Genomic DNA, 54,734 nt, shown 5'->3' on the forward strand with positions numbered 1-54,734 from the left:
TGTCAGCATCGTCGAGGCATGTCGGGCCCTGTAGTCCTTGACCGGCTTCAGATACCGCATGTCCTCGAAACGACCGGACGGTCCCTCGCCGCCATCCTTCAGCATCGCCAGCATGTCGGCACGCGCCTGACGCAGTTCGGCGGCAGTCGCGCCGATGACGTGAAGTGCCATGATGGCGGATGAAGCCTGGCCGAGAGCACAGGCCCTAACCTCGTGGGAAAAGTCGGACACGACATCGCCGTCGAGCTTGAGATAGACCCGAACTTTCGAGCCGCAGAGCTTCGAGAGCTTCTCGGATGTCGCATCAGCGTCAGCGATCACACCCGCTCGTGTGATATTGCCGGCAAACTCAAGGATCTTGTTGTTATAGATGTCGTCCATGCAATGCGTCCGTTTCGTCGTAATCCGCGGTGATCCGGTGAACGGATCGTCACGTAAAGGCTCTTGGGAATGCGCCTGTATCTGACTATATGTGATGCCTCGAAGCGATGATCAATAAAACAGGTTTTTGCCAATTTTGAGCGTCGGCGGAAGAGAATACCTTGTCAAAAGCCCCGCCAGCGATCAGATACGGGCCTTGAGACAGGCTTGAACGGCGCAAACTCGCTTATGCGGGGCGTCGGAATACTGGTAATGACACACCCGAATGTATGTCGGATGCGGCCTTGAACCGCATCGGGAGACAATAGATGGATGCGATTGTGAAGAATTTTCCGGCCGCCGGCCAGGAACAGGTTAAGGACAAGGCCCAGCAGCCGGTTCGACCGAGCCAGCAGGAGGCCGAAGAGGCAGTCCGCACGTTGCTGCGCTGGGCAGGCGATGACCCGGCACGCGAAGGCCTTCTGGATACGCCGACACGCGTTGCCAAGGCTTATCGCGAACTGTTTGCGGGCTATGACCAGTCCTATGAAGAAGTCCTCGGCCGCACTTTCGAGGAAATGTCGGGCTTCGATGATATCGTGCTCGTACGCGAAATTCCCTTCTTCTCGCACTGTGAACACCACATGCTGCCAATCAAGGGCATGGCGACCGTCGCCTATCTCCCGAACGGCCCGGTTCTTGGCCTGTCGAAGATCGCCCGCGTCGTGGAAATCTTCGGACGCCGGCTGCAGACGCAGGAAAACCTGACCGCGCAGATCGCCAATGCCATTCAGGACACGCTGAAGCCGCGCGGCGTCGCCGTCCTGATCGAGGCCGAGCACATGTGCATGGAAATGCGCGGCGTGCAGAAGCAGGGCTCGCGCACGCTGACCACCACGTTCACCGGCGAGTTCAAGACCAATCCGACCGAGCAGGCACGTTTCTTCACGCTTGCCCGCAACCGGTGATCCGCACAGGTATCTCCCATGAACATTTCAGAATTCCCTGCCCCCTCCGCCAACAAGGCCGAGCTTGAGGGGGCGGGCCTCTTCACGCCGCGTTTCGACGACAACGGCCTGATTACCGCCGTCGTGACCGATGCACGGGATGGCGAGTTGTTGATGGTCGCGCATATGAACGCCGAGGCTCTGCGCCTCACCATCGATAGCGGCATCGCCCATTATTACAGCCGCTCGCGCAAATCGCTCTGGAAGAAGGGCGAAACCTCGGGCAACCTGCAGACCGTACACGAGATCCGCACCGATTGTGATCAGGATGCGATCTGGCTGAAGGTCTCCGTTGCAGGCCATGACGCGACCTGCCACACCGGTCGCCGCTCTTGTTTCTATCGGGCGGTAACAAAAGATGACGACCGTACCATCCTTGAAATCAGGGACGATGCGCGTCATTTTGATCCTGAAGCCGTGTATTCCAGCAAGCCGACCGAATAGGTAACCCGTCCCGTTCTGATCCAGCTGCCGCCAGAGTAAACGCTTTCGAAACCATCCGATGCGTTAATTAGCGATTACGCAGTGATCGGCTCAGGAGGGTATGGATCAATGCTGAACTGGACTTGGAACCGTTCGGACCGTCAGGCCGCGTCGCAGGATACCGTTACGGCCGGCGTCGAAAACCCTTCGCCACCGGTTGTGATTGCCCCTCCCCGTAAAGCAAAACTCTCGCTTGCGCTTGGCGGCGGTGCTGCCCGCGGGTGGGCGCATATCGGCGTCCTACGGGCGCTGGACGAAGCAGGCATTGAGGTCGGCATGATCGCCGGCACTTCAATCGGCGCACTGGTCGGCGGTTGTTATCTCTCGGGCAAGCTCGACGAACTGGAAGCATTCGCCCGCTCGCTCACCATGCGCCGCATCGCAGCGCTTCTCGATCTTACCATCGGCGGCGGCGGGTTGTTCGGCGGCATGCGGCTGACAAAGCGAATGCAGGAACATCTCGAAGGCTTGGCAATCGAGGATCTCGATCGCCCATTTGTGGCGGTTGCGACCGAACTTCTGACCGGACACGAGATCTGGATCTCCAGCGGCTCGCTGATCACCGGCTTGCGTGCATCCTATGCGCTTCCCGGCATCTTCGAACCGGTCAAATGCAACAATCGGACACTGGTCGATGGCGCATTGGTCAATCCGGTGCCGACCTCCGTCTGCCGGGCCTATGAACAGCCGCTCGTCGTCGCAGTCAACCTGAACTACGACGTCTTCGGCCGCTCGGCCGTGGTAAAGCACAATGCCAGCGTCCAGACCTTCGACGAAGTGATCCGCGAACGATCCGACGAGGCCAAGGTCGGCGTCACCGGCACGATGGTACAGGCTTTCAACATAATCCAGGAACGCATTTCGCGTGCCCGCCTCGCCGGAGACCCGCCGGATCTCGCCCTTCATCCACGCCTGAATGATATCGGCCTGTCGGAATTCCACCGCGCGGGTGAAGCGATCGAGCGCGGTTATGAAGAAACCATGGCGCAGATCGGTGCCCTGAAGCGCATGCAGGAAGTCTTCGCCCGCTAGAAACGGGCGAAGCAGTTTTCAACGAACAAGGCCGCGCCTCAGCTGGCGATATAGGCCTTCATCTGCTCGGCCTCGAGCTCGACTTCACGCATGCGCGCCTTCACCACGTCGCCGATGGAGATAATTCCGGCAAGCTTCCCATCGGTTTCGACCGGTACGTGACGGAAGCGGCCGGCAGTCATCATTTCCATGACCTCTTCCACCGTCTGCTCTTCACGACAGCGCGTCACGCCTGTTGTCATCATTGTCTGAACCGGCTTTTCGAGCGCGGCAACACCGTGGGTCGCAATCGTCCTGACCAAATCACGTTCTGTGAAGATACCGGCGATACGTCCCTCCAGACCGGCCACCACGACGGCACCGATCTTCTTTTCGTTCAGAACCGACGCAACCTCCAGCAGCTTCCGGTCCGGTTCGACCGTCTGAACTGCGCGCCCTTTGGCATCAAGCATCATCTTCACGGTAGTCGACATGCCTTCTCCTTACCAATCCACATGGCCAATCACCGTGCCGGACATCTCCTCCTCCGAGACTTCCGGCACTTTCTCCATACATCTGGAATTGTAGATCGGCCCCGAGGCGAGTTCAAGCGGGAGCCGCTACAGCTCACGGTAGCGAATTGGATCAAAAAGCGCGAACAGCAAAAAGCCGAAAAGAAAACCGCCTATATGGGCATCCCAGGCGATATCACCCGCATTACTGCCAATCAGCGGCAGGCCGACGGCTACGAGAATATTTCCCAAGAACCACATCGCCGTGAAAATGACCACCGTGCGGTTCGAAAACGCACCGAGGATCGATTGGCGAGGATAAAGATGCCCATGGGTGCGATCGTAGCCGCCGCCATTGGGAAAGGCGAAACGGCAGGAGGCCCCCATTAGTGCCGAGACCACACCGGACGCACCGATCAACAGGGTCTCCTCACCCCAGTGAAGGCCGGCATGAAAGAAAGCCGCAGCGGCGGCAGATAAAATCCAGAAGATCAGGTAACGAACTGCACCGATGCGTCGAACGACAGGGGTGCCGAATGCCGCGAGCCATAACGCATTGAAGGCAATATGCTCCACACTACCGTGAAGCAGCGAATAGGTGACCGGTGTCCAGAGCCATTCATATCCCTGCTCCGACAACGGAAAGATGTAACGGATAGGGGTAAACGCCAGCGTGACGATAAACTCGGCACGCGCGTCTGCGCTCAGCACATATTCCTGGACGATATAAAGCGCGGCCAGCAAAACCATGCTGGCCACAAGAATGCCCGGCATATTGAAGACGGGTTGCCTCTCACGCCTTCCATTCTGCGCGAATGCATCGTCATCGGGGGCCATGTCGGGCCTATCGTCCATGGCCAATCCTTCCGTCATCAGCAGTGAATCAGGAATACAGCAGCGCTCAGGGCTTGAAAAGCCGCACTGACAGGCACGCCGCATGGGTTCGCCGTTACGCCGCCCACGCCAACTGGCACGATTTTCGCTGAGTAAGACCTATCCACACGGTTCCGAGGGGCATTCTGGATCATAATCGGACAGGACTGACGCATGCTACATACGGCAACACAAGAAATCTTTAACTACTGGAACGGCTTAAGAGGCAGCCGGCCGGCCCCCTTGCGTTCCGAGATCGACCCGTCGGCTTTGCGCCGTTTTCTGCCACATCTGTTCATCGTCAATTCGACTGTCTCCGACAGGCCGACTTTTGCGCTTGCCGGGACACGTATATGCGAACTTTTCGATCGAGAACTGCGTGGCCTCGACTACACGTTCATGTGGCTCGGTGGGCAAGACGATGAGCCGACGACAATCCTCAACCATGTCCTGTTCTACGAACGCCCCGCCTTGCTCGACATCAGATTGTCGCACGACGAGCAAGATTACGCCCATGACCTGCTTCTGATGCCTATCCGTTCGCAGGGATATCAAAGCGATCGTGTGCTCGGGGCGCTCGTGCCGCGTGAAACTCCGCTCCCTTTCACCGCCCTGCCGGTGCGCGGCCTGGCTTTTGAAAGCTGGGGCTTCGTCAAACCGGACGGCACGCGACCAACCATCAGCGCCGACAGCAATGTTTCGACAGCAATGCCGATCACCTTTTTTCGCCGCCTGGTCGGCCAGAAAACCGCCCAACCCGGACGATAAATCCGGGCGCCGGGACAACCATCTGTTAACTGCCGAATGTTATCTTTCTGGTTCACCATCAGCTCAGAGCCAGACATACCAACATGTATTCCTTCCAGCCGGCACAGACCCAGCAGACGCACACGATCGCTGCCCAGCGCTCGTTTCAGCGCGTCGCGGTCAATGTCGACGGACGTCTCATGCTGGCTAATCATGAAGAATACCCCTGCACGGTTATAGACATGTCGCCCGGCGACGTGAACTTTGTCTGCGCCGGGCAGCCACGTCTGAACGAGCGCGTCATAGCCTACCTCGACCATCTTGGACGACTTGAAGGCAATGTGATCAGCCTCACCAACGATGGCTTCGTATTGTCAATCAACGCCACCGAGCGAAAGCGCGAGAAGCTGGCAGCCCAGCTGACCTGGATTGCCAACAAGCACGAGCTTGGCCTGCCGGAAGATCGTCGTCACGATCGCCTGATGCCACGCAACACCCTTACCGAACTGACACTCGAAGATGGCAGCCGCTATTCCTGCCGCCTGATGGACCTTTCCTTGTCGGGCGCTGCTGTTGATGTCGAGATCAGGCCGCCTCTCGGAACCCCGGTGCGACTTGGCAATATGCGCGGCCGCGTCGTTCGCCATTTCATGGAAGGTGTCGCGATCGAGTTCGCCTCGGTCCAGTCACGGGAAGCCCTGACGGACTTCCTCTGACACGTTTCGCGAGCCTCTAGCTTAGCTCGCCCGCTCAGCTCTTCGCTTTAAAGCACGTCACCAAAGCAAGGCTGCCGCCCGTCTGCGCGCAATAGCGGCTTCATCTCCGGATATCATTTTCAGCCAATCGGTCGCTCGTCGCCACGTCCGAAACGACACGAAAACGGCCACTCCCCACGTACTGCCGTCCGAAAATCGGTCAGCATCAAAAAAAATGTATCTTTTCGGGATTTTTTTCCAGGCAGCTTTGAAGGCAAGAAAGGGTGTTTTTGCGCGCCGTCGGAGCAATTTGAACTGCATTTTCGAAGCTGGTCGAAGCATACACATCCCGGCCGCCGCTCGATTGGCGAGAGCATGAACAGACTGACATGACGAAATTCCAAAGACTTAGAAGAAGGTCGGCCGGATTCGAGTAGAATTTTAGCTAAATTTGTCGCAAATTTTCGTCGTCTTTTATTCAAAAACAACGCGTGTTTTATTCGGTTTTTCGTCAATATCTATTACAATAAGCGATTGATTTTACGACGCTATTTTGCGTTCGCTCAAAGCCTTTCCGGCACTGTCTCACCAACCACGGGGAGACAGAAAAATGACGCTTCCGAAAAGACTTGCACAGGTATTCCTGACCGCCGCCATCGCACTCGCTGCTGCCGCACCATCGCTTGCAATGCCGGCCGGTGCGATGCGCGTCATCGGCAAAGCGAGCCCGCCGATCGGTCATTACGAATTCTGCAAGACCTATGTCAGCGAATGCAAGCCGCTTAAGGGCGATGCCGGCCCCGTTGCGCTGACGGAAGACAATTGGCGCACGCTGCTTGACGTCAATTACACGGTCAACACCGACATCACCCCGATGACCGACCAGGAACTTTACGGCGTCGAGGAATTCTGGACCTACCCAACGACGGCAGGTGATTGCGAGGACTTCGTTCTCCTGAAGCGCAAGATGCTGATGCAGAAGGGTTTTGATGCATCGGACCTACTGATTACTGTCGTGCTGCAGCCGAACGGCGAAGGTCATGCCGTCCTCACCGTCCGCACCGATCGCGGCGACTATATCCTCGACAACATGCGCAACAAGGTCCTGCCCTGGATGGACACGGAATACACCTACCTGAAACGTCAGGACACGGTTGATCCGTCGCGCTGGGTCAAGCTCCAGGATGGCCGCGCCATCGCCGTCGGCAGCGTCAGCCAGTAAACAGACCTTAACGAATTCACCAAAAATTAACCCTGCCCGCGAGACTATCGCGGGCAGAAGCGTTTGGACCCCGTATCCTGTTCCGGTCCCGCATAACGGCATCTGGACACGGGGCATAATAATGACACGCCGCGCCTCAGCGCAGCAGCAGGAAGACCTGCCACTCATTTCCGATCGATTTCTGCAGCGGCTGACGCTGGCCACGATCCTGCTCGTTGCAATCATCCTTGCGATCAGCGTCGGTGGCCACTGGCTTGGCCAGCGCATGGCGCTGGGCGGCCACTCGGAAAGTGGCGCCATGCTGGCCGTCACCATCGGCGAAGACACGCTGCAGGTTCCCGAAAACACGATTCGATTCGCTGAACAGCGTCGATCCGGCCCGGCAGAGCGTATCGACCTCTACCTCACATGGCCGGGAATGATGGGCTACAGCCATGAACGACGCGACAGCTTCGACAATATCGAACGCCCTGACCTGCTGATTTTCCTGCAGATTTCCCAGAGTACCATGTCGAAGGACATGTCGGGCCGACTTGAGCCGATCTACACCCAGCTCTTCGACGGTCCGCCCGAAGCCTACGGCAATGGACTGACGCTCCATCAGCTGAAGAATACGAGCGGCTACGGCAATGAAGTCCTGCTGACCGCAGAACCTTCCGGTCAAACGCCTTTCGCCGTGCGCTGCCTTTTGCCATCGCCGGGCGAGCGTGCCACCAGCGGCGATTGCCAGCGGGATATCCATGTCGGACGCGACCTCACCGTGCTTTATCGATTCTCCAGCACTCTTTTGAAGGACTGGAATCATATTGATGCCGCAGTTCGGTCTTTTGTCGGCGCGCGGCTTGATGCCACCGGCAGCAACTCCGCCTCGAAAGGCGACTAAAATGCTTCAAATCGAAGTAAGTGGCCGTTCATCATAAACCTCTTGGTAACGCTGTTCTCCTAGATTGCTTCACTAGCAATCCGGGGTGGGGGCACGTCCGGATCTATTGAAAAATGACAGAATCGATGAGTGCGGCAGTGTTGAAAACCATGTTCCCGGCGTCTCTTCCCAAGAGTGCAGTGAAAACGCAGGCAAAACGCCTCGGATACTTCTTCGCAATTGCGTTGTCGCTATCCGCTGTTGCGCAGCCGGCGCATGCGGATCCTAAATATGCAGGCATCGTTGTCGATGCGAAGTCGGGCAAGGTGCTTTACGGTGAAGATCCGGACGGCCTGCGCTATCCGGCATCGCTCACGAAGATGATGACCCTCTATCTTACATTCGAGGCACTTGAAGCGGGTCGATTCTCGATTGACTCGAAAGTGCCTGTTTCGGCCAATGCCGCCAAAGAACCCCCGTCCAAGCTCGGCGTGCGCGCTGGTGGCTCGATCACCGTAGACCAGGCGATCCGTGCCCTGGTGACTCGCTCCGCCAATGACATGGCGACGGCACTCGGTGAATATGTCGGCGGTTCGGAAGAACGTTTCGCACAGCTGATGACCAACAAAGCCCGTGCGCTCGGCATGACCCGAACGACTTACCGCAACGCAAACGGCCTGCCGAACACCGCACAGATGACGACCGCCCGCGATCAGGCCCGCCTCGGAATCGCACTGCGTCAGCATTTCCCGCAGTATTACGGCTACTTCAGCATTCGCTCCTTCCAGTTCGGCAAGCAGACGATCGGCAATCACAATCGCCTCGTCGGTACGGTCAAGGGCGTAGACGGCATCAAGACGGGCTACACCCGGGCTGCAGGCAGCAACCTTGCCACTTCCGCACAGCTCGACGGACGCTCTATCGTTGCCGTCGTTCTCGGTGGCCGCTCGAGCGCCGCCCGCGACGCGACAATGCGCAAGCTGGTTGCAGAATATCTGCCCAAGGCTTCCCGCGGCGGCAGTTCCAACCTGATCGCGCAGACCGCTCCCTCCGTCCCCGCGACGCCGGTTCCGCGCGCACCCGCAGTAATGGCCGAAGTATCGGAAAGCCGCCAGGTGGCTGCACTCGACCTTCCCAATAGCGGCCCGATGCCCGATGCCCGTTACGAACAGCGCGAGCAGCGTCCGACAGCACCACTTGCCGTGCCGAAAGTTGCAGCAGCTGCCTCGGCCTATGCTGGCGAAAGCGCGCAGAGCAGGTCTGCCACCCAGGCCCTTGCCGCCGTCACTCCTCAGGCATCCCTGCCGAAGCGTGAAGCGGCTGCAACAAGGCGTGACCAGCCTTCAGAACCTGTCGATCAGGTCACCACGGCTTCGACCCGCACAAGTGCATCGGCTTCGGCCATGTCCGGCTGGGTTATTCAGATTGGCGTTTCTCCGAGTGAGAAGATGGCTCTCGATCTCCTGCAGAATGCGCAGGATAAAGGCGGCAAGGTATTGCGTTCCGCCAAACCCTTTACGGTCGCCTTCAGCAACAAGGGCGAACAGATTTACCGCGCCCGCTTTGGTGGCTTCGACGATCAGAAGACCGCGGTGGATGCCTGCAACGTCTTGAAGAAGAAGGGCGTGAGCTGCTGGGCTTCCATGCAGTAATGGTGAGGGCCTATGGCCCTCGCCTCAACACCGGGCCGCAAATGGCTCGGCGAAATCTCGAAATGTAATGTGTAAACGGGGTTTCCGATGGGAATGAATGAAAACAGCGCCAATCTCGGAACGGCCCATTTGTCCAGGGCCAGGGGCGTGGCACTCAATCCGCTTCACGAAGCGGCGATGCGGCTTGCAGGTCTCGGCCTGACACGCTCGAAGGAAAAGACCCGGGATCTGGTCTCTCTTCTCCTGAGCCATGGCGCACGCGCCTGGCGCCAGTCTCAGCCGGAAGCAGGTATCCACCTGCATGTGGCAGCGCATTCCGGCCGCGCTCCGGTACGGATGAAGCTCCCGGCGAAAACCGACGCCTAACGCATTTCAATGCAATTCCGGACGCAAAACCGGTTCTAACTCTTGCTGGATTTGCTTTAAAGCAACCCCAGATCCGACAGTTCGCGGCGCAGGTCTTCCGGAAGCGCCGCGACATCGTCGCCCAGCGCACCGAGATCGCGCGGCTTTTCCTCGTCCTTCAGATAACGCCAGCCCTGAAACGGTCGCTTCGGCTGCGACGCGGTCTCTATCACTTCCGGGCCGAGAACCAACTCGCATCTCTGAATGCCGTCACCACCGGTAAAACTGCGCAGGTCGAGCAGATTCTGCCGGGCCGAGACCTGCCCCTTGATTACCCAATAGAGAGAGCCGCCGTCCAGTAACTCCTCCACCCGCTTGGGCACCATGCGAGTCGTATGGATGCTGTGCGGCTCGAGGCCGGCAGCCATTGCGGTCAGGGATCGCTCGGAAACCCAGTCTCTCAGATCCTGGATACTGTCGGCGCCGACGCAGAGCTTGATGAGATGAAGAGCCATAATTGGCTTGAAGACCCGCGAAGGCCGCCAGTCAAGTCAAATCCCGACCGGGTCCACAGTGATCAGCACTCGACCACATTGACGGCAAGACCACCGGTGGAGGTCTCCTTGTACTTCTCGCTCATGTCGTTGCCCGTCTGGCGCATCGTCTCGATACAGGCATCGAGCGGCACGAAATGCGTGCCGTCGCCCTTTATGGCAAGCGAAGCGGCAGTCACTGCCTTGACCGCACCCAAGGCGTTCCGCTCGATACAGGGAACCTGGACAAGACCGGCGATCGGATCGCATGTCATGCCGAGATGATGTTCGAGCGCGATCTCGGCGGCATTCTCAATCTGCTCCGGTGAACCACCCATCACAGCGGCAAGCCCGGCAGCGGCCATAGCGGCTGCAGACCCCACCTCGCCCTGACAGCCGACTTCGGCGCCGGAGATGGAGGCATTATGCTTGATGATACCGCCAATCGCAGCGGCCGTCAGCAGGAATTCGCGGATATCGTCTTTCGTCGCATCCTCGTGGAAATGCAGGAAATATTTGAGCGTCGCCGGAATGACGCCGGCAGCGCCATTGGTCGGCGCCGTCACGACGCGACCGCCGCCGGCATTCTCCTCGTTCACTGCCATAGCGTAGACCGAGAGCCAGTCATTGGCGAGGAGGGGGTTGGGCCGGTTGCTGCGCCATTCCTCGTTAAGACGATCATGGATCGCCCTCGCCCGCCGCTTGACCTTGAGGCCGCCCGGCATGATGCCATCGACCTTGAGGCCACGATCGATACAGCCGTTCATGGCCTCCCAGATCGCGTCGATTCCCTCGTCCAACGCCTGCGCGCTCGTGCGGGTAAGTTCGTTGGCACGCTTCATCTGTGCTATTGAAAGACCGGCGCCATGCGACATCTCGAGCATCTGCCGGGCAGTCGCGAACGGATAGGGCACGCGATCGCCGCCGGCCGTATCCTTCGTCGCGCGCATCGCGGCAAGTTCGGTGTCGGTCACCACGAAACCGCCGCCGATCGAATAATAGATCCGCTTCAGGAGCAGCCTTCCGTCCTTGTCGAGCGCGGAAAAGCTCATGCCATTGGCATGGCCGGGCAGAGCTTGCTTCTTGTCGAAGACAAGATCGCTCTTCGGCTGGAACTCATAGGCAGGGTGACCGGGCGGGGTTACCCGTCCGCTGCGCTCCACCTCTTCGATGATCGCGTCCATCCGGTCCGGATCGACCGTATTCGGTGCTTCGCCCATCAGGCCGAGAATGACCGCCCTGCCCGTTCCATGCCCGATACCGGTGAAGGCGAGCGAGCCATGCAGCGAAGCCTGAAGGGCGGCGACATGCGCACCGGCGGGACGCGGCCAGTCGTCGGACAGGATGAGCTCGAGAAACCGGTTGGCCGCCGACATCGGTCCCATCGTGTGGGAACTCGACGGGCCGATGCCGATCTTGAAAACGTCGAAGACGGAGAGAAACATGGAAGTCTACAATCCAGATACTGGCCAGATACTGGCTGCCCGATCAAACTCGGCCTCAGCCTATGTCATATGAGTGTGCCGTCATGTTGGCGATCCGACACACTATTGGACATCAACGACATGAGGCGCGGATCACATATGCTGTCTTGTCGTAAGATGCGCAAGTCCACATAAACTCTTGGCAGCGATTGATCGCTCCCCTTGCCGCGACGGATGAAACAACGCAAAAGTCGAATGATATGATTTCGGCTTCCGGCAGTTTTCCATGATTCTCGCAGATTACATTGCGCTCGCCCTTTTCGCCTTTCTGTGGGCGGCTTACTCCTGGTTTTCAGCGGGTTCGGGAGGAAAATATCTTCCACGACAGAGCCTCAACCAAGCTATGGTCGAGCGGAGGCATCGCTGGATCTACAATTCCCTGAAGCGTGAATTGCGGATGATCGATACGCAGATCTTCGCCGGATTGCAGAACGGGACTGCATTTTTCGCCACCTCGTCGATCTTCGCGTTGGGCAGTTGTTTCGCCCTTCTCGGCTCGACCGAAAAAGTCAATGCGGTCTTCTCTCACCTGCCCTTTGTCCCTTATGGCGGACAGGCCGTCTTCGAAATGAAGGTTGGTGGACTGGCATTTCTTCTCGGCCACGCCTTCTTCAAGTTCGGCTGGGCCTATCGCCTGTTCAACTATTGCACGATCCTTTTCGGCGGCCTGCCTATGACAAGGGAGGCCGAAGCCGACCCCGAGACGGCGCGCCGAGCCGCCGATCATGTCATCAGAATGAACATGATTGCGGCTAAGCACTTCAATTCCGGCCTCAGGACGCTTTTTCTGTCGATCGGCTATCTCGGTTGGTTCGCCGGACCCTATGTGTTCATGGCAACGACGGTGATCATCATCGTGGCATTGGTCCGCCGCCAGTATTTTTCCGAGGCGCGGCTCGCCATCATGGAAGACGACTGAGGGATTTGAAGAGAGTGACTGCAGCCGACACCCAACCGCAGCCGACAAGCGAGCGAGCGCCTCGTATCCTGCTGATCGATACGCTTCGCGGCATAGCGCTGATCGCAATGGCAACCTATCACTTCACCTGGGACATCGAGTTCTTCGGTTATGTCGACCCCGGCACGGCAACCCAGGGCTTCTTCCGCCTTTATGCCCGCGCGATCGCCAGTTCGTTCCTGTTTCTAGCCGGTGTCAGCCTGGTTCTGGCGCATGGCCGCGGCATCCGCTGGCACGCATTCGGCAAACGTCTCGCCATCGTTGCGGGGGCAGCCCTGGCGATCAGCATCGCCACGTTTTTCATTTTTCCGCAGGAATGGATTTTCTTCGGCATATTGCACAATATTGCCCTGTCGAGCCTGATCGGCTTGGCCTTCCTGCAATTGCCACTCGCCATAACTTTCGCAGTACCGGTCATGATCGTTACCGCCATGATTGTCGATGCCGTGGTCATGCCTGGCATGCTGCAATCATCCCTGTTCGATACGCGCTGGCTGGCCTGGATCGGTTTTGCTGAATTCCCGCCGCGCTCGAACGATTACGTGCCGCTGTTCCCCTGGCTGGCTGCTCTGCTGATGGGTATCGCAGTTACCCGGCTCGCCATTGTCCGCGGCTGGACCGGACGGTTGGCGAAACTGCAGTCTGCCGATACGATGCTTGCAAAGGCCGGGCGCCACAGCCTGATCGTCTACCTGGTGCACCAGCCGATCCTGCTCGCGCTCGTCTATCTCTTCTCGCTTGTTTCGCCAGCTCCGGCTCCTGATCCGCGGCTCGTCTATATGAACAGCTGCCAGCCCAGCTGCCTGCGAGAGACCGGCGATCCTGCTCTCTGCCAGCGTTTTTGCGGCTGCACAGCCGACAAGCTGATCGCGGAGCAGTTGATGACGCCGCTGCAGAACGGCACGATCAACCCGCAGGATAACCGGGTTCAGATCATGGCGCAGGAATGCTCGATCAACGCGCAGCAGCCGTGAGGCCGTAAAGCCTCAGGTGCCGACGCCGATTTCGGCCAGACGCGTAAGGCAGGCTTCTTCGACATTGTCGAGTTCGGCCAGCGTTTCGTCGATATCCTTGCGCTTCTGGCGCAATTCGTCACGCTTCTCATCGACGCGTTTCATCAACAGCTTGAGCTGGCCCATTTCGCCGGGAGGCTCACGGTAAACCTGGATGATCTCGCGGATTTCGGAGATCGTGAAGCCGATGCGACGTCCACGCAATATCTCCAGAAGCAGGCGACGATCCGCCGCCCGGAACAGACGTGTCCGGCCGCGACGTTCGGGATGAAGCAGGCCTTCGTCCTCGTAAAATCGCAATGTGCGTGTCGATACGCCGAATTCGCGGGTCAGTTCGGTAATGCTGTAATATTTGTCCACGTCATATCCCTGCTGTGGCCCGCGAAAATAATTGACTTTTACGTAACAGTCAAACCGCATCTATTTCAGCAACCACAGTGTCGCAAGGCCAAGGAAACTCATGAAACCGGTCATATCCGTGATTGCGGTCACGAAAACGGCGGACGAAACTGCCGGGTCGGTCCCCGCCTTGTCGAGCAGGAGCGGTATCATCATGCCCGCCATCGCAGCAGCAAACATGTTTATCATCATGGCTGACGCGATCACCATTCCGAGGTGAAAATCGGCGAACCACCAGCCGGCCACGGAGCCCACGACGGTACCGAACAGCATGCCGTTGATCAAACCGACGCCCGCCTCGCGGCGCACGACACGCCAGGCATTATGGATGTCGAGATCGCGAGTCGCGAGTGCACGCACCGTTACCGTCATGGTCTGCGATCCGGCGTTGCCGCCCATGCCGGCCACGATCGGCATCAGGATGGCGAGCGCCACGATCTCTTCGATCGTCGCCTCGAACAACCCGATAACCGATGCCGACAGGAAAGCAGTGACGAGATTGACCATCAGCCACGGCACGCGTGACCGCGATGTGTCCTTCACCGAGTCGGACAGTTCTTCGTCACCGACACCGGAAAGGCGGCGAAGATCCTCTTCCGCCTCTTCCTGGATCACGTCGACCACGTCATCGATGGTCAGGACACCGACAAGGCGACCATTATCGTCGACGACGGCGGCGGACAGAAGGTCATACTGCTCGAAAATCTGGGCCGCCTCTTCCTGGTCCATGTCGGCCGGGATCGGGTGGTTGGTTTCCCGCATGATCGTTTCGATCCGGATCTGCCGCTTGCAGCGCAGGATACGGTCGAGGTCGATGATACCGAGCAGCCGGAACGTCGGATCGATGACGAAGATCTGCGAAAAGCTGTCCGGCAGGTTTTCCTCGTCGCGCAGATAGTCGATCGTCTGACCAACATTCCAAAACGGAGGGACCGCCACGAATTCCGTCTGCATGCGCCGGCCGGCCGAGCTTTCGGGATAATCCAGCGCCCGCCGCAACCGCACCCGTTCGGTAAACGGCAGCTGTGCGAGAATTTCTTCTCGGTCCTGATGGTCGAGGTCTTCGAGAATATAGACGGCATCGTCCGAATCGAGATCGCCGATCGCCGCTGCGATCTGCTCGTTCGGCATCTGGTCGACGATCTCCATACGGATCGCTTCATCGACTTCGGTAAGTGCCGTTAGGTCGAAATCCTTGCCGAGCAGTTTGACCAGCGCCAGTCGTTGGTCCGGAAGAATCGATTCGAGCAAGTCACCGAGTTCGGATTCATGCAGCTTGGCGACATTCTGGCGAAGGAAAAGCACATCCCGATCGGCAATGGCAGCACCGACGCGCGCCAGAAAGTCCGACCGGATAGAACCGTCTTCGGAATAGATATCGTGCTCTTCACTGCCGGCTTTCCGGCTGATGAGCGTGTCGTCCTGGATATCACTCATCAACCGCCCTCGCCGTGCACGATTGCCACTGCCGGTACAGCGACGGAAAACATATAGTCAACAATCAGATAGCATGAAAGACTGAAGCAATTTTATCGACAGCCGCGAAACGGCTTTTTATCCGCATTTCATCATGGAGTGGCAGATCTGCCGCCATGCTACAACAAGAGAAATGACATGACCGTCCGCACCATTCTGAGCTATCCCGATCCCGGCCTTTCCATGATCTGCGAGCCGGTTTCAAGATTCGACGAGACCCTGTCGAACATTGCACAGGATTTGCTGGAGACGATGCGCGCCGCCCCCGGCGTCGGCATCACGGCCGCGCATATCGGCATCTCACAACGCCTTTTCGTTCTGGAACTCTCCGCAAGCCAGGGACCGCTTTATTACGTCAACCCGGAGATCCTGTGGGCCGGCGACGAGACGATCAGGCATATGGAAGGCAGCGTTTCCATGCCCGGAGCGACCGATGAGGTGGAGCGCCCGCGCCACGTCAGGCTTCGTTACCAGGATCTGTCAGGCAATCCCCATGAAGAAGAGGCGAAGGATTTTCATGCGGTCTGCATCCAGCACGAGATCGATCAGCTTGATGGCATTTTCTGGCTGAAGCGGCTGTCGCGACTGAAGCGCGAGCGGCTGGTGAAAAAGTGGCAGAAGGAAAAATAGAATTTCCCTGCGAACCCGGTGAGGGTTCGCGCGTTACCCGCTCATGGTTGAACGAGGAGAAAGATCATGACGGAAACATCCAAGATCGAAGAAAGCAAGCTCGGTAGTAATGTTGCGGCACGCATTGCCGGATTGCCGGATATCGACACATCCGCGGTCGAACCTCATGTAGAGGGCACGACCGTGGTGCTGGAAGGCGCTGTCGACACGATCATGACTGCGCGCAAGGTCATTCTGGCGACCGAGACAGTCGATGGTGTCCACGATGTGGAAAATCATCTGACCCTGACCGGCAACAAGGCAGGTCTACCGAACTAGAAACGCGCGTTCCGCGGTGCGCCGCAGAACGAGACAGGGCACGGAGGCACCATGTCACCGAAGAGAGACGTAAACGACATCTCCCGCGAAGAGGATTTTCGCGATTTCGACGACCGTAATCTGGATGATGGTTGGCCCTATGCCGACAAGCCCGGCCAGGCGGCAGGTCCTGTAGAGAATGCTGCCTATGGCAACACAAGTCCCAACACGGAGACAAGCCGCAATCCGGGCTTTCTCATCGACGAGGCGGGCTTCGACGGGCTTGAAGAACCCCAGCGCGACAGCCTGCGGCCCGGCACGACGGGACTTGAGAACTGGGATGACCTTGAGGAACGTGTCACCGACGCCATCGATGCGTTGGGGATTGTCGACATGGACCTGATCGACATCCATGTGGATCGGAACAACGTTACGATCGAAGGTCAGGTCGATGATGCTGCGACTTCACATGGCATCATTGGCGCGACCCGGAATGTCGCCGGTGTAGGCAGGATCATCAACCACCTACGTCTAGCCGGCGTCGACAGCCGTATTCCGGATGAGGACTGAACCGGTCAGCAGACCGAAAGCGAAATCTCCGGGCGCGTCTTCAGCGTATTGCTGACCGTGCAGATTTCCTCGGCCATATGAACGATCTGGTGGCGCTCTTCTTCCGTAAGATCGCCATCAATCTTGATCGTGACGGTGAAACGCTCGATTCGATAAGGCTCTTCGGCTGACTTTTCACCCGTTACATCAGCTGAAGCTCCATCAAATCGATCGATGATTGAAAGCTTGCTCGCTGCAATCCGTGCGCTCAGGACAAGGCAGGCGGAAAGCGACGCAAACATCAGGTCGAGCGGATTGAACCCCTCTTCGGATGCGCCGGTTACAACGCCGATCTCGCCGCCGGTTCGGCTCGTCACCTGCGGGTGACCATTCCGCTGAACCCTGGCCACAGCCCCGATCGGGCGCCTCTTGATTTTCAGATCGACCATTGTCCGCTCACGCCTTTTCGATGACCGTCGGCCCAAAAATCTCCTCGAAGGCCTCGCGGAGCCGAATGTCTACATCTTCCATCAGCACAAGCATGCCGAGATCGACAAGGCTCGTCACGCCGTAGGATGTCACGCCACAGGGCACGATTCCGGAAAAATGCGAAAGATCCGGATCGACATTTAGTGACAGCCCGTGAAAACTCACCCAACGGCGCAGGCGAATGCCAAAAGCTGCGATCTTGTCTTCCGCCATGCTTCCATCCGGCAGTCGAGGCTTTTCAGGCCGCTGAACCCATACGCCGACTCGGTCTTCGCGTCGTTCCCCGCGAACATTCATCAACTCGAGCGTCTGGATGACCAGCTGCTCGAGTGCCGCGACATAGGCGCGAACATCCTGACGGCGGCGCTTGAGGTCCAGCATCACATAGGCCACCCGCTGGCCGGGACCATGATAGGTATATTCCCCACCGCGGCCGGTTTCATAAACCGGGAATCGGTTCGGCTCGATAAGATCGGCGGAGTTGGCGCTGGTGCCTGCCGTATAAAGCGGCGGGTGCTCAAGCAGCCAGACCAGTTCGTCCGCCTTGCCGTCGGCAATTGCGGCGACTTCGTGCTCCATCGTCTCAAGCGCCTCTTCATAGGGCACGGGACAATCCGAGATACGCCAACGCACCGGCGGACAGTGCGCTGCAGGGAACATCTGATGGTCAAGATCTGTACGTGTCTGCATGACGGGCCTTCTGACAAGAAGATTGTGAATTTGCAATGCGCCTCTGGGGCCTGCAAAACAAGGGGTTCATATGAGGCGAGAAAGGCGTGGTCTGTGGACTTTGTTTTTTTCCTTCAAAAAACTGTCACGGCACACTTGTGCAGCCGGAATCCATTTGCTAGATGCTGCCTCGCCGAAGCAATTCGGCCTACCACGATGCGGTCGTGGCGGAATTGGTAGACGCGCAGCGTTGAGGTCGCTGTGGGGCAACCCGTGGAAGTTCGAGTCTTCTCGACCGCACCAAATTAACCCGGCTTCGGCCGGGTTTTTTGTTTTATGGCAATGAGTTACTTAATGCAGCGTCCCGCACGCTAAATCATTGCGGGACACCCGAACGGCTCGCCTATTTGCGACATAGACGACGCGACATCAGGCGTTGCGAGAGCCTTCGACGGCCAGGGACTGGATCACCAGACGGCAGTTTTCGTTGCCTTGAGGAAGCAGCGTCATGGGATCGACCAGACCGGCCCCGACACCGATTGCATTGGCTGCAGCCCAGCCCCAGTTTTCCTGCGCATAGCGCAGCAGCTCCGGCGCCTCGACGGAAATGCAAGCCTTGCCGGCCTCGACGAGTTCCTGCGAAGGCACGCCCTGCAGGCGCTGCGACAGTTCCGCCTGAAGCGGCGTGACGACAAAGATGGCGAATAGATAGCTGATGAATTCCGACACCGGGACCTCCTGAGTTCAACAGGAAGATAGGTATGCCGGACTCTCCACGCCAGCAGACACAGGGCGATTCGAAAGCCTGCAGAACCTAGAATTTGATTCCGACCGCCAGCCCGACATGAGTGAGGCCATCGTTCGGTCCGTCGCAGAGATTTGCATGGGACGAATGATCTGCCGTCGCCATGAGATTGACGGTGTCGGTCAGGCGCATGCCGAGCGCCACATGCTCGCGAAACAGAAAACGGCAGCCCAGTCGCGGGCCATCACCGGTATCGAGATTGCCGTTATGGACAGTCCCGCCAAATCCCGCCTCGGCGAAAAACGTCTCGCCGAGCGGCACATGCCAGTTCAGCCCGGCATAAGCCTGATCGGTCGCGTCCGGCCCACCCGAGACGCCAAGCTGGATCCTTGGTTCCAAAAGCACGGCCGCTGCCCCGGTGCGGGAGGATTTGAATGGAGCCAGATAGATCTCTGCAGATCCGACCGCGCCCTTGTCCTTCGAGCTGCCGCTCTGGAGCAGGCCGCCGGCACCGATACGGACTTCATCGACGAGATCGCCGGAAAATACCGGTTGGGCAAACGCAATGCCAAGAACAAGTGCAAGCGGCGATATGAATTTCATCGGCTTCCCTCGAATCAATGTTGAAACTGTCGAGGCAAAACCGCCGGGTGTATAGAGGTGAAAGACAACACGATGCCTTCTGTACGGTAGCGTAGACCAGCCACCGCAGGATCCCGTCTTTCAAATGAAGGCCCCGGCTTGAAGGTGGTTGCCGGCTATGGTTCAACACCGCATCATCAAGAGTGCTGCCCATGTCCGATTCTCATCCGCAAAATCCGATCAAGGGCATGGCGATCATGGCGGCCTGCATGATCGTTCTGCCGATGATGGATGCGATCGCCAAATACATGGCGACTTTCGAGACAATGTCGCCGGGCCAGGTGACCTTCTACCGGTTCTTTTTCCAGTTTCTGGCGCTGCTGCCGATCGCCTTTTTCGTTCCCGGCGCGATCCGCGGCGGCAAGCGACCCTGGATGAACCTTCTGCGCGGCGCCCTGCATGCAGCGGCCAGCCTGATGTTCTTCATGGCGGTCAAATACATGCCGCTCGCAGACGTATTTGCGATCTATTTCGTCGAACCCTTCATGCTGACGATGATGTCGGCGCTTTTTCTCGGTGAAAAGGTCGGCTGGCGCAGATGGCTAGCCATCGCCGTCGGTTTCGGCGGCGCCATGATCGTCATCCAGCCGAGCTACGAGATCTTCGGCTGGACGGCGCTGCTGCCAGTCCTCTGTGCCTTTCTCTACACGCTGTACCTGTTTCTAAATCGCGCCATCGGTGACGCCGATTCGCCGCTGACCATGCAGTTCGTCGCCGGCGTCGGCGGGACATTGTTCATGACCGTAGGCCTGCTGGCCGGGCATTTCGTCTATCCCGTGGAGTTTGAAGCCTCCCTGCCCTCGTCCAGTCTCGGCCTGCTGCTGCTGATCATCCTCGGCAGCCTGTCCGGTTACGTTCATCTGCTGGTGGTGCGGGCCTTCCGCATGGCGCCGCTATCGCTTTTGGCGCCGTTCCAGTATTTCGAGATCATCTCGGCAACCGTACTCGGATATCTGCTGTTCGCCGACTTCCCGACAGCCTCCAAATGGCTTGGGATCGGGATCATCGTCGCCTCCGGCCTGTTCATCATCTGGCGCGAACGTATCAGGGTGAGACAGATTTCGGCCGAGCCGCCGCTTGGCTAGTCTTCGTTAACCGACCTTATTGTCGGCCTCTCAACTTCTCCAAATTAAGAGCAATATCAGTTTCATGATGAAACGGAGAAAGAGATGAGCGGCATACGCTTTTCTTTTCCGGCATGTGTCATCGCCGGAAAGGGCCGCATCGACAGGCATGACCTGTTGATTCTGCGAAAATACGCCTTCACGAACGCAATCCGTGGTTACGACGACGCCCTTCTGCTTCTTGCCTTGAACGACATGTGCCCGGTTCATTGCGAGGAATGGCCGACATATTTCGTCGAGCAGCTGGCGGTATTCATCGTCGACACAGCACCACCTCGCGGACGGCTGGACGCCGCGAAAGCCGCATGGCTGATCCGTGCACTGGCGCTTGATGGCCGGATCGAGCATCCGTTGCAGCTCGAAACGCTTCTGCACGCGATCGAACGTGCCGAAAGCTGTCCGGATATCCTGTCGGCCTTCGCGCTCGACCAGTTGCGCCACAAGCTTCTGGCTCCCCCGGAGTTATCCTACGGCGTGCCGGCACCTCGTCATGCGGGGATCACTGCCGATGACATGGCCTATGTCTGGCGGGTCTTGCGGTGCCGGGTTGATGGCGGTCGCCTCTTCATTTCGGCGCTGGAAGCATCCAGCCTCGCGATGATCGACGACGTCATACGGCATCGGGACAACCATCCCGGCTGGCAGGAAGTGATGGACTATGTGGCAGGCGAAGAGCGCCACATGGAGAGCCTTCGCTCCCATCCCTGGCTTCTGACCGATGACGACATCGCGACCTGGGACGAACGCGTGGCTTGAAGCTGAATTTTCCTTGGCGACGGTTGACATGCGCCGGGCAAAACAGTCCAAGAGCGCATGCACACGTCCAATCCCACGCTCCCCTTCGGCTACTCTCCCGTTCCTGCGGGAAAGCTTGCCAACATGGTCACCTGCCTCGAAATGTTCGAGCGCCCGGCCGCCCGGCCTTTGCCGCCGGAAACCGGTCTGAGGGTCGAGCATTGGGCCGCTCCTTCCGTAGACGAATACCGTGATCTCTATCGACGCGTCGGCGAGGAATGGCTGTGGGTCTCGCGGCTGGTCATGCCGGATGCCGAGCTGGAAGCGATCCTCACCGATCCGCTGATCGAGATCCATGTCCTGACCGACGGCACCCGCCGGCTGGGCCTTCTGGAACTCGATTTCCGCGAAGAGGGTGAATGCGAAATCGCCTTTTTCGGCGTGGTTTCCGAAGCGATCGGCAACGGTTCCGGCCGCATCTTGATGAATGCAGCAATCGAAAATGCCTGGTCGCGACCGATCAAGCGTTTCTGGGTGCATACCTGCAATTTCGATCACCCGGCAGCGCTCGCCTTCTATCAGCGATCCGGCTTCACCCCTTACGCCTTCATGGTCGAGATCTGTGACGACCCGAGGATCGATGGCCGCATGTCACGGGATCTGGCGCCTCACGTTCCGATCATAGAACCCCGCTGATCAAAGCGTGATCGGCGCCTGTCGTTTTTGCGGCTTTGTACGTCCGGTTCTGGCTTGAGCCAAATCGCCCGAGCGTGCAAAAGTCCGCGCAGATTCTAATTCATTAACAAGACTTTCAAATTTCGAACCAAGGGAGTGACACGATGGATGTCCGCGCCGCTGTTGCCGTTCAGGCAGGTAAACCGCTGGAAGTGATGACGGTTCAGCTCGACGGCCCGAAGGCCGGCGAAGTGCTGGTCGAGATCAAGGCCACTGGCATCTGCCACACCGACGATTTCACTCTTTCGGGCGCCGACCCGGAAGGCCTGTTTCCAGCCATTCTCGGCCATGAAGGTGCAGGCATCGTCGTCGATGTCGGACCCGGCGTCACCTCGCTGAAAAAGGGTGACCACGTCATTCCGCTCTACACGCCGGAATGCCGCGAGTGCTATTCCTGCACCTCGCACAAGACCAATCTCTGCACCTCGATCCGCTCTACCCAGGGTCAGGGCGTGATGCCGGACGGCACATCGCGCTTCTCGATCGGCAAGGACAAGATCCATCACTATATGGGCTGCTCGACCTTCGCGAACTTCACCGTTCTGCCGGAAATCGCGCTTGCCAAGATCAATCCCGACGCCCCCTTCGACAAGGTCTGCTATATCGGCTGCGGCGTGACGACCGGCATCGGTGCGGTCATCAACACGGCCAAGGTCGAGATCGGCTCCACCGCAATCGTCTTCGGCCTCGGCGGTATCGGCCTCAACGTGCTGCAGGGCCTGCGCCTGGCCGGTGCCGACATGATCATCGGCGTCGACATCAACCCGGACCGCAAGGAATGGGGTGAAAAGTTCGGCATGACCCACTTCGTCAACCCGAAGGAAGTCGGCGACGATATCGTTCCTTATCTCGTCAACATGACCAAGCGTCATGGCGACCTGATCGGCGGTGCCGACTACACGTTCGACTGCACCGGCAATACCAAGGTCATGCGCCAGGCGCTCGAATGCTCGCATCGCGGCTGGGGCAAGTCGGTCATCATCGGCGTTGCAGGAGCAGGTCAGGAAATCTCGACCCGTCCGTTCCAGCTGGTCACGGGCCGCAACTGGATGGGCACGGCATTCGGCGGCGCCCGCGGCCGCACCGATGTGCCGAAGATCGTCGACTGGTATATGGAAGGCAAGATCCAGATCGACCCGATGATCACCCACACCATGCCGCTCGAAGACATCAACAAGGGTTTCGACCTGATGCACAAGGGTGAATCGATCCGCGGCGTGGTGGTCTATTGACCACCGCCTCCACCTACATTGTCGACGTGCGGAGGCTGGAAGAGTTCTCCGCACTCGACCTCTACGCCATGCTGAAAATGCGCGTCGACGTCTTCGTCGTCGAGCAGACCTGCCCCTATCCCGAGCTTGACGGCAACGATCCCGATTGCCTGCATCTGCGGCTGATGGATGGCGACGATCTTCTCGCCTGCGCCCGCCTCTGGCGCCCGACGCAGGATCACCTGCCCCGCATCGGCCGTGTCGCCGTATCGCCCAACCACCGCGGCAAGCGGCTCGGTGATGCCCTGATGCGCGAGGCGATCACCGAATGCGAAAAGGCCTATCCCGGCGAAGCGATCGAGATCTCCGCCCAGGCGCATCTGCAGAAATTCTATGGCTCGCTCGGTTTCGAGCGGACATCCGAGGAATATCTGGAAGACGGCATTCCGCATGTGGATATGATACGACCATTGCGATAGCTTGACCCTTTCAAAAGTTGATTGGGTATCGCATTGGAAGCTGAGAAGAATTGGAAGCTCAAGCTAAGATACGGGAAACTGCAAACGCCTTTCCAGCATTTCACGATGATGGCGGAGGGCGAAATAGTCGAGACTAATGCGGACTTCGATATCCAAGTTGGTACGCCAGCATTTTTCAGAATGAATGTATGGGCGCTGGACCCAGAGCAAGCGGTCGACATGATCATCACAATCGGTCGACATATCGGATTCGAGACGACAGGTCGGGTATACACATATTCGACGGAGGCCAAAGAGCCCCCGAATGAAAATCCGAGAGCGTATGACTTGAATTTCACGCCGTTTGAAAGGGATTAGGTCAAAGCTCTGAGACTAGCTCGCAATCCTATGACGCAGAAATACTGTCGATATTGCCAGGATTGATTACGTCCATATACCTCATAGTCGATCTGCAGTGCTTGCTTTTCCTTTGCCCCGATCTATCATCCATGACGGGAAGAAAAGAGAGGAAGCAACCATGTACAAATTCGAAGTCTACAAGGATAAGGCAGGCGAGTTTCGTTTCCGTTTCAAGGCCTCCAACGGCCAGAGCATGTTTTCCTCAGAAGGTTATGCAGCCAAGGCCTCTGCCATAGCCGCCATCGAATCCATCAAGAAAAACGCGCCCGGCGCAACCGTCGACGACCAGACGACAGCGGTAGCGTGATCTGCTAAGTCGCTTCCTTGTTGAATTGTCTACGAGGAAGCGAATAGCCTTGATCTATGTCGATGCCGATGCCTGCCCGGTGAAGCCGGAAATTCTGAAGGTCGCAGAGCGCCACGGCCTTGAGGTGACCTTTGTCGCCAATTCTGGCCTGCGCCCGTCCCGTGATCCGATGGTCAAGAACGTCATCGTTTCGGGAGCCTTCGATGCTGCCGATGACTGGATCGCCGAACGTGCCGCGACCGGCGACATCGTGGTGACCGCAGACGTGCCGCTTGCGGGGCGTTGCGTCGCTGCAGGTGCATTTGTCACCGGCCCGACCGGACGCCTGTTCGACAAGACCAATATCGGCATGGCGACCGCGATGCGCGACCTCGGCGCTCATCTGCGCGAGACGGGTGAAAGCAAGGGATATAACGCTGCCTTCTCGCCGCGGGATCGCTCGGCGTTTCTGGAAACCCTCGACAGGCTCTGCCGCAGGGCAAAATCGGCCGGCTGAACGATACAGGTGAATTGGGCATGGCAAAAAGCGAGGGCGGCAAAGTCAAACGGCATTGGCGCCACCATCGCCATGGTCCCTTCTTTGTCGCGGCAATTGCGGCACTCATCACCCTGCCCGTCCTGATCTTCCTGCTGCCAGAACTGGCGGCGGCCCTGACGGCGATCGTGTTTTTCGTCGTCTATCTCATCCTGATCGGCTTGCGCGTCCGCCATCTCGATGCAGACCGGCTGCAGGCGAGCGGCCAGAATACCGACGAACCAGCCCCGATCATTCTCGCCGTCACCCTGCTTGCAGCAGTCGCTGCGCTCGTTACGCTATTCGAGGCCCTGAACCAGAAGCAGCCGTCGGGCCTGCTGGACGTGGCAGTCGGCTTTGCTGCCGTCATTCTCGGATGGTTTTCCATCCACACGATGTTCTCGCTGCATTACGCCCATCTCTACTGGCGCCCCGGCGAGAAGGACGACGGCAAATCGGTCGGCGGACTGGAATTCCCTCAAACGGATCGTCCCGGAGCATGGGACTTTCTCTATTTCGGTTACGTCATCGGCATGACCGCGCAGACCTCCGATGTCGCAATCACAGCGACGGACATGCGCAAAATCAATCTGCTTCATGCGGTCGTGTCTTTCTTTTTCAATACGATACTGGTAGCCGCTGCGGTTAATGCCGTCGTCTCGCTCGCGACCTGAACACTTGAACCTCGCAAGCCCGAAAGGACTATTCTTATGAAGATCATTTCGCAAAACACCGCCTTTGGCGGCATGCAGGGCGTTTTCAGCCATGAATCGGAAGCCTGCAAATGTGAGATGACCTTTGCGGTCTTCGTGCCGCCGCAGGCGATCAGCGAACCACGCCCGGTGCTCTGGTATCTTTCCGGCCTTACCTGCACCCATGCAAACGTCATGGAAAAGGGCGAGTATCGCCGCCTTGCAGCGGAACTCGGCCTGATCATCGTTTGCCCGGATGTCAGCCCACGCGGCAATGACGTGCCTGACGAACTGACCAATTGGCAGATGGGCAAGGGCGCGGGCTTCTATCTCGACGCGACCGAAAAGCCCTGGGCCGAAAACTACCAGATGTATACCTACATCACCGAGGAACTGCCCAAACTCGTCAGCGAGCAATTCCGCGTCGACATGAGCCGCCAGGGCATTTTCGGCCATTCGATGGGCGGCCATGGCGCCATGACCATTGCGCTGAAAAACCCGGAGCGTTTTAAGAGCTGCTCGGCCTTCGCGCCGATCGTCGAGCCGTCGACCGCAGACTGGTCTGAGCCGGCATTCGAAAAATATCTCGGCGCAGACAAGGCTCAGTGGCGCCAGTATGATGCCTGCGCGCTGGTCGCAGATGGCGCGCGTTTCCCCGAATTTCTGATCGATCAGGGCAAGGCGGACGGCTTTCTGGAAAATGGTCTGCGCCCATGGCTGTTCGAGGAAGCCGTGAAAGACACCGATATCTCGCTGACGCTCAGGATGCATGAGCGCTACGACCATTCCTACTATTTCATCTCGACCTTTATGGACGATCACCTGCGCTGGCATGCCCAGCGGCTTGGCTGATTTCTCCAAAGAATTGCGAAGATGAAGGAAGCCGGCGATATTGCCGGCTTCACTGTTTTTAGGCTTCAGATCTTCTTGCGGTTATCGACCGAAAACGCGCCGGCACCTGCAAAGAAGAGATAGATGAAGATGAACGAGAACAGGATGGCCGCCTCACCCTTGTTGACGGCCGGCCAGAAACCGCCCGGCGCATGTGCCATGAAATAAGCGACGGCCATCTGGCCGGACAGGATGAATGCGACCGGCCGCGTCAGGAAGCCGATGGTGATCAGGATCCCGCCGACAAATTCCAGAAGTGCTGCAAACAGCATCAGCGTGGAAAGCGGCCCCCCGTCACCCTGCGGCACGGGAAATGCAAAAAGCTTCATGGTCCCATGTTCCAAGAACAGAAGACCGGTCATAATTCTCAAGGCAGCCAGACCTTGCTCTCTATAGACTGCCAGACGATCGAAAAGTGCCATCGGATATCTCCCCGGATGAATAAGCGGCACAGCGTTAGTTCACGGCCGTTCTTGCCAGAAATCAACTTTCCGACAGCATCCTTAGAAGTTGTAAATCCGATTTAAGCAAGCCCTTACGGAGCACCGCCACTCGCAAGAGATGTGAGCAGCGCTGCACGATGCGGCCTTCCGAGCTGGAATTCAGACGCGATTCGATTTGCGATCTTTTCCGCCAGAGGACTGTCTGCAGGCTCCTTGCCGAAGCTCATGACCGATGTCTCGAATTCGCCCTCGGCAACCGGTTCACCCGATCCGACCGAGATGACCTTGACCATAACCCTTGCGGAATAACGATGGCCGAAAAGGACAGGCGATCGCCGCGTGTCCGACAACCTCACCGTCAGGATGGTCCGCGGCAGCATCATCGAACGCGATGTGGCGCGGATCGCGGAATCAACCAGGATATCGGTGCCGGCGATCAGATCGCGGGAAACATCCGGCTGGGCTGTCACGAAAGCGCCTCGCACGTCATAGAGCATGCGCTCCGCCTGCTCTTCTGCCGCCGGCATGCGAAAGCCGGCCAGCATCAGCACGGCAAGCGGAATAGCGATGATACGGACAGATTTCAGGAACATGCTGGCATCCGGAATGACGAGCCCGCATGTTCCCCGTTTAGGGTTAGTGAAGCCTTAAACCGAAGGCTTCAGAGCCTCAAAAACCGCCACGGCAGCCTGAAATTCTGCATGGCGCTTTTCGCGACGGTTCTGCGCTTCCGCATCCTCGCCCCAGTGCTCAGCCGTCCAGTCCTCTTCGAGATGGGCAAGCTGCCAGATATCCTCCGCCGCAAGGTAGCTCTCGGCAAAGGCGAGCGCCAGGATGGCGGAGCCGGTCAAAGTTGTCACCGTATGGAGAACCGCAAGTTCGATCGGCGTATCGTACTTCCTCAAAGCCGAGGAAAATGCCGCTGTCGCATCGCGTGGCTGCTCCTTCGGCATCACGCCTTCGATCAGTTCGAAACGCGCGCCGTACTGGTTTGCCGCCCAGTCGAGGATCGGATCCCATTGTTGCCGCTGGCGAAGAACCAGGTTTTCCGGGCTTTCTGCCCGGTAGCAGAGCATGTCGCTGGACGAGAAGCGAAGAATGTCCTCGAACACGGCCTGAGCCTCCACGGCAACACCGTCGATGGCGGTATTGATCAGGCGCGTCACCGGCATGGTGCGCGGATCGATGACCTCCACCTGGTTCGCCCATTCGTCACGCAGCAATTCCGCAAGCTGCGACGTCGGCACGGCGAGTGCGGCCTTGGCCGGCGTCTTCACCGGGCGACCGTCGAGATGCACGGCATGCCCGCCCTCGCTTTCGACGATCAAGACCTCGGTGTAGAAACGCTTTGGCAGCGGCTTCTGCATCTGGATCTGCGCCCGCCGTGTCGGGTCAGGATGGCTCATCGCTTCTGAAGGATCGGGGAAAAGTTCGCGCATGTGATAATTCCTCAGCCGATATGGGCCAATATCTCGCTCGGATGGCTGACGATCACGTCGGCACCGGCCTCCTTGAGTTCCGTGACGGAAGCGTATCCCCAGGAGACACCGATCGCGGTCGCACCGGCAGCCTTTGCCATTTGCATATCGTAAATGGCATCGCCGATCACAAGCGTGTCGGCCGGCTGCATCCCGGTCTCGTCACAGCATTCCGTCACCATCGCCGGATGCGGTTTGGACGGGCAATCGTCGGCCGTGCGCGATGCGACGAACTTGAAGCCGTGCGTCTCCCTGACGGAATCCAGCCCCCGGCGAGATTTGCCGGTGACGGCACCGAGAATGATTTCGTCACGACCCTGAAGCGTATTCATCAGCTCGAGAATGCCGGGAAACAGCGGCTCGCGGTAATCCATATCGCTGCGAACGACGGAAAACAGCGACCTGTAATAGGCCATCATGTCGATGTCCTCCTGATCCGCATGTTCCTTGCCCTGCATTCGCGCAATCGCGATATCGAGCGTCAGCCCGATGATCGATTTCGTATCCTCGAAAGATGGCTCGGGCTTGCCGAAATGCAGGAACGTACGACGCATGGTTTCATGGATCAGGCCCGCGCTATCGATCAGCGTGCCGTCGCAATCAAACAGAACCAGTTTCATTCGTCATCATCCCTTGCGCCATTTTCCATGTCGAAGCCGAGCAGGTTCCAGCTCTGGACCATATGCGGCGGCAGCGGCGCGGTAACCTTCAGGCGACCGCCATTCGGATGTGGAATGTCGATATGGCGTGCGTGCAGATGCAGTTTCTTCTGGATGCCACCCGGGAAAGGCCAGTTGACATCGTCGTCGTAATATTTCGGATCGCCGATGATCGGATGGCCCATGGAAAGCGCGTGGACGCGCAACTGGTGGGTACGGCCTGTATAGGGCTCCATCTCCAGCCATGCCAGCGACTGCGCCGCGGTTTCAAGCACGCGGTAATAGGAGATGGCGTGATCAGCCCCCTCCTCGCCATGCTTGGCGATCCGCATCTTGTCACCATCCGGTGTCTGGATCTTGACCAGCCAGGACGACAGCTTGTCCTCGCGTTTGCGCGGCACGCCCTTCACCAGCGACCAATAGGTCTTCTTGGTATCACGCTCGCGAAATGCTGCAGTCAGCTTCTGGGCGGCACCGCGGGTGCGCGCGATCACCAGAACGCCGGACGTGTCGCGGTCGAGACGATGGACCAGACGCGGCTTCTCGCCCTTGGGGCTGATCCAGGATTCAAGCATCTGGTCGATATGGCGCGTCACGCCCGAACCGCCCTGCACGGCAAGGCCGGCCGGCTTGTTCAAGACGATCACCTTGTCGTCCTCATGCAGGACCATGCGCTGCAGCAGCTCGTAATCGCCGGCATGCTTCAGATCCTTGGAGGCGATAGGGCCCTTCTTGGAATCAGTATCCATGGGCGGCACACGGACCGTCTGGCCGGGCTCGACGCGTGTGTCGGTCTTGACGCGACCACCATCGACGCGCACCTGACCGGAGCGCAGCAATTTCTGCAACGGGCCGAAACCCAGACCCGGATAGTGAATCTTGAACCAACGGTCGAGGCGCATGCCTGCCTCGTCCGCCTCGACGCGGATATGCTCGATGCCTGCCATCAACGCTCTTTCTTATATCTTCTTGAGGGCCGCTCTTTAGAGCATTGCCCGCCCGAGCGCCAGCCCGGCAAAGACGGCGGCGAACGAAACCACGAGGCTGCCGATCACATAAGCGGCGGCAGCAGTGATCGCGCCGCGCTCGAAAAGGACCATCGTATCGAGAGAAAAGGACGACCAGGTGGTAAAGCCGCCGATAATTCCGGTGACGATGAACACCCGCAGCTCCATCGAGGCATTGAAACGGCGCGCGATCATTTCCACCGACAGACCGATGATGAACGATCCGACGACGTTTACGGCAAGTGTTCCCCAGGGAAAGCTCGGCCCGAACCAGCGGACAGAAAAGACGCCGACCAGATAACGAAGAACTGAACCGATTGCCCCGCCCAATGCGGCCAATAGAATATTCGTCATGACTTCAACCCTTGACTGCGTGACTAAAAGCCCACATCGTTAAAAAGCAGTGGTTCGGCTTAAGCATCGAAGAACACCCACTCCCGTAAGGGTGGAAGATCGAAGGTGAGGCAAATGACCCAGATCGTAACCATTTCTGCAAATACGGCGGCTTTGAATATCGAAGCGCTCCGCACGCCACGCCGCGTTTCCGTGAAGGACCAGGTGGCCGATGTCAAGGCTGACGCTGATCGGAACGCCAAGGCTCTGGAGAATGTCAGCGATCCGGAAGCCATTGATAACATGATCCCCGCGATAAAAGTCGGCATCGACGTCCTAACCACCGGCAAACAGCCGCAGCAGCAATATTCCCTGCAGCAGGTCGAGGCGGCTTATCGCGACCTCGAGGACTGAGTATTTTGAACTGAACGGCTAGTCTGCTGTACGCGCGCTGAACTCCCGCTTCGACATTCCAATGCCTCCTTCAGACAGACAAGATCGCTGAACAGCGAACCCGGTGCGGGTCTCCGCCGGAGCAGGCTGTCATTGAACCAGATCAATCCATACAGATCATGCGACAGAAATCGTGCTGGTTTCGACATGCGGCCCTTGCCAAAAGGTATGCCGCAACGATAATGAGCGCGACCCGTAGGGAGAAGCCGCTTCAGTGCGGTGCCGAAGGAGCAACCGCCCCGGAAACTCTCAGGCAAAAGGACCACGGGTAGACTGCAGGAACTCTGGAGAGTAGCAGCCGATTTTCGGAGGCTCGCCGAAGGGATAACAATCTCAGGCGAAAGGGACAGAGGGGGCTCGAAACCGACAAGGGAAACCCTTTGGGGCAAACCCGTGTCCTAATCTGAGCCGGCGTGCGACCTGTTTTCAGGCGTGCCCAAACCTGGAGGCGTCTTTTGGACGATCAAGCAGCTCTTCGCACTACTCCGCTCCACGCATTGCACATCTCGCTCGGCGCAAAAATGGTGCCGTTCGCCGGTTATGACATGCCGGTGCAATATCCGCTCGGCGTGATGAAGGAACACCTTCATACCCGCGCGGAGGCCGGTCTGTTCGACGTGTCTCATATGGGCCAGGTGATCGTGAAGGCGAAATCCGGCGAGTATGCCGACGCGGCGCTGGCGCTCGAAAAACTCGTCCCGGTCGACATTCTGGGCCTCAAGGAAGGTCGCCAGCGTTACGGCTTCTTCACAGATGCAAACGGCGGCATCCTCGACGACCTGATGATTACCAATCGCGGTGACCATCTTCTTGTTGTCGTCAACGCCGCCTGCAAGGACCAGGACGTTGCCCATATGAAGGCAAACCTAGCCGATTGTGACGTCACGCTTCTGGAAGACCGCGCACTGATCGCCCTTCAGGGTCCCCGAGCGCAGGCGGTTCTGGCCGAACTCTGGGCCGGCGTTTCCGGCATGAAGTTCATGGACGTGCGCGAAGTGCCGCTTCACGACGTGCCCTGCATCATCTCCCGCTCCGGTTATTCCGGCGAAGACGGCTTTGAGATCTCCGTACCGGAAGCCCATGCCGTCGAAGTCGCCAAGGCTCTGCTGGAACACCCGGACTGCGAAGCGATCGGCCTCGGCGCGCGCGACAGTCTTCGTCTCGAAGCTGGCCTGTGTCTCTACGGAAACGACATCGACACCACCACTTCGCCGATCGAAGCCTCGCTCGAATGGGCGCTGCAGAAGGCCCGCAAGGCCGGCGGCGACCGCGAAGGCGGTTTTCCGGGCGCAGAACGCATCCTCGGCGAACTGGCCAATGGCACGACCCGCCGCCGCGTTGGCCTGAAGCCCGAAGGCAAGGCACCGGTTCGCTCGCATGCAAAACTCTACGCCGATGCGGAAGGCAAGACCGAGCTCGGCGAAGTCACATCCGGCACATTCGGCCCGAGCGTCGAAGGCCCGGTCGCCATGGGTTACCTGCCGGTCAGCCACACCGATGCCGGCACTCAAGTCTATGCGGAAGTCCGCGGCAAATATTTGCCCATGACCGTCACCGCCCTTCCCTTCATCACCCCCACCTATAAACGCTAAGAAATCCTCCGGAGAGAACTAAAATGTTGAAATTCACCGCTGAACACGAATGGCTGAAGCTTGAGGGCGATGTTGCGACCGTCGGCATCACCCAGCACGCCGCCGACCAGCTCGGCGATCTCGTTTTCGTCGAACTTCCGGAAGTCGGCGCCGAACTGACCAAGGACGGCAATGCCGCTACCGTCGAAAGCGTCAAGGCCGCTTCTGACGTCTATTCTCCGCTCGATGGCGAAGTCACCGAAGTCAACCAGGCGATCGTCGACGACCCATCGCTGGTCAATTCCGACCCGCAGGGCGCCGCATGGTTCTTCAAGCTGAAGCTGAAGAACGTTTCCGACGTCGAAGGCCTGATGGACGAAGCCGCCTACAAGGACCTGATCGGATGACCGAAAACACCGATTTCCATTTCACCGACTACAATCCGTATGACTTCGCCAATCGGCGTCATATCGGCCCCTCGCCGACTGAGATGACCGAAATGCTGAAGGTCATCGGTTACAAGTCGCTCGACGCACTGATCGACGCCACCGTGCCTTCCTCGATCCGCCAGCAGGCTCCGCTTGCCTGGGGTGCAGCACTTTCCGAACGCGAAGCGCTCGACAAGCTGCGTGAGACGGCCAACAAGAACCAGGTCCTGACCTCGCTGATCGGCCAGGGCTATTACGGCACCGTCACCCCGCCGGTCATCCAGCGCAACATTCTGGAAAACCCGGCCTGGTACACGGCCTATACGCCTTACCAGCCGGAAATCAGCCAGGGCCGTCTCGAAGCGCTTTTGAACTTCCAGACGATGATTGCCGACCTGACCGGTCTCGACGTCGCCAATGCTTCGCTTCTCGACGAAGCGACGGCTGCCGCCGAAGCCATGGCGCTCTGCCAGCGCCAGGCGAAGACCAAGGCAACCGCCTTCTTCGTCGACAAGGCCTGCCACCCGCAGACCATCGCCCTGATCGAAACCCGTGCCGCACCGCTCGGCTGGACCGTCATCATCGGAGACCCGATGACCGATCTCGACCCGGTCGACGTGTTTGGCGCGATCTTCCAGTATCCGGGCACCCACGGCGAAGTGCGTGACTTCACCGGCCTGATCTCCCGCCTGCACCAGACCGGCGCGCTTGCTGCCGTTGCCGCCGATCTTCTGGCGCTGACGCTTTTGAAGTCTCCGGGTGAGATGGGTGCTGATATCGCCATCGGCTCCTCGCAGCGCTTCGGCGTTCCGGTCGGCTACGGTGGCCCGCACGCCGCTTACATGGCCGTCAAGGATGCCCACAAGCGCGCCATGCCCGGCCGTCTTGTCGGCGTTTCGGTCGACGCGCGCGGCAATCGTGCCTATCGCCTATCGCTGCAGACCCGCGAACAGCATATCCGCCGCGAAAAGGCGACGTCGAACATCTGCACCGCGCAGGTTCTGCTCGCCGTCATGGCCTCGATGTACGGCGTCTTCCACGGTCCGCAGGGCCTGAAGGCGATCGCCCAGCAGGTCCACAAGAAGGCCGTGCTGATGGCCAAGGGCCTGGAAAAGCTCGGCTACAAAATCGAGCCGGAGACTTTCTTCGACACGATCACCGTCGAAGTCGGCCACATGCAGGGTCTTATCCTGCGCGCAGCCGTTGCCGAAGGCGTCAACCTGCGCAAGGTCGGCGAGACCAAGATCGGCATGTCGCTCGATGAGCGCACCCGCCCGGTGACGCTGGAAGCCGTCTGGCGCGCATTCGGCGGCAATTTCAAGGTTTCGGATTTCGAAGTAGAATACCGCCTGCCGAACGCGCTGCTGAGAAAATCGGATTACATGACCCATCCGATCTTCCATATGAACCGCGCCGAAAGCGAGATGACCCGCTACATCCGCCGCCTATCGGACCGTGACCTCGCGCTCGACCGTGCGATGATCCCGCTCGGCTCCTGCACGATGAAACTCAATGCGACAGCGGAAATGCTGCCGATCACCTGGCCGGAATTTTCGGATATCCATCCGTTCGTTCCTGTCGACCAGGCGCTCGGCTACAAGGAAATGATCGACGACCTGTCGGAAAAGCTCTGCCAGGTTACCGGTTACGACGCCTTCTCCATGCAGCCCAACTCGGGCGCGCAGGGTGAATATGCGGGTCTTCTGACCATCCGCAATTACCACATTGCCAATGGCGACACGCATCGCAACGTCTGCCTGATCCCGACCTCCGCCCATGGCACCAATCCGGCTTCTGCACAGATGGTCGGCATGAAGGTTGTGGTCGTCAAGGTTCGCGACAACGGCGATATCGATATCGACGATTTCCGCGCCAAGGCCGAAGAACATGCCGCAAACCTTTCCTGCTGCATGATCACCTACCCGTCCACGCATGGCGTGTTCGAGGAAACGGTCAAGGAAATCTGCGACATCACCCACAAGCATGGTGGTCAGGTCTATCTCGACGGTGCCAACATGAACGCCATGGTCGGCCTCGCCCGCCCCGGCGACATCGGCTCCGACGTTTCGCACTTGAACCTGCACAAGACCTTCTGCATTCCGCATGGCGGCGGCGGTCCCGGCATGGGCCCGATCGGCGTCAAGGCGCATCTTGCTCCTTACCTGCCGGGTCATGTCGCAAGCGACGGTCGTGAAGGTGCGGTCTCGGCTGCTCCGTTCGGTTCGCCGTCGATCCTGCCGATCTCCTGGTCCTACTGCCTGATGATGGGCGGCGAAGGCCTGATGCAGGCAACCAAGGTGGCGATCCTCAACGCCAACTATATCGCGGCCCGCCTCAAGGGTGCTTACGACGTGCTCTACAAGTCGGAAACCGGCCGCGTGGCGCATGAATGCATCATCGACACCCGTCCGCTCAACGCCTCTGCAGGCGTGACGGTGGACGACGTGGCTAAGCGCCTGATCGATTGCGGTTTCCACGCTCCGACCATGAGCTGGCCGGTTGCCGGCACGCTGATGATCGAGCCGACGGAGTCGGAAACCAAGGCCGAACTCGACCGCTTCTGCGAAGCGATGCTGGCAATCCGCGAGGAAGCCCGCGACATCGAGGAAGGCCGCGCGGACAAGCTCAACAACCCGCTGAAGAACGCTCCGCACACCGTCGAGGATCTCGTCGGCGAGTGGGATCGTCCCTACAGCCGCGAACAGGCCTGCTTCCCGCCCGGCTCGTTCCGCGTCGACAAATACTGGTCGTCGGTCAACCGTATCGACAACGTGTATGGCGACCGCAACCTCGTGTGCTCCTGCCCTCCGCTGGAGGATTACGCGGAAGCTGCCGAGTAATCGGACAGGTACAAAACAATTGGAAAAGGCGGCCTCTGGCCGCCTTTTCTGTATCAAAATGAACCATTTGCGCCGTTGCGCATTATAGGCACAAGGCCGGATGCATCGAGGATGATCAGATGTGTTCGATGGGTGCCATGTCCTAAAGGCACTCTCCTGCTTCCGAACCCGCAGCGACAGAAAGCTCTTCGGAAGCTCCAGCATGGTTGTGAGGACAGAAATGTTACAGGATAGGGTTTCGTCTAACATCGTACTCGGATCGGATGATCTCGAGCTTTTGCAGCGGTTTCTGGAAGCCTGGTGCGAGGAGAACGATGTATCGCCTGAAAGCGAGGAGGCCCAGGCTATCGCATCGGGGCTGATGAATTGGTATCAGTTCGAACTCGGCGACCGCAACAACTTGAAATCCGGTCTTTCGACGCCGCTTCCCGAGTCAGAGGAACTGGAAACCCTTCTGCGGAAATTGAAGGCCGCCTGAAGCAATAGTCGTCAGGCCTGCCTCACGCGCGGCGTTCTCCAACCCACCAGCATGTTCACCAGTGACGTGATCCTGGCCTGCATCGATTTGACGACCGCCGCCAGCGTGCCGCCCCGGCGCACTTCCATATCGAACAGGTAGCTGAGCAGCGTGATCGCGATACTGATCAGAACTACCTGGAATACGGCAGATTGCAGAGTATCCGGCTCACCAGGCCAGGCGTAGAGGATCATGTTGCCGAAAGCGAAGGTGAAGAGACTGGTGCGTCCGAAAAACACCGGCTTTTCCAGCCGCTGCTTCACCTCCGGTGAGAGGCGCTGGGTGAGAAGCACTGCAAGGCTCGTCATGGCAATCGCACCGCATAGGCCGGCGGCGAAATAGAGCGGATCGCTATCCATCCGCAGCGACATGTCGCCGAGTTCCGCCAGGGACTTCTCGTCGTAGAAAAGAATACCGAGAGCGATCACCACAGCCGAGCCACCCAGAAGGTAGGACGCCCTTGTGACGACGCCGATTGCCGGCTTCTGGGACTGACGAGCTCGATCTCCCGCAATCAGCCGACCGAATGCCATGCCCGCGATGATCAGGCTTGTTCCATGCAGGATCGACGGACCGCCGAGTCTGGCATCACCGACACCGAAGAGGAATGTCACGACCCGTTCTGCATACATGCTCAGATTGAAATCGAGCGGGCTAGGAAGCCCGCGAATGACCGGATGGGCGGCATGGACGATCAGCGCCAGAACCACGAGCGGCAGCAAGCCGATCCTGCAGCGCAGCCACAGCAGGAAGGGCGCCAGGAAAAGCACGACAGCATAGAATTTGAGGATATCGGTGAAGGGCGTGACACCGATGAGCATCATTGTCGCCAGCGAAAATTTCAGCGAATAGCCGTCGGCAAACAGGTAAAGAACGAAGACCGAGACGCAATAGAGAAGCCAGCACTGTATCGCGCGGGAAAACAGCCGCACGGCGACCCGTTCCTGCTCACCGGCAACGAATCTTGGCCGATAGACGATCTCGAGCATCGTGCCGAACAACAGGATGAATGTGGGGGTGGCGAGCGCCATCAGCGCGCGCAGAAAATCCGCCGAAGGACCGCTCCAGAATGTGTCCATGTTGGTGACGACCCAGACATGGCTGAGCATGGCGAAAAAGATGGCGACCGACCGGGTCAGATCTATTCCGATGATTCTCGGAATTGCTGCTTTACCCGCCATGAACAGCTCCTTCAGCCGGCATCGGAAATATTGCAGTGCAATACCGACATAGTCCCGTGCGTTTTTAGGGCAATCCCTAAATCTGACACTTCTCCCGATTTCCGATCGCACCATGTGGGCGAACGGATCGGCATGAGCTGGATGTTTTGGCCAGGAATGCGGCCATTATGGGGACCTCGCCTCATCGGAAACAAGTGCGCCATGAGAAGGATGTCCCGGATCGACACAGGAGGTCGAACAAACGACGCCGGGACTTAACCCTGTCCCTTCACCCTTCATTCGCGCCTGTCCTTCATAACGATGGCGAACGATGATGAAGGCAAGGCCATGACAATTTCTGCAGCAATGAGCATTTCGGTCGCCGGCATGCAGACGCAATCCCAGCGCCTCAATACGGCTGCGAACAATATCGCCAATGCTTCCACGCCCGGCTACGACGTCGATACGGCGGGCGAAATGATCGACGTGATGACGGCCGAACAGGGCTTTGCCGCCAACGCTGCCGTCTTCGAAACCGGTGCGGACATGTGGGATCTGCTGCTGACGATCAAGCGGGATTGATCACTGCCGGAAGTTTCAACCTGATCCCCACGCGATCAAAATCGCGTCAGCCGGTTGGCGTGGGCGGTTGAGTTGGACAGGAAACTCGAAGAAGACAGGGTTCCTTATCCCAAGCCCCAGAGCATCCCGCCTTGTTTCATCTCTTCAAAGCCCTCCTTTGCCTCTATGTCGTTGCCCGTTTCATTTATCCGCTCCCCTGGCCCAACTGGCTGAAGGGTTTTTTAGCCGTCATCCTGATGGTGGTGTTCCAGCATAGCCTGATCAGCCTTCTTGTCTTCGGTACGATGTTCTCGCCGGAAGTGCCGCGGGTGGCGATGATCTTGGCGAACTGGCTGTCAGGCTTCATACTGCTGACTGCCGTCTGCCAGCTCGCAATCGATATCGTTGCCCTGGTGGTCGCGGCGCTGAAACGCCGGCGCATCTCGATCGCACCCCGGCTGCGTTACGGCGTCGGCATCCTCACCATGTCGCTGGCAGCCTTTGCCGTCTCCCAGGCGATCCGCGTTCCCCCAGTCAAGGAAGTCGAGATCAGGATCCACAATCTGCCTGCGGAATTCGATGGCTACCGGATGATCCAGCTCACCGACCTGCATATCAGCCGCCTGTTCCAGGCACCCTGGGTCGAAGAGACTGTCGCAAGGGCCAATGCCCAGAACGCCGATCTGATCGTCATCACCGGCGACCTGATCGACGGCGATCTGCAGGCCCGCACGGCTGACGTTGCACCCTTGGCAAAGCTGAGAGCCACCGATGGCGTCTATACCATCCCGGGCAATCACGAATATTACTTCGGCCATGACGGCTGGATGGCGAAATATCAGGAGCTCGGCCTGGAGACCATCTCCAACGGCCATGTTCTGTTGTCGCGCGGCGATGCGAAGCTGACGCTTGCCGGCGTCAACGATGTCAACGCCACCCGCTTCGGCCTCGAAGGCCCGGATGTCGCAAAGGCTTTGGCCGGTGCGCCGCCGGAAGCGCCGGTCATTCTCCTCGACCATCAGCCGCGCAACGCGCGCCTTGCAGCAGAGGCCGGTGCCGACCTGCAGCTTTCCGGCCATACGCATGGCGGCATGATCCTCGGCATGGACCGGCTGGTCGCGCGCTTCAACAACGGTTTCGTCTCGGGCCGTTACGATGTCGGCGACATGCAGCTTTACGTCAATAACGGCACGGCTTTGTGGATCGGCTTTGCCCTGCGGCTAGGTGTGCCCTCGGAGCTGACGGTCATCACGCTTCGGCCCGCCTAAGCCACCGACCTAGAGATCATTCAGCCCGATACGCTTTATCGGGCTGAGGAAATCGCCTGTGACCAACCGGCTGACGAGCTGCCGCACCAGCGGCATCCGCGTCGTCGGACCGATGGCGATATCGCGCATGGCTGGCAGGATGCGGCTGTCGGACTGATAGAACGGCGTCAGCACGAGGCTAAGCGTCTGGTAGAGCCAGACATGCTGTCCGCGCTGGTGCAGATGCCGTGCGAAGGCTTCGTCTATCGAGGGTGCGCGGGAAAGCGCAGAAGCCAGTGAAGCGGCATCGATCATCGCCATATTGGCGCCCTGCCCCAGCTGCGGGCTTGTAGCATGCCATGCATCACCGATGCGGATGACACCGCGCCCGGCCACCGGCTTTCGTGTGTGATGATGATAGCGGGCATGCACCGGCTCGGCGACCTCGGCAAGCGGCAGGGCTTCCGGCCAGAGCGCGTTTACCTGTTCCAGCCACGCTTCCCGACCGGCATTACGCCACGCATCGATGTCACGGTTACGCAGGCTCCAGAAGAAGGTCGCCATCGACGCCGCTCCGTCCTTCGCCGTCCCGACCGGCAGGACACCGGCCATATGGCTCGCCCGTTCGTAACGCTGCTCCAGCTCGTGGGGATGGAAAGGTCCGCCTTCCGGCCATGGCACCGTCGCCCAGAGCGCACCATATTTCAGCTCCCTCGCCGGATCGTGGCCGATCGGCGAACTGGCCCCCATGGCATCGACAACAAGATCGGCCGACGGCGTTGCACGGCCGCCATCGAGCGTCAGGGCCGGTCTGCTGCCTTCAATGACGTTGGTTGTTCTCGCATTCGTTTCGAACCGCACACCTGCAGCGATTGCCGCCGATAGCAGGAGATCGAACAAGGCCACCCGTTGGACCGCAATGCCATGCCCATCCCCCGGATAACTGATCTCCAGCACCGTCTTGCCCGGCCCGGACGATCGGCCGGCCAATGCTCCATGCATGCGGGTAATGACCTGGCCGCGAGCTGCGATCGCATCCAAAAGCCCCATCGCCTTTAGAATTGCCAAACCTGTCGGCTGGAGCACAAAGCCCGAGCCGATCGGTTGGGGCGCCCCCATCTGGTCGTAGACCAAGACCCGCGCCCCTCGCCGCGCCAGCATCGTCGCAAGCGACAACCCGCCGATACCGGCACCGGCGATTGCGACTTCGAACCCGTCGAGCTTCATGGCATGTTCCTGATGGCGGCTGTCACAGGCTCAATCCAGCTGACGTTCTATGGCTTTAGCTGCCTGCCAAAGGTCTTCCATCCGCTCCAGCGTCGCCGCGTCCAGGCTTTCACCTGCCTTGGAAAGTTCCGTCTCTATATAATTGAACCGACGCCGAAATTTCGTATTCGTGCCGCGCAGCGAATTTTCTGGATCGGCGTTCACATGACGGCCGATATTGACCATCGCGAAGATCAGGTCGCCAAGCTCATCACTCACTTTCTCCGGATGACCTGCCTGCAGGGCCTCACGTAACTCCCGCACCTCCTCCTCGATCTTGTCGAGGATCGGTTCCGGCTGCGCCCAGTCGAAGCCTACCTTTGCAGCGCGCTCCTGCAGTTTCAGCGCTTCGGTCAGCGCCGGCTGGCTGCGATGCACCGACCCGAGAAAACCGGCCTTGAAATCCTCGGTGATGCCGCGGGCGGCGCGCCGTTCGGCCCGCTCACGTTTCTCCTCCTGCTTGATCTCGTCCCACTGGATTTTCACCGCACCGGGCGTATCGGCATCGGAACGGGCAAACACATGCGGGTGTCGGCGGATCATCTTTCGGGTCACGGCTTCGACCACGTCGCCGAAGGCAAAATCTCCCGCCTCTTCCGCCATTCGGGCGTGAAAGACCACCTGCAGCAGCAGGTCGCCAAGCTCTTCGCAGAGATCGTCCATGTCGTTGCGCTCGATCGCATCGGCGACCTCATAGGCCTCCTCGATCGTATAGGGCTTGATCGACGCGAAATCCTGCTCCAGATCCCAGGGGCAGCCGGTGACGGGCGTACGCAGCGCCGCCATGATCTCGATCAGGCGCGAAATATCCTTTGAAGCTTCCATCGTGAAATGTCCTTGGGCGCTCAGTTGAGCGGAATGTCGTTTTCGCCCTTGCCGGACTGGTAGCTGTCCGAAAGGCGCTGATAGGTCTGTTTGATCCGCGCAGTCTGATCTCGCAACTGCTGTCGCAGCGGGCCTTGCTCGGTCTCCACCAGATCGGCAATGAAATATGAGTTCCAGAATGCATTCGACCGGCGATAACCGCCGGGCTCCAGCCCGAACACCTCTTTCAGGATCTTCAGATCATGCGGAATGGCGAATGCATCGCGCGAATCCTCATGGCTGAAGAAGGAATAGAAGTTGTCAAAACCGGCCCAGGTGATTGCCGACATACACATCGTACACGGTTCGTGAGTAGACAGGAAAATCAAATCCTTGGTGGAAAGTCCTGAAGTTTTTTCATAAAATCGTTTCAGCGTATGCACCTCACCGTGCCAGAGCGGATTTTCGAGCTCGTTATTGGTCTCGGCGATCACCAGCGACAGATCGGACTTCTTCAGGATCGCTGCCCCGAACACCTTGTTGCCGGCAGTAACCCCCGCTTCGGTAAGCGGCAGGATGTCGCGTTCGATGACGTCGAGAAGCCGGGGGGCGAGTGTGGCGGCAATGGTCATGGAGGCTCTTTATGGCTGGTATGTCTAGGCAATTTATAACGCGGACCGGACCGATCGAGGTAAAAACCTAGTAATCTACAGAAATACTGGAGAAATATCCTCTGCGGTGGCTTTTGCTCAAGAACAGGTTGATTGAGAAACAGAAATACCCGCGGCCAATCCACTTCGCATATCCATTTCTTCAAAACCTGCGTTCGATTGTGGATATTCCTGTCATATGTTTCAGGATAACCGCATGTCAGCCAGCCATCAACGCCTGTCAGTCTTCCCGGCCTTTTTCCGTGTGCATGGAAAGACCGTGGCGGTCTTCGGCAACGGCGACGAAGCCTATGCCAAAGCCCGCCTGCTCCTAAATACCGATGCCGGGATCGTCGCCTATGCCGACAAGCCGGAAGCGGATTATGCCGCCTGGCTCGATGCGCAGGGTATCAAGGTCATCCGTGCCGAATTCTCCGTCGATCAGGTAAAGGGTGCCGTACTGGTTTTCGCTGCAACCGGCAAGGCAGAGCAGGATCAGGCAATCGTCGTCGCGGCCCGCGCAGAAAAGATCCCGGCCAATGCCGTGGACCAGCCAGACTATTGCGACTTCTTCACGCCGGCGCTCGTCAACCGCGCACCTGTTGCCATCGCCATCGGCACCGAGGGTGCCGGCCCGGTTCTGGCGCAGATGATCCGTGCGCGCATCGACCAGATGCTGTCGCCGTCGCTTGGCCGACTTGCAAATCTCGCCGCCGATTACCGCGATGCCGCAGAGCGCCTGGTGCCGCGCGGCGTCTCCCGCCGCATCTTCTGGCGCCGGTTCTTTTCCGGCGATGTCGCAGATGCGATCGAAGCAAACGACCATGCCTCCGCCCGTCGCGCTGCCAATACTCTTCTGTCCACCTCGGGACAGGCAGAGGGCAAGATCTGGCTGGTCGGTGCCGGCCCCGGCGCGGAAGACCTGCTGACGCTCAGGGCGCAGCGTGTGCTGATGGAAGCGGATGCGATCGTTTATGACGCGCTAGTACCACAGGCGATCGTCGACATGGGCCGTCGCGATGCCGAGCGCCTTTCGGTCGGCAAGCGCAAGAACTGTCATTCCAAGAGCCAGGACGAGATCAACCGCCTGCTGGTCGATCTCGGTCGCCAGGGCAAGCGCGTCGTGCGGCTGAAATCCGGTGACCCGCTGGTTTACGGCCGCGCCGGCGAGGAAATGGCCGCCCTTCGGGAAGCCGGAATCGCTTATGAAATCGTGCCCGGCATCACTTCGGCTTTCGCCGCAGCCGCCGATTTCGACCTGCCGTTGACCTTACGTGGCGTCGCCTCCTCGCTTATCTTCACCACCGGCCATGACCTGACCGGCGATGTGCTGCCGGACTGGGCCAGCCTTGCTATCTCCGGCGCCACGATCGCCGTCTATATGGGCCGTACGGTCGCAGCCTCTGTCTCTGAACGCCTGATGGATGCAGGCTTGAGCCGTGACACGACCGTTGCCGTGATCGAGAATGCCAGCCGCACCGACCGCAAGCTCTTTCATGGCGTCTTGAGTGAATTGCCGTCGCTGGAAGCTCGTGACGACCTCGACGGACCGGTCATGGTGATCATCGGCGAAGCCGTCGCCGGCGCGAATTTCGACAAATCCGAACCGCTCTCCGCCTTCAGAAAACCCGCCCGCGCTCAGCAATATGCGGGCCAAGAACAAGGCCAGGAAAAAGGAATGCAGCAATGACCGACAAGGTTCTGACCGCCAACCGCCTTTCCGATGGCATCGCCGTCTGGCTGGATGCCGCAGGTCACTGGACGGAAAACCTGCAGGATGCACTGGTCGCCCGCCACGCGGAAGCCGCGGCCTCTCTGGAAGCGATCGGCAAACGCGATTTCGCCGACAACAAGGTTGTCGATGTCGCCGTGATCGATGTCGAGGAGACCAATGGCGTGCTCTGGCCGACCCGCCTTCGCGAGCGTATCCGAGCAGCCGGCCCCACCATGAATTATGCGAGCGGCTATGGCAAAGCCGACGCGGCCTTCATCGCAGTCTGACACTTAAGAGTTCCGGGACCCCCATGTATCGTTACGATGAATTCGACCACGCCTTTGTTTCGAGCCGCGTGGAACAGTTTCGCGATCAGGTCGAGCGCCGCCTTTCCGGCGAACTCGCCGAGGATGCGTTCAAGCCGTTGCGCCTGATGAACGGCGTTTATCTCCAGCTTCACGCCTATATGCTGCGCGTGGCCATCCCCTATGGCACGCTGAACTCGAAGCAGATGCGCATGCTGGCGCATATCGCCCGCAAATATGACCGCGGTTACGGTCATTTCACCACCCGTCAGAACATCCAGTACAACTGGCCGAAACTGTCGGACACGCCGGATATCCTGGCCGAACTGGCAAGCGTCGAAATGCATGCGCTGCAGACATCGGGCAATTGCATTCGCAATGTCACGGCTGACCATTTTGCCGGCGCGGCAGCGGACGAAGTGGCGGATCCCCGCCCCTATGCGGAAATCCTGCGCCAGTGGTCTTCGGTCCATCCGGAATTCTCCTTCCTGCCGCGCAAATTCAAGATCGCCGTGACCGGAGCCGAGCGCGACCGCGCCGCGATCCAGGTCCACGACATCGGCCTGCACCTAAAGAAAAACGACAAGGGTGAGATCGGTTTTGCCGTCTATGTCGGTGGCGGACAGGGCCGCACGCCGCTGATTGCCAAGAAGATCAATGACTTCCTGCCCGAGCAGGATTTGCTCTCCTATATCACCGCGATCATGCGCGTTTACAACCTGCACGGCCGCCGCGACAACAAGTACAAAGCGCGCATCAAGATCCTCGTGCACGAGACCGGCGTCGAGGAACTGAGCCGGCAGGTGGAAGAGGAATTCGCCCATCTGCAGGAAACAGAACTGAAACTGCCGGAAGCCGATGTCGCGGCCATTGCAGCTTATTTCGCCCCGCCGGCTCTGCCCGAGCGCAGCGAAGGCTGGGCACAACTCGCCGGCTGGAAGAAGCAGGACGAGGCCTTTGCCCGTTGGGTCAACCAGAACGTTCAGCCGCACAAGCACCCCGACTACGGCATGGTGACGATTTCGCTGAAACCGATCGGCGGTATTCCGGGCGACGCATCCGACGTGCAGATGGATGTGATCGCCGATCTGGCGGAAGAATTCGCCAATGACGAGATCCGCATCAGCCACGAACAGAATGTCATCTTCCCGCATGTGGCTCTGGCCGATCTGGAACCGCTCTATCGCGCTCTGACCGCGCATGGGCTGGAAACGGCAAACTCCAACCTGATCACCGATATCATTGCCTGTCCCGGCCTGGACTACTGCGCCCTGGCGAACGCTCGTTCGATCCCGGTAGCCCAGGAAATCTCCACCCGTTTCGGCGCGCCCGAGCGTCAGGCCGAAATCGGCGAATTGAAGATCAAGATCTCCGGCTGCATCAACGCCTGCGGCCACCACCATGTCGGCCATATCGGCCTTCTGGGTGTGGAAAAGAAGGGTGCCGAACTCTACCAGATCACGCTTGGCGGTTCCGGCGACGAGCATACCTCGATCGGCGAAATCATTGGTCGCGGTTTTGAGCCTTCCAAGGTGACGGACGCGATAGAGACCATCGTCGACACCTATCTCGGCCTGCGTACGGGCAAGGAGGAAAAATTCCTCGATGCCTATCGCCGTGTCGGACCGCAACCGTTCAAGGATGCGCTTTATGGTGAAGCCAAGGCGGAGGCAGCGTGATGACGAAGATCTGGAGAGAGACCGGTTTCGTCGAGAACGATCCATGGGTGATCGAAACCGACGAGGTGAAGGCCGAAGGCGAGCAGAAAGCGCTTCTGCCACTCGATCAGTTTATCGAGAAAGCGGAGGCCAGCAATGATGTCGGCCTCGGCGTTGTGATCAGGCCAGCCGATGACGTCACCAAACTGGAGCCCTATCTCTATCGCATCGAGATCGTTGCGGTGGATTTCCCGGCCTTCAACGATGGCCGCGCTTTCAGCCACGCCTCGCTCTTGCGCGATCGCCTGTCCTACAGGAACGAATTGCGTGCTGTCGGCGATGTGCTGATCGATCAGGTGCCGTTGATGCTGCGTTGTGGCATAGACAGCTTTGCAGTCACCAACGCCACGGCACTGAAGCGTCTGTCAGAAGGACGTCTGCCCGGCATCGCCGTGCATTACCAGCCGACATCCCGTCACGCCGAAGCGGGAGAAGGTTACAGCTGGCGTCGCCGCTCGGCCTGACACTCTCCCGGAAACGGGAAGGCTAAAGGTGACTTTCGGACGCATATTTTCTATGCTTTCCGCGACAATGGGCGGGGATGCCTTCAAATGAGCAGCTTGATAGTATATCTCGCTGTCAGAACGATGAGACTGGAAGACCGATCGCGATGAATGCTCCTGCAAAAAACGAAGAATTTGCCATAAAAATCCCGGATGGCGTTTATGCCGAGACGGTGCTGGACGTGCAGCACTATACCGACAGGCTGTTCCGTTTCCGCATGACGCGCCCGGCTGGCTTCCGTTTCCGCTCGGGTGAATTTGCCATGATCGGCCTGATGGTCGGCGAAAAGCCGATCTATCGCGCCTATTCGATCGCAAGCCCGGCCTGGGACGAGGAACTGGAATTCTTCTCGATCAAGGTGCCGGATGGCCCGCTGACCTCGCACCTGCAGAAGATCAAACCGGGCGATACCGTACTGATGCGCAAGAAGCCGACCGGCACGCTGGTGCTCGATGCGCTCACCCCCGGCAAGCGTCTCTACATGTTCTCGACCGGCACAGGCATTGCTCCTTTTGCGAGCCTCATCCGTGACCCGGAAACCTATGAGAAATTCGAGGAAGTCATCCTCACCCATACCTGCCGCGAAGTCTCCGAGCTGAAATACGGCCAGGACCTGATGGAAGAGATCAAGAACCACGAGTTCCTCTCCGAACTGGTCGGCGACAAGCTCAAGCTTTATTCGACCGTTACCCGCGAAGACTACCCGTTCCAGGGCCGCATCACCGACCTGATCGAGAACGGCAAAATGTTCTCCGACCTCGGCGTGCCCCCGCTCGACCCGGCCGTTGACCGCGGTATGATCTGCGGCTCGGCTGCAATGCTGAAGGACACCAAGGAACTGCTCGAAAAGGCAGGCCTGACCGAAGGCGCCAACAATAAGCCGAGCGAGTTCGTGATCGAACGGGCGTTTGTTGGGTGAGGAACGGTCGGGCGCAAGCCCGAGCAATCGATCCAGTGAATCGATTGCAGTGACGAACGCCCTGAGCCAAAGCGAAGGGCCGGGTACAACTCAAGCATAGCTGCCCTCAACCTAACCCTCTCCCCGCATGCGGGGCGAGGGAACGAGGCCGACGAACCGTTTCCGGCAAAACTCATCCGTAGAGATCAGGGGATAGAAATCCCAGAGCGGCTTGCGTCCTTCTCCGTGGGTTCAACCCGAGCCCGAGGATGACGGCAGCAAACAGGTTACCGCTCCCAGTCTTCCTTATCGCGCTTCGGCCCATTTCCAAGCCGGCGCTCCAGTTCCGTGGCCTGCGCTTCCGACATGCGGACATCCATCGTCACCGAGCCGTCTTCGTTGTCCTCGCGGCCATCAACAATCGAATTGCCATAGACCCAGGAGACCAGCGAAAGCTTGTCCGCGGGAATGGTGATCGAGGTTTCGGTGAGAACACCCGAAAGCCGCTTGGCGATCTCGTCCATCAGCGGGTCGAGGCCCTCGCCCGTGATTGCCGATAGCGCCATGATGTTGTCGCGGCCCTTGGCACGTTCAAACAGCGCGTCATGGGTTTCCGGATCGAGCCGGTCGATCTTGTTCCACACTTCGATGATGCGCTCGGAGCTTTCCTTCTCATCGATGCCGAGATCGGCGAGAATGCGCAAGACGTCATGCGACTGGGCGGCATTGTCCGGATCGGACATGTCGCGCACATGCAGGATGAGATCGGCTTCCAGCACCTCTTCCAGTGTAGCCCGGAAGGCGGCGACCAGATGGGTCGGAAGGTCGGAGATGAAACCTACGGTATCGGACAGGATGACGGTGCGGCCATGCGGCAGCTTCATCCGGCGCAATGTCGGATCAAGCGTCGCAAACAGCATGTCTTCGGCCAGAACACCGGCACCGGTAATGCGGTTGAACAGCGTCGACTTGCCAGCATTGGTATAGCCGACCAGCGCCACGATCGGATGCGGCACCTTGCGGCGCTTGGCGCGGTGAAGCTGGCGGGTACGAACGACCTGTTCCAGCTCGCGCTCGAGCTTGACGATACGGTCCTGCAACAGACGACGGTCGGCTTCGATCTGGGTTTCACCCGGACCGCCCATGAACCCGCCACCGCCACGCTGGCGCTCAAGATGGGTCCAGGACCGAACCAGACGGCCCTTCTGGTAATTCAGATGCGCCAGGTCCACCTGCAGCGTGCCTTCCTTGGTGGAAGCGCGACGGCCGAAGATCTCGAGGATCAGGCCGGTGCGGTCGATGACCTTGGCATTCAGTTCTTTTTCGAGATTGCGCTGCTGCACCGGCGTCAGCGGATGATCGACAATAACGAGGCCGGCGTCCTTCTCATCGAGAAGCGCCTTGATTTCATCGATCTTGCCGGATCCCATCAGGGTCGCTGGACGCGGCTGATTGACAGAAACGATCAGGCCCTCGACGACATCGAGATCGATGGCGCGGGCAAGCCCTGTCGCCTCTTCCAGCCGTGCTTCGTTGGATCTCTTAGGCGCGGCGACGATCGGTGTGTCACTCTGGCTGCCGCGGGCGCGCGTCTGCTTAAGCACCGGCACGACGACCACGGCGCGCATATCGTCCCGGTGCTTTTCGGCTTCCGGGACGAGCGATTCGTTAGACGTATCTCGGGTAGAAATCTGTCTCTATCCTTAGGCTGCGTTTTCTTCGGTCTCGAACATCTGCATCGGCTGCCCCGGCATGATGGTCGAGATCGCGTGCTTATACACGAGCTGGGAGTGCCCGTCACGACGAAGAAGCACGCAGAAATTGTCGAAGGATGTTACGACTCCCGTGAGCTTGACCCCGTTGATGAGGAATATAGTCAGGGAAATCTTCTGCTTTCGGACTGTATTGAGAAATAAATCCTGCAGGTTCTGAGAACGTTCCGCCATGGCGCCGATTCTTTCTTTCTTGCCGGCAATCTGCCGGGATAATGATCTCACGTGATAAGAGATGATGGAGAAACGCCCCGTGTTTCCCTTCCCCCACAAGTCTGGTTACCAAATCGGCGTCTTTTCCGCAATCTCGAAAAAGGCGTCGCGCATATTCGATGCGACACTGCCTCTATACCCTACAGCAATGTTATTCCATCGATTGAAACGATTGGAATGCAGATTTAGGTGGCTTTGCATGAAGCCCGCGACAGGCGCCAATCGGAGCCGCACGGATGCGACTCCGACAATCACACAAAGGCATTAGACGCCGAGCGATTTCAGCTTACGATGCAGAGCGGAGCGCTCCATGCCGACAAACTCTGCGGTGCGCGAAATATTGCCGCCGAAGCGGTTGATCTGGGCGATCAGGTAATCACGCTCGAACATCTCGCGGGCTTCTCGCAGCGGAAGCGTCATGATGTGCACATCCCCCTTCGACGAGACCTTCGGCAGCATGTCTCCGAGGTCGGTCGGCAACATGTCTGCGGAGATCGCCGTATCCGGGCCATCCGTGCGGGCAAGAATCATCAGCCGCTCGATATTGTTGCGCAACTGGCGGATATTCCCCGGCCAGTCATGCGCCTGCAGGACGGCCATGGCATCGTCGCCAATCTTGCGCGGGCGGATACCCGCCTGTTCGGAAACCTGCCTCATGAACATGTCGACGAGGAAGGGAATATCTTCGCGTCGCTCTGCCAGTGCCGGAACCTTGACCGGCACGACTGCGAGACGGTGATAGAGATCTTCACGGAAGGCACCTTCGGAAATCAGGCTCTCCAGATTGTAGGCGGTAGAGGAAATGATACGGACATCGACCTTCACCCGCTTCGAACCGCCGACGCGTTCGAACTGCTGGTCGACGAGGACGCGCAGGATCTTGTTCTGCGTCTCGCGCGGCATTTCACCGATTTCGTCTAGATAGAGAATGCCGCGATGCGCCTCTTCAAGCGCGCCAATCTTGCGCGGCTGGCCGGGCGTCCCCTCGGTGCCGAAAAGCGCGATCTCCATCCGGTCGGGCGTGATCGTTGCAGCGTTCAGCGCCACGAAAGGACCTGTCGCGCGCGACGACTTGCGATGGATCATCCGGGCAACGAGTTCCTTGCCTGAGCCGGAAGGACCGAGAATCATGATGCGGCTGTTGGTCGGAGCTACCTTTTCGATCGTCTGGCGAAGCTGGGAGACGGCAACCGAGGTTCCGACCAGTTCGGCCGCGTCACCGGTGCGCTTCTTCAGCTCGGAAACCTCGCGCTTGAGCTTGGAGTTTTCCAGTGCCCGCTCGGCGATCAGGATCAGGCGATCGGCCTTGAACGGCTTTTCGATGAAATCGAAGGCGCCGCGCTTGATTGCGGAAACCGCCGTTTCGACATTGCCGTGACCGGAGATCATCACCACCGGCAGATCGGGATGACGGCTCTTGATCTCGTCCAGCAATGCCAGGCCATCGAGCTTCGAGCCCTGCATCCAGATGTCGAGGAAAACTAGCCGCGGCACGCGATCGGAAATCGCCGCCAGAGCACTGTCGCTGTCATACGCCATCCGTGTCTCGTGGCCCTCGTCGGAGAGAATGCCCGAAACGATCTCGCGGATATCCGCCTCGTCATCGACGACCAGAATGTCAGACGCCATAAGCTACTTCCTTGTCTTTATCTTTCACGGGCGCGTCGACCGCATCGACATGCGGCAAAAGCACCCTGATCATGGCGCCCTTGCCATGATCGAAATCGGCAGGGGCATCGTGCAGTTCGAGCTGCCCCCCATGTTCTTCAATGATCTTCTTGACGATGGCGAGGCCGAGCCCTGTGCCCTTTTCGCGCATCGTCATATAGGGTTCGAGTATCCGGTGACGGTTCTCTGTCGGCAGTCCGACGCCGTTGTCGATCACATCCACCACGAACAGATCGCGTGCCTTGTCAAAGCCGGAGCGCACCATCACCTTGCGCCCGTCACGCTCCTCGTCGGCCGGCACCATCTCGATCGCTTCGACGGCATTCTTGACGAGATTACCGAAAGCCTGACCGAGCATGCGACCGTCGAACAGGCCGTTGAGCGGTTCGTCGCCGAGTTCGCGGATGAAATCGACATGGGTCGTGCCCATTTCGCGCAGGAAGATCGAGTCCTTCAGGATGCCACGAAGATCGGTGATTTCCTTCGAAGGCTTGGGCATGCGGGCAAACGAGGAGAACTCGTCGACCATGCGACCGATATCGCCGACCTGCCGGACGATCGTGTCCGTGCACTGGTCGAAGACCGCCCGGTCATTCTCATCGATCTGCTTGCCGTAACGGCGCTTCAGCCGCTCCGCCGACAATTGGATAGGGGTAAGCGGGTTCTTGATCTCATGGGCGATGCGACGCGCCACATCCGCCCAGGCAGTCGAACGCTGTGCAATCACGAGATCGGTAATATCATCGAGCGTGATGACATAGGAGTCGTTCGACGTGCGCTGTTCTTCGCGCGTGACCTGAACCGACAATGTCCGTTCCTTGCCGTTGCGCATCAGGTTGACTTCCTTGCGGAAATCCCCGCGGGATCGTGTTGTCGCTTCGGTCAGCACGTGGTCGATCTCGGGTGCGATCTCCTGCAATGTTCTACCGATAAGGCCCTGCTGCTCAACGCCGAGCATCTCCTCGGCGGAGGGATTGACGATGCTGATCCTACGGTCGTCGACGCCGATGACGGCCGCCGTTACACCGGAAAGAACGGCTTCGATGAAACGGCGACGATCGTCGACTTCATCCTTCGCTTCCAGAATCTCATCCTGCTGCGTGCGGATTTCCGAGATCATCTTGTTGAACGTGCGCGACAGGCTGCCGACGTCGCCATCGGCAGCACGAACGGGAACGACAACATTGAGGTTGCCGCTGCCGACAGCATCAGCAGCACTGATCAGCAGCCGGATCGGCCGCACGATACGGTCGGCAACCGCGATTGCCGCCCAGATTGCCGCCAGAAGAACGATCAGTGCGAATCCGAGATAGAGCACGGCAAAGGCAAACTGGAGCGACGAGCGACCCGCTTCCATCGCCTTGTACTCGGCAGTGTTCTCCTCCATGAGCCGCATTGCGTTCATGACCTTCGGATCGACGGCACGGATCGTGTAGAGAAATGTTCCGGATATCGCATCCGTCTTCATCACCGCCCCGACTAGGTTGGTAATGCCGGGCGGAATAAGCGTCGGCTGCCCGCCGGCGGCGGACTTGAGTGCGTCGGCAGGAATGGCCGGCAGCGGACGTTCGGTCTTGATGTCTGCCTGCGCGATTGCCTGACCATCCTCCTGTACGAGGAAGGCTCCGAGCATGCCGCGTCCGCGGGCCTGGCGGGTCATCAGGTCCAGAAAGCCGGTGCGATCGAGATAGAACATCGCACGATTACGTTCGAGGTCGTTGGACATCGAGACGGTTTGGCCCTGCAGATAGCTCGCATTCTCCATCATGTAGGCGCGGGCGATATCCTGCGACGACTGCACGATCGACTGCGTGCGCAGCGAAAACCAGCGATCAAGGCCGACATTCAGCGTCAGGCTGGCAAAGATCGCCACGAGCACCGCCGGAGTGATGGCGACGATAGAAAACAGAACGACGATTCGCACGTGGAGGCGCGCCGCTGCCCTCCCCCGGTTCCGGGCACGCAGCAGCCGGGTAACTTCGCGCCCGATGAGATACATCAGGCCGATGATGAACAGCGAATTGATGACGGCCGACGCAATCACCACGTTTCCGGTCGGCGCTATCGGCGTCAGTCCGAGGAGAACAAGCAGAGTTAGAATGGCGCAGACCAGTGCGCCGCCCGCCAGAAGAATACCCGGCAAGGCAAAGGAGGCGCGACGATCCTGAATGAAGGTCGCTGATTGAGCGTCGGCAAGGGGTGCCGTCCCGCCGTCCACCATCATATCCCTCCCGCTCTGGGATCAACCAAGTTGTCGCCTGACCAAATATGGAAAGACGCTTCAAAATCACCGAATTTGGATGTCCGTGTGTTTGACCGAAAAATGCCGCCGGTCCCACTAGGCCACCTGCGTGACCTCTAAGCAACGCATTGTGGCGAAAATGCAACGATCATCTCCGACTGTCAAGCAGCCAGTGATTTTGGCACATCACAATGAGTGGATGTCCACGGAAATAGCCAGCCGCAAAAGTGGTGTTTCACTACACTTAAGAAAAAGACGCTTCCTTCGGATGGAGGCGACCCGCAACCCGCGCAATTTAATCGCACCGGTGACTTTATCTTCGGCCTGTGGCATGGAGATATCATGAAGGCGATCCGGCAAATCCTATTGGACAGGATGCTGGCTACAGCACTGGCCGTAGCCCTTGGCTACCTGTTGGCATTTCAGGGCTTTACCGGAAATATGACAAGGGCGTCGACAGCTATCGTCGCCCAAGACCAGATTCACGTCCTTTGCAGCTCCAATGGCGTTTTTGACGCACAGCCTGACAGTTCAGATAAACCGCTGAAACGAAGTGCAGACTGCCCCTGCGCAAGCCTGTGCCGACTGGCGCATTCTGTCACGTCCGCGATCCTATCTGCCGGCCTTGCCTTGAAAGTATCTTTGGCACAGGCGCCGGCGAATATCGTTTTCCCAGTCTCCCGGATACCGGAACCACCGCGCCGAGGGCTGTTGCCTGACGCCAGAGCACCTCCCTCGATCGCCTGATCGTCCGCCGATACGGCAGGAACACCAATCTATCATTTCAAAGCAGTGTTAACCGCTTTGCCCCTCATCATTAAGTTGGCCGCCACCGGAGCGCACTCTCTCTTTCGGCAGGCAAAAGCCAACAGGAACACTCCTTCGGAGACACTCATGTTCATCAGGAACATCGCCACCTATGCCGTGCTCGGCTCGTTGATCGCATTCGGTTCTGCCCAGGCGCATGAATTCAAACTAGGCGAGATCGAGATCGGCCACCCCTATTCTCGCGCGATGCTGCCCATGGCCAAGGTCGGCGGCGGCTACTTCAAGATTACCAATAACGGACCCGCAGACCGCCTCGTCCGCATCACCTCCGACCGCGCCGGCAGTGTCGAGCTACACGAGATGAAGATGAACGGCGCCGTGATGCAGATGCGCGAACTTGAAGCCGGGATCGCGATTCCGGCCAATACAACAGTCGAACTCAAGCCCGGCGGCTACCATCTGATGTTCATGGACGTGCCGCAGCCGTTCAAGGAAGGCGAGATGATCAAGGCGACGCTGGTTTTTGAAAAAGCCGGATCCGTCGATGTTGAATTTGCCGTTGGCCCGGTGGCTGCTGACAAGAGCAAAGATGCACATGCGGAACATGGAAAATGACCATGAAAAATCCGTTCATGCTGATCGCCACGGCGATCTCGGCGGCCTTTTTCTGTGTTCTCGTCGGCATCCTGTTCTTCACCTTCAAGGACGAGCCGCGAAACAGCAGGTTCAGCACCGACTTCACCCTTGTCAACGACAAGGGTGAACCGGTCGATCA

Annotated in this window: 63 protein-coding genes, 1 tRNA gene and 1 riboswitch (2 of these 65 running past the window's edge); of the genes, 39 read left to right on the forward strand and 25 right to left on the reverse strand. The window is 58.9% G+C overall.

The features are described from left to right. Positions 1–381, reverse strand: the 5' portion of a protein-coding gene (locus HNQ72_RS02480; RefSeq protein WP_183989414.1) for an iron-sulfur cluster assembly scaffold protein. The gene continues 66 nt to the left of window position 1, outside the view; 381 of the gene's 447 nt are visible here — the first part of the coding sequence; the start codon lies at positions 379–381; the stop codon falls past the left edge of the window. Between the two features lie 308 nt (positions 382–689). Between HNQ72_RS02480 and folE the strand changes: the two genes are divergently transcribed. From folE to HNQ72_RS02495, 3 genes are all read left to right on the forward strand, one after another. Further along, a complete protein-coding gene (gene folE, locus HNQ72_RS02485) occupies positions 690–1,328 on the forward strand; it encodes a GTP cyclohydrolase I FolE (protein WP_183989415.1) in 639 nt (212 codons plus the stop codon). 18 nt (positions 1,329–1,346) lie between these two features. After that, positions 1,347–1,811, forward strand: coding sequence for a phosphoribosyl-AMP cyclohydrolase (gene hisI, locus HNQ72_RS02490; protein ID WP_183989416.1), 465 nt, complete (start codon positions 1,347–1,349; stop codon positions 1,809–1,811). Between the two features lie 108 nt (positions 1,812–1,919). After that, a complete protein-coding gene (locus HNQ72_RS02495; RefSeq protein ID WP_148144820.1) occupies positions 1,920–2,882 on the forward strand; it encodes a patatin-like phospholipase family protein in 963 nt (320 codons plus the stop codon). 38 nt (positions 2,883–2,920) lie between these two features. On the opposite strand, the gene HNQ72_RS02500 is transcribed toward HNQ72_RS02495, so the two are convergent. Beyond that, positions 2,921–3,355: a CBS domain-containing protein gene (locus tag HNQ72_RS02500; protein WP_148144821.1), complete on the reverse strand. Its 435-nt coding sequence runs from the start codon at positions 3,353–3,355 to the stop codon at positions 2,921–2,923. A gap of 126 nt (positions 3,356–3,481) precedes the next feature. Next, positions 3,482–4,210, reverse strand: a complete 729-nt coding sequence (locus HNQ72_RS02505) for a rhomboid family intramembrane serine protease (RefSeq protein ID WP_373289402.1) — start codon at positions 4,208–4,210, stop codon at positions 3,482–3,484. Positions 4,211–4,420: 210 nt separating this feature from the next. On the opposite strand from HNQ72_RS02505, the gene HNQ72_RS02510 reads away from it, so the two are divergent. The 6 genes from HNQ72_RS02510 to HNQ72_RS02535 all read left to right on the forward strand — a co-directional run bounded on the left by HNQ72_RS02510 (position 4,421) and on the right by HNQ72_RS02535 (position 9,790). Further along, positions 4,421–5,014: a PAS domain-containing protein gene (locus HNQ72_RS02510; protein WP_183989418.1), complete on the forward strand. Its 594-nt coding sequence runs from the start codon at positions 4,421–4,423 to the stop codon at positions 5,012–5,014. Positions 5,015–5,097: 83 nt separating this feature from the next. After that, positions 5,098–5,709: a PilZ domain-containing protein gene (locus HNQ72_RS02515; protein WP_183989419.1), complete on the forward strand. Its 612-nt coding sequence runs from the start codon at positions 5,098–5,100 to the stop codon at positions 5,707–5,709. Positions 5,710–6,298: 589 nt separating this feature from the next. Next, positions 6,299–6,910, forward strand: coding sequence for a transglutaminase-like cysteine peptidase (locus tag HNQ72_RS02520; protein ID WP_148144824.1), 612 nt, complete (start codon positions 6,299–6,301; stop codon positions 6,908–6,910). 121 nt (positions 6,911–7,031) lie between these two features. Beyond that, positions 7,032–7,793, forward strand: a complete 762-nt coding sequence (locus HNQ72_RS02525) for a hypothetical protein (RefSeq protein ID WP_183989420.1) — start codon at positions 7,032–7,034, stop codon at positions 7,791–7,793. Positions 7,794–7,906: 113 nt separating this feature from the next. Next, entirely contained in the window at positions 7,907–9,424 is a 1,518-nt protein-coding gene (locus HNQ72_RS02530) for a D-alanyl-D-alanine carboxypeptidase (RefSeq protein WP_244654270.1), read from the forward strand. Positions 9,425–9,511: 87 nt separating this feature from the next. After that, positions 9,512–9,790, forward strand: a complete 279-nt coding sequence (locus HNQ72_RS02535; RefSeq protein ID WP_183989421.1) for a hypothetical protein — start codon at positions 9,512–9,514, stop codon at positions 9,788–9,790. 56 nt (positions 9,791–9,846) lie between these two features. On the opposite strand, the gene HNQ72_RS02540 is transcribed toward HNQ72_RS02535, so the two are convergent. Both HNQ72_RS02540 and HNQ72_RS02545 read right to left on the reverse strand, forming a co-directional pair. Further along, complete coding sequence (locus HNQ72_RS02540; RefSeq protein ID WP_183989422.1) at positions 9,847–10,284, reverse strand: DUF1489 family protein; 438 nt, start codon at positions 10,282–10,284, stop codon at positions 9,847–9,849. A gap of 62 nt (positions 10,285–10,346) precedes the next feature. After that, positions 10,347–11,747, reverse strand: coding sequence for an L-serine ammonia-lyase (locus HNQ72_RS02545; protein WP_183989423.1), 1,401 nt, complete (start codon positions 11,745–11,747; stop codon positions 10,347–10,349). A 265-nt stretch (positions 11,748–12,012) separates the two neighbouring features. Here HNQ72_RS02545 and HNQ72_RS02550 point away from each other — a divergent pair, with 265 nt between their 5' ends. Continuing rightward, entirely contained in the window at positions 12,013–12,705 is a 693-nt protein-coding gene (locus HNQ72_RS02550; RefSeq protein WP_148144829.1) for a DUF599 domain-containing protein, read from the forward strand. A 14-nt stretch (positions 12,706–12,719) separates the two neighbouring features. Next, positions 12,720–13,718: an acetyltransferase domain-containing protein gene (locus HNQ72_RS02555; protein ID WP_183989424.1), complete on the forward strand. Its 999-nt coding sequence runs from the start codon at positions 12,720–12,722 to the stop codon at positions 13,716–13,718. 12 nt (positions 13,719–13,730) lie between these two features. Here the strand turns inward: HNQ72_RS02555 and HNQ72_RS02560 are convergent, their stop codons facing one another. Next, the gene (locus HNQ72_RS02560; RefSeq protein ID WP_148144831.1) at positions 13,731–14,117 is read right to left on the reverse strand and encodes a MerR family transcriptional regulator; all 387 of its coding nucleotides are present in this window, start codon (positions 14,115–14,117) and stop codon (positions 13,731–13,733) included. Positions 14,118–14,177: 60 nt separating this feature from the next. Next, positions 14,178–15,593 carry a magnesium transporter gene (gene mgtE / locus HNQ72_RS02565; RefSeq protein ID WP_183989426.1) on the reverse strand — a complete coding sequence of 472 codons (1,416 nt, stop codon included), beginning with the start codon at positions 15,591–15,593 and terminating at the stop codon, positions 14,178–14,180. 177 nt (positions 15,594–15,770) lie between these two features. Here mgtE and HNQ72_RS02570 point away from each other — a divergent pair, with 177 nt between their 5' ends. From HNQ72_RS02570 to HNQ72_RS02580, 3 genes are all read left to right on the forward strand, one after another. Continuing rightward, positions 15,771–16,262, forward strand: coding sequence for a peptide deformylase (locus HNQ72_RS02570; protein ID WP_183989427.1), 492 nt, complete (start codon positions 15,771–15,773; stop codon positions 16,260–16,262). A 66-nt stretch (positions 16,263–16,328) separates the two neighbouring features. Further along, positions 16,329–16,580, forward strand: coding sequence for a BON domain-containing protein (locus HNQ72_RS02575; protein WP_183989428.1), 252 nt, complete (start codon positions 16,329–16,331; stop codon positions 16,578–16,580). A gap of 51 nt (positions 16,581–16,631) precedes the next feature. After that, positions 16,632–17,129, forward strand: coding sequence for a BON domain-containing protein (locus HNQ72_RS02580; protein ID WP_183989429.1), 498 nt, complete (start codon positions 16,632–16,634; stop codon positions 17,127–17,129). A gap of 5 nt (positions 17,130–17,134) precedes the next feature. Here the strand turns inward: HNQ72_RS02580 and HNQ72_RS02585 are convergent, their stop codons facing one another. Together HNQ72_RS02585 and lipB are read right to left on the reverse strand one after the other, a co-directional pair. Next, complete coding sequence (locus tag HNQ72_RS02585; protein ID WP_183989430.1) at positions 17,135–17,557, reverse strand: OsmC family protein; 423 nt, start codon at positions 17,555–17,557, stop codon at positions 17,135–17,137. Positions 17,558–17,564: 7 nt separating this feature from the next. After that, positions 17,565–18,287 carry a lipoyl(octanoyl) transferase LipB gene (lipB, locus tag HNQ72_RS02590; protein ID WP_183989431.1) on the reverse strand — a complete coding sequence of 241 codons (723 nt, stop codon included), beginning with the start codon at positions 18,285–18,287 and terminating at the stop codon, positions 17,565–17,567. A gap of 197 nt (positions 18,288–18,484) precedes the next feature. Between lipB and HNQ72_RS02595 the strand changes: the two genes are divergently transcribed. After that, positions 18,485–18,569 (forward strand) — tRNA-Leu (locus HNQ72_RS02595). Between the two features lie 126 nt (positions 18,570–18,695). Here the strand turns inward: HNQ72_RS02595 and HNQ72_RS02600 are convergent. After that, positions 18,696–18,995 carry a hypothetical protein gene (locus tag HNQ72_RS02600; protein ID WP_183989432.1) on the reverse strand — a complete coding sequence of 100 codons (300 nt, stop codon included), beginning with the start codon at positions 18,993–18,995 and terminating at the stop codon, positions 18,696–18,698. A gap of 85 nt (positions 18,996–19,080) precedes the next feature. Next, on the reverse strand, positions 19,081–19,614 hold the full coding sequence (locus tag HNQ72_RS02605; protein WP_183989433.1) for an acyloxyacyl hydrolase: 534 nt from the start codon (positions 19,612–19,614) through the stop codon (positions 19,081–19,083). Between the two features lie 191 nt (positions 19,615–19,805). Between HNQ72_RS02605 and HNQ72_RS02610 the strand changes: the two genes are divergently transcribed. The 10 genes from HNQ72_RS02610 (at position 19,806) to fghA (ending at position 26,701) form a co-directional block, all read left to right on the forward strand. Continuing rightward, a complete protein-coding gene (locus HNQ72_RS02610) occupies positions 19,806–20,738 on the forward strand; it encodes a DMT family transporter (RefSeq protein ID WP_183989434.1) in 933 nt (310 codons plus the stop codon). Positions 20,739–20,822: 84 nt separating this feature from the next. Next, a complete protein-coding gene (locus HNQ72_RS02615; protein ID WP_183989435.1) occupies positions 20,823–21,533 on the forward strand; it encodes a hypothetical protein in 711 nt (236 codons plus the stop codon). Positions 21,534–21,590: 57 nt separating this feature from the next. Next, entirely contained in the window at positions 21,591–22,208 is a 618-nt protein-coding gene (locus HNQ72_RS02620) for a GNAT family N-acetyltransferase (protein WP_183989436.1), read from the forward strand. 143 nt (positions 22,209–22,351) lie between these two features. Then, complete coding sequence (locus HNQ72_RS02625) at positions 22,352–23,479, forward strand: S-(hydroxymethyl)glutathione dehydrogenase/class III alcohol dehydrogenase (RefSeq protein WP_183989437.1); 1,128 nt, start codon at positions 22,352–22,354, stop codon at positions 23,477–23,479. Next, the gene (locus HNQ72_RS02630) at positions 23,476–23,937 is read left to right on the forward strand and encodes a GNAT family N-acetyltransferase (RefSeq protein WP_183989438.1); all 462 of its coding nucleotides are present in this window, start codon (positions 23,476–23,478) and stop codon (positions 23,935–23,937) included. The genes HNQ72_RS02625 and HNQ72_RS02630 overlap by 4 nt, the downstream gene beginning before the upstream one ends. Positions 23,938–23,970: 33 nt before the next feature. Further along, entirely contained in the window at positions 23,971–24,294 is a 324-nt protein-coding gene (locus tag HNQ72_RS02635) for a hypothetical protein (RefSeq protein WP_210319487.1), read from the forward strand. A gap of 160 nt (positions 24,295–24,454) precedes the next feature. Then, the gene (locus HNQ72_RS02640) at positions 24,455–24,643 is read left to right on the forward strand and encodes a YegP family protein (protein ID WP_183821573.1); all 189 of its coding nucleotides are present in this window, start codon (positions 24,455–24,457) and stop codon (positions 24,641–24,643) included. A 49-nt stretch (positions 24,644–24,692) separates the two neighbouring features. After that, the gene (locus HNQ72_RS02645) at positions 24,693–25,139 is read left to right on the forward strand and encodes a YaiI/YqxD family protein (RefSeq protein ID WP_183989439.1); all 447 of its coding nucleotides are present in this window, start codon (positions 24,693–24,695) and stop codon (positions 25,137–25,139) included. Between the two features lie 20 nt (positions 25,140–25,159). Next, complete coding sequence (locus HNQ72_RS02650) at positions 25,160–25,831, forward strand: DUF1345 domain-containing protein (RefSeq protein ID WP_183989440.1); 672 nt, start codon at positions 25,160–25,162, stop codon at positions 25,829–25,831. A gap of 36 nt (positions 25,832–25,867) precedes the next feature. Beyond that, positions 25,868–26,701 carry an S-formylglutathione hydrolase gene (fghA, locus tag HNQ72_RS02655; RefSeq protein ID WP_183989441.1) on the forward strand — a complete coding sequence of 278 codons (834 nt, stop codon included), beginning with the start codon at positions 25,868–25,870 and terminating at the stop codon, positions 26,699–26,701. A gap of 65 nt (positions 26,702–26,766) precedes the next feature. Here the strand turns inward: fghA and HNQ72_RS02660 are convergent, their stop codons facing one another. The 6 genes from HNQ72_RS02660 to crcB form a co-directional block, all read right to left on the reverse strand. Then, a complete protein-coding gene (locus HNQ72_RS02660; protein WP_183989442.1) occupies positions 26,767–27,162 on the reverse strand; it encodes a DoxX family protein in 396 nt (131 codons plus the stop codon). Between the two features lie 113 nt (positions 27,163–27,275). Next, positions 27,276–27,776, reverse strand: a complete 501-nt coding sequence (locus HNQ72_RS02665) for a hypothetical protein (RefSeq protein WP_183989443.1) — start codon at positions 27,774–27,776, stop codon at positions 27,276–27,278. Positions 27,777–27,830: 54 nt separating this feature from the next. Continuing rightward, on the reverse strand, positions 27,831–28,622 hold the full coding sequence (locus tag HNQ72_RS02670) for an ATP12 family chaperone protein (RefSeq protein ID WP_183989444.1): 792 nt from the start codon (positions 28,620–28,622) through the stop codon (positions 27,831–27,833). A gap of 11 nt (positions 28,623–28,633) precedes the next feature. Continuing rightward, a complete protein-coding gene (locus HNQ72_RS02675; RefSeq protein ID WP_183989445.1) occupies positions 28,634–29,281 on the reverse strand; it encodes an HAD-IA family hydrolase in 648 nt (215 codons plus the stop codon). Beyond that, positions 29,278–30,267 (reverse strand): RluA family pseudouridine synthase, encoded by a 990-nt coding sequence (locus HNQ72_RS02680; RefSeq protein WP_183821565.1) that lies wholly within the window; start codon positions 30,265–30,267, stop codon positions 29,278–29,280. Before HNQ72_RS02680 ends, HNQ72_RS02675 begins: the two co-directional genes overlap by 4 nt. 36 nt (positions 30,268–30,303) lie before the next feature. Continuing rightward, complete coding sequence (gene crcB, locus HNQ72_RS02685) at positions 30,304–30,681, reverse strand: fluoride efflux transporter CrcB (protein ID WP_183989446.1); 378 nt, start codon at positions 30,679–30,681, stop codon at positions 30,304–30,306. A gap of 114 nt (positions 30,682–30,795) precedes the next feature. On the opposite strand from crcB, the gene HNQ72_RS02690 reads away from it, so the two are divergent. From HNQ72_RS02690 to HNQ72_RS02710, 5 genes are all read left to right on the forward strand, one after another. Continuing rightward, a complete protein-coding gene (locus HNQ72_RS02690; RefSeq protein ID WP_148144856.1) occupies positions 30,796–31,074 on the forward strand; it encodes a hypothetical protein in 279 nt (92 codons plus the stop codon). Between the two features lie 225 nt (positions 31,075–31,299). Then, positions 31,300–31,388: riboswitch (glycine riboswitch) on the forward strand. 180 nt (positions 31,389–31,568) lie between these two features. Continuing rightward, positions 31,569–32,705 carry a glycine cleavage system aminomethyltransferase GcvT gene (gene gcvT / locus HNQ72_RS02695; RefSeq protein WP_183989447.1) on the forward strand — a complete coding sequence of 379 codons (1,137 nt, stop codon included), beginning with the start codon at positions 31,569–31,571 and terminating at the stop codon, positions 32,703–32,705. Positions 32,706–32,728: 23 nt separating this feature from the next. Then, positions 32,729–33,091 (forward strand): glycine cleavage system protein GcvH, encoded by a 363-nt coding sequence (gcvH, locus tag HNQ72_RS02700; protein ID WP_183989448.1) that lies wholly within the window; start codon positions 32,729–32,731, stop codon positions 33,089–33,091. Further along, the gene (gcvP, locus tag HNQ72_RS02705) at positions 33,088–35,952 is read left to right on the forward strand and encodes an aminomethyl-transferring glycine dehydrogenase (protein WP_183989449.1); all 2,865 of its coding nucleotides are present in this window, start codon (positions 33,088–33,090) and stop codon (positions 35,950–35,952) included. The genes gcvH and gcvP overlap by 4 nt, the downstream gene beginning before the upstream one ends. A gap of 202 nt (positions 35,953–36,154) precedes the next feature. Next, positions 36,155–36,430, forward strand: a complete 276-nt coding sequence (locus HNQ72_RS02710; protein WP_183989450.1) for a hypothetical protein — start codon at positions 36,155–36,157, stop codon at positions 36,428–36,430. An 11-nt stretch (positions 36,431–36,441) separates the two neighbouring features. Here HNQ72_RS02710 and HNQ72_RS02715 read toward each other — a convergent pair whose 3' ends face one another. After that, positions 36,442–37,650: a DUF418 domain-containing protein gene (locus HNQ72_RS02715; protein WP_183989451.1), complete on the reverse strand. Its 1,209-nt coding sequence runs from the start codon at positions 37,648–37,650 to the stop codon at positions 36,442–36,444. Between the two features lie 327 nt (positions 37,651–37,977). Between HNQ72_RS02715 and HNQ72_RS02720 the strand changes: the two genes are divergently transcribed. Together HNQ72_RS02720 and HNQ72_RS02725 are read left to right on the forward strand one after the other, a co-directional pair. Then, positions 37,978–38,211, forward strand: coding sequence for a flagellar basal body protein (locus HNQ72_RS02720; protein ID WP_183989452.1), 234 nt, complete (start codon positions 37,978–37,980; stop codon positions 38,209–38,211). Positions 38,212–38,342: 131 nt separating this feature from the next. Continuing rightward, positions 38,343–39,458, forward strand: a complete 1,116-nt coding sequence (locus HNQ72_RS02725; RefSeq protein ID WP_183989453.1) for a metallophosphoesterase — start codon at positions 38,343–38,345, stop codon at positions 39,456–39,458. A 9-nt stretch (positions 39,459–39,467) separates the two neighbouring features. Here the strand turns inward: HNQ72_RS02725 and HNQ72_RS02730 are convergent, their stop codons facing one another. From HNQ72_RS02730 to HNQ72_RS02740, 3 genes are read right to left on the reverse strand one after another with little or no spacing between them, the layout of a single operon-like run. Beyond that, positions 39,468–40,664: an FAD-dependent oxidoreductase gene (locus HNQ72_RS02730; protein WP_183989454.1), complete on the reverse strand. Its 1,197-nt coding sequence runs from the start codon at positions 40,662–40,664 to the stop codon at positions 39,468–39,470. A 30-nt stretch (positions 40,665–40,694) separates the two neighbouring features. Further along, a complete protein-coding gene (gene mazG, locus HNQ72_RS02735; protein WP_183989455.1) occupies positions 40,695–41,528 on the reverse strand; it encodes a nucleoside triphosphate pyrophosphohydrolase in 834 nt (277 codons plus the stop codon). Positions 41,529–41,548: 20 nt separating this feature from the next. Further along, complete coding sequence (locus HNQ72_RS02740; RefSeq protein ID WP_183989456.1) at positions 41,549–42,139, reverse strand: deaminase; 591 nt, start codon at positions 42,137–42,139, stop codon at positions 41,549–41,551. A 235-nt stretch (positions 42,140–42,374) separates the two neighbouring features. Here HNQ72_RS02740 and cysG point away from each other — a divergent pair, with 235 nt between their 5' ends. The 5 genes from cysG (at position 42,375) to HNQ72_RS02765 (ending at position 47,317) form a co-directional block, all read left to right on the forward strand. Next, complete coding sequence (cysG, locus tag HNQ72_RS02745; protein ID WP_183989457.1) at positions 42,375–43,847, forward strand: siroheme synthase CysG; 1,473 nt, start codon at positions 42,375–42,377, stop codon at positions 43,845–43,847. Further along, positions 43,844–44,158: a DUF2849 domain-containing protein gene (locus HNQ72_RS02750; protein ID WP_148144867.1), complete on the forward strand. Its 315-nt coding sequence runs from the start codon at positions 43,844–43,846 to the stop codon at positions 44,156–44,158. The genes cysG and HNQ72_RS02750 overlap by 4 nt, the downstream gene beginning before the upstream one ends. 23 nt (positions 44,159–44,181) lie before the next feature. Then, positions 44,182–45,855: a nitrite/sulfite reductase gene (locus HNQ72_RS02755; protein ID WP_183989458.1), complete on the forward strand. Its 1,674-nt coding sequence runs from the start codon at positions 44,182–44,184 to the stop codon at positions 45,853–45,855. Then, positions 45,855–46,358: a DUF934 domain-containing protein gene (locus HNQ72_RS02760; protein WP_148144869.1), complete on the forward strand. Its 504-nt coding sequence runs from the start codon at positions 45,855–45,857 to the stop codon at positions 46,356–46,358. Before HNQ72_RS02755 ends, HNQ72_RS02760 begins: the two co-directional genes overlap by 1 nt. Before the next feature lie 146 nt (positions 46,359–46,504). After that, entirely contained in the window at positions 46,505–47,317 is an 813-nt protein-coding gene (locus tag HNQ72_RS02765; RefSeq protein WP_183989459.1) for a ferredoxin--NADP reductase, read from the forward strand. 266 nt (positions 47,318–47,583) lie between these two features. On the opposite strand, the gene hflX is transcribed toward HNQ72_RS02765, so the two are convergent. The 4 genes from hflX to HNQ72_RS02785 form a co-directional block, all read right to left on the reverse strand. Further along, positions 47,584–48,924 (reverse strand): GTPase HflX, encoded by a 1,341-nt coding sequence (hflX, locus tag HNQ72_RS02770; RefSeq protein WP_210319488.1) that lies wholly within the window; start codon positions 48,922–48,924, stop codon positions 47,584–47,586. 75 nt (positions 48,925–48,999) lie between these two features. Next, positions 49,000–49,242 (reverse strand): RNA chaperone Hfq, encoded by a 243-nt coding sequence (hfq, locus tag HNQ72_RS02775; RefSeq protein WP_007757453.1) that lies wholly within the window; start codon positions 49,240–49,242, stop codon positions 49,000–49,002. Positions 49,243–49,545: 303 nt separating this feature from the next. Further along, the gene (gene ntrX / locus HNQ72_RS02780) at positions 49,546–50,910 is read right to left on the reverse strand and encodes a nitrogen assimilation response regulator NtrX (protein WP_183989460.1); all 1,365 of its coding nucleotides are present in this window, start codon (positions 50,908–50,910) and stop codon (positions 49,546–49,548) included. Beyond that, complete coding sequence (locus tag HNQ72_RS02785) at positions 50,900–53,170, reverse strand: sensor histidine kinase NtrY-like (protein ID WP_183989461.1); 2,271 nt, start codon at positions 53,168–53,170, stop codon at positions 50,900–50,902. Before HNQ72_RS02785 ends, ntrX begins: the two co-directional genes overlap by 11 nt. A gap of 915 nt (positions 53,171–54,085) precedes the next feature. On the opposite strand from HNQ72_RS02785, the gene HNQ72_RS02790 reads away from it, so the two are divergent. Further along, a complete protein-coding gene (locus HNQ72_RS02790) occupies positions 54,086–54,574 on the forward strand; it encodes a copper chaperone PCu(A)C (protein WP_183989462.1) in 489 nt (162 codons plus the stop codon). Beyond that, a protein-coding gene (locus HNQ72_RS02795; protein WP_244654271.1) for an SCO family protein crosses the window boundary here: on the forward strand, positions 54,571–54,734 show its 5' end (the start). Its footprint extends 424 nt past the window's final position; 164 of the gene's 588 nt are visible here — the first part of the coding sequence; its start codon is at positions 54,571–54,573; its stop codon lies off the right edge, out of view. The genes HNQ72_RS02790 and HNQ72_RS02795 overlap by 4 nt, the downstream gene beginning before the upstream one ends.

The sequence above is a fragment of the Aliirhizobium wenxiniae genome (genome assembly GCF_014201355.1).
GTDB classification, from domain to species: domain Bacteria; phylum Pseudomonadota; class Alphaproteobacteria; order Rhizobiales; family Rhizobiaceae; genus Neorhizobium; species Neorhizobium wenxiniae.

What these genes read in the sequence shown, in the direction of transcription:
- hflX (WP_210319488.1), bottom strand. Translation starts at nt 48,924, where the DNA reads ATGCGCGCCGTGGTCGTCGTGCCGGTGCTTAAGCAGACGCGCGCCCGC.
- lipB (WP_183989431.1), bottom strand. Translation starts at nt 18,287, where the DNA reads ATGCAGACACGTACAGATCTTGACCATCAGATGTTCCCTGCAGCGCAC.
- HNQ72_RS02710 (WP_183989450.1), top strand. Translation starts at nt 36,155, where the DNA reads ATGGTTGTGAGGACAGAAATGTTACAGGATAGGGTTTCGTCTAACATC.
- HNQ72_RS02510 (WP_183989418.1), top strand. Translation starts at nt 4,421, where the DNA reads ATGCTACATACGGCAACACAAGAAATCTTTAACTACTGGAACGGCTTA.
- HNQ72_RS02755 (WP_183989458.1), top strand. Translation starts at nt 44,182, where the DNA reads ATGTATCGTTACGATGAATTCGACCACGCCTTTGTTTCGAGCCGCGTG.
- HNQ72_RS02605 (WP_183989433.1), bottom strand. Translation starts at nt 19,614, where the DNA reads ATGAAATTCATATCGCCGCTTGCACTTGTTCTTGGCATTGCGTTTGCC.
- HNQ72_RS02515 (WP_183989419.1), top strand. Translation starts at nt 5,098, where the DNA reads ATGTATTCCTTCCAGCCGGCACAGACCCAGCAGACGCACACGATCGCT.
- HNQ72_RS02675 (WP_183989445.1), bottom strand. Translation starts at nt 29,281, where the DNA reads ATGAAACTGGTTCTGTTTGATTGCGACGGCACGCTGATCGATAGCGCG.
- HNQ72_RS02520 (WP_148144824.1), top strand. Translation starts at nt 6,299, where the DNA reads ATGACGCTTCCGAAAAGACTTGCACAGGTATTCCTGACCGCCGCCATC.
- HNQ72_RS02550 (WP_148144829.1), top strand. Translation starts at nt 12,013, where the DNA reads ATGATTCTCGCAGATTACATTGCGCTCGCCCTTTTCGCCTTTCTGTGG.
- HNQ72_RS02610 (WP_183989434.1), top strand. Translation starts at nt 19,806, where the DNA reads ATGTCCGATTCTCATCCGCAAAATCCGATCAAGGGCATGGCGATCATG.
- HNQ72_RS02790 (WP_183989462.1), top strand. Translation starts at nt 54,086, where the DNA reads ATGTTCATCAGGAACATCGCCACCTATGCCGTGCTCGGCTCGTTGATC.
- HNQ72_RS02570 (WP_183989427.1), top strand. Translation starts at nt 15,771, where the DNA reads ATGACCGTCCGCACCATTCTGAGCTATCCCGATCCCGGCCTTTCCATG.
- HNQ72_RS02750 (WP_148144867.1), top strand. Translation starts at nt 43,844, where the DNA reads ATGACCGACAAGGTTCTGACCGCCAACCGCCTTTCCGATGGCATCGCC.
- HNQ72_RS02620 (WP_183989436.1), top strand. Translation starts at nt 21,591, where the DNA reads ATGCACACGTCCAATCCCACGCTCCCCTTCGGCTACTCTCCCGTTCCT.
- ntrX (WP_183989460.1), bottom strand. Translation starts at nt 50,910, where the DNA reads ATGGCGTCTGACATTCTGGTCGTCGATGACGAGGCGGATATCCGCGAG.
- HNQ72_RS02760 (WP_148144869.1), top strand. Translation starts at nt 45,855, where the DNA reads ATGACGAAGATCTGGAGAGAGACCGGTTTCGTCGAGAACGATCCATGG.
- HNQ72_RS02525 (WP_183989420.1), top strand. Translation starts at nt 7,032, where the DNA reads ATGACACGCCGCGCCTCAGCGCAGCAGCAGGAAGACCTGCCACTCATT.
- HNQ72_RS02715 (WP_183989451.1), bottom strand. Translation starts at nt 37,650, where the DNA reads ATGGCGGGTAAAGCAGCAATTCCGAGAATCATCGGAATAGATCTGACC.
- hfq (WP_007757453.1), bottom strand. Translation starts at nt 49,242, where the DNA reads ATGGCGGAACGTTCTCAGAACCTGCAGGATTTATTTCTCAATACAGTC.
- fghA (WP_183989441.1), top strand. Translation starts at nt 25,868, where the DNA reads ATGAAGATCATTTCGCAAAACACCGCCTTTGGCGGCATGCAGGGCGTT.
- HNQ72_RS02660 (WP_183989442.1), bottom strand. Translation starts at nt 27,162, where the DNA reads ATGGCACTTTTCGATCGTCTGGCAGTCTATAGAGAGCAAGGTCTGGCT.
- mgtE (WP_183989426.1), bottom strand. Translation starts at nt 15,593, where the DNA reads ATGAGTGATATCCAGGACGACACGCTCATCAGCCGGAAAGCCGGCAGT.
- HNQ72_RS02575 (WP_183989428.1), top strand. Translation starts at nt 16,329, where the DNA reads ATGACGGAAACATCCAAGATCGAAGAAAGCAAGCTCGGTAGTAATGTT.
- HNQ72_RS02585 (WP_183989430.1), bottom strand. Translation starts at nt 17,557, where the DNA reads ATGGTCGATCTGAAAATCAAGAGGCGCCCGATCGGGGCTGTGGCCAGG.
- HNQ72_RS02580 (WP_183989429.1), top strand. Translation starts at nt 16,632, where the DNA reads ATGTCACCGAAGAGAGACGTAAACGACATCTCCCGCGAAGAGGATTTT.
- HNQ72_RS02690 (WP_148144856.1), top strand. Translation starts at nt 30,796, where the DNA reads ATGACCCAGATCGTAACCATTTCTGCAAATACGGCGGCTTTGAATATC.
- HNQ72_RS02665 (WP_183989443.1), bottom strand. Translation starts at nt 27,776, where the DNA reads ATGTTCCTGAAATCTGTCCGTATCATCGCTATTCCGCTTGCCGTGCTG.
- HNQ72_RS02505 (WP_373289402.1), bottom strand. Translation starts at nt 4,210, where the DNA reads ATGGCCCCCGATGACGATGCATTCGCGCAGAATGGAAGGCGTGAGAGG.
- crcB (WP_183989446.1), bottom strand. Translation starts at nt 30,681, where the DNA reads ATGACGAATATTCTATTGGCCGCATTGGGCGGGGCAATCGGTTCAGTT.
- HNQ72_RS02535 (WP_183989421.1), top strand. Translation starts at nt 9,512, where the DNA reads ATGGGAATGAATGAAAACAGCGCCAATCTCGGAACGGCCCATTTGTCC.
- mazG (WP_183989455.1), bottom strand. Translation starts at nt 41,528, where the DNA reads ATGGAAGCTTCAAAGGATATTTCGCGCCTGATCGAGATCATGGCGGCG.
- HNQ72_RS02640 (WP_183821573.1), top strand. Translation starts at nt 24,455, where the DNA reads ATGTACAAATTCGAAGTCTACAAGGATAAGGCAGGCGAGTTTCGTTTC.
- HNQ72_RS02615 (WP_183989435.1), top strand. Translation starts at nt 20,823, where the DNA reads ATGAGCGGCATACGCTTTTCTTTTCCGGCATGTGTCATCGCCGGAAAG.
- HNQ72_RS02495 (WP_148144820.1), top strand. Translation starts at nt 1,920, where the DNA reads ATGCTGAACTGGACTTGGAACCGTTCGGACCGTCAGGCCGCGTCGCAG.
- cysG (WP_183989457.1), top strand. Translation starts at nt 42,375, where the DNA reads ATGTCAGCCAGCCATCAACGCCTGTCAGTCTTCCCGGCCTTTTTCCGT.
- HNQ72_RS02740 (WP_183989456.1), bottom strand. Translation starts at nt 42,139, where the DNA reads ATGACCATTGCCGCCACACTCGCCCCCCGGCTTCTCGACGTCATCGAA.
- HNQ72_RS02785 (WP_183989461.1), bottom strand. Translation starts at nt 53,170, where the DNA reads ATGGTGGACGGCGGGACGGCACCCCTTGCCGACGCTCAATCAGCGACC.
- gcvP (WP_183989449.1), top strand. Translation starts at nt 33,088, where the DNA reads ATGACCGAAAACACCGATTTCCATTTCACCGACTACAATCCGTATGAC.
- gcvH (WP_183989448.1), top strand. Translation starts at nt 32,729, where the DNA reads ATGTTGAAATTCACCGCTGAACACGAATGGCTGAAGCTTGAGGGCGAT.
- hisI (WP_183989416.1), top strand. Translation starts at nt 1,347, where the DNA reads ATGAACATTTCAGAATTCCCTGCCCCCTCCGCCAACAAGGCCGAGCTT.
- HNQ72_RS02500 (WP_148144821.1), bottom strand. Translation starts at nt 3,355, where the DNA reads ATGTCGACTACCGTGAAGATGATGCTTGATGCCAAAGGGCGCGCAGTT.
- folE (WP_183989415.1), top strand. Translation starts at nt 690, where the DNA reads ATGGATGCGATTGTGAAGAATTTTCCGGCCGCCGGCCAGGAACAGGTT.
- HNQ72_RS02670 (WP_183989444.1), bottom strand. Translation starts at nt 28,622, where the DNA reads ATGCGCGAACTTTTCCCCGATCCTTCAGAAGCGATGAGCCATCCTGAC.
- HNQ72_RS02765 (WP_183989459.1), top strand. Translation starts at nt 46,505, where the DNA reads ATGAATGCTCCTGCAAAAAACGAAGAATTTGCCATAAAAATCCCGGAT.
- HNQ72_RS02545 (WP_183989423.1), bottom strand. Translation starts at nt 11,747, where the DNA reads ATGTTTCTCTCCGTCTTCGACGTTTTCAAGATCGGCATCGGCCCGTCG.
- HNQ72_RS02530 (WP_244654270.1), top strand. Translation starts at nt 7,907, where the DNA reads ATGACAGAATCGATGAGTGCGGCAGTGTTGAAAACCATGTTCCCGGCG.
- HNQ72_RS02680 (WP_183821565.1), bottom strand. Translation starts at nt 30,267, where the DNA reads ATGGCAGGCATCGAGCATATCCGCGTCGAGGCGGACGAGGCAGGCATG.
- HNQ72_RS02730 (WP_183989454.1), bottom strand. Translation starts at nt 40,664, where the DNA reads ATGAAGCTCGACGGGTTCGAAGTCGCAATCGCCGGTGCCGGTATCGGC.
- HNQ72_RS02650 (WP_183989440.1), top strand. Translation starts at nt 25,160, where the DNA reads ATGGCAAAAAGCGAGGGCGGCAAAGTCAAACGGCATTGGCGCCACCAT.
- HNQ72_RS02540 (WP_183989422.1), bottom strand. Translation starts at nt 10,284, where the DNA reads ATGGCTCTTCATCTCATCAAGCTCTGCGTCGGCGCCGACAGTATCCAG.
- HNQ72_RS02720 (WP_183989452.1), top strand. Translation starts at nt 37,978, where the DNA reads ATGACAATTTCTGCAGCAATGAGCATTTCGGTCGCCGGCATGCAGACG.
- HNQ72_RS02625 (WP_183989437.1), top strand. Translation starts at nt 22,352, where the DNA reads ATGGATGTCCGCGCCGCTGTTGCCGTTCAGGCAGGTAAACCGCTGGAA.